The sequence below is a fragment of the Streptomyces sp. NPDC004266 genome (assembly GCF_042874095.1).
Taxonomy (GTDB): domain Bacteria; phylum Actinomycetota; class Actinomycetes; order Streptomycetales; family Streptomycetaceae; genus Streptomyces.
Genome location: NZ_JBIAMM010000006.1, coordinates 1 through 55,933 on the forward strand (window position 1 = coordinate 1; position 55,933 = coordinate 55,933).

Genomic DNA, 55,933 nt, shown 5'->3' on the forward strand with positions numbered 1-55,933 from the left:
TGGGCCTACGCCCGGCCCTACCGGTCAGAACAGGAACGACGCGACGCCTTCCCGAGCTGGCTGCACTCCTACAATCACCACCGCGGACACACCGCACTCGCAGGCAAACCACCCGCCAGCCGCGTCCCCAACCTCACTGGGCAATACACCTAGGCGGCCGCCCGCTGCTTGCGGGCCGCCATCCAGGCGTACACGAGGACGCCCGCGAAGAGGAACAGGACGCCCTGGTAGACGGCGGCGTAGCCGGAGCCCGCGACCAGCCAGAGGGAGAAGCCGAAGGCGGCGAGGGCGAGGACGGCGTCGCGGGCGAGCCGGGCCCGGGAGACCTCCTCGGACCGGCCCGAGAGCAGGAAGTAGACCTGGGCGGCCGTGGACAGCAGGTAGGGCACGGTGGCGGTGAAGGTGGTGACGAGGACGAGGATCTCGAAGACGCCCTTCGTGCCGGCCGTGTAGTTGTAGACCGTCAGGAACGAGGCGAGGACGACGGTGACGAGGACGCCGACGGTCGGCACACCGCGCCGCTTGACCGTGAACGCCTTGGGGAAGAGGCCGTCGCGGGCGGCCGCGTAGGGGGCCTGGGCGCTCAGCAGGGTCCAGCCGTTGAGGGCGCCGAGCATGGAGACCATGGCCATGCAGGCGACGGCCGCGCCGCCCCAGGAGCCGCCGAACATGGCGTTCACGGCGTCGGAGAAGGGCGCGGTGGAGGTGACGAGCTCGTCGTGCGCGACGGTGCCGAAGACGGCGAGGGTGCCGAGGAGGTAGACCGCGGCGGCGCCGAGGGTGCCGAGGACGGTGGCGCGGCCGACGTTGCGGCGCGGGTCGCGGACCTCGCCGGCGCTGACGGCGGCGGACTCGACGCCGAGGTAGCTGAAGAGCAGGATCGCGGCGGAGGCGGAGACCGCGCCGAGCGCGCCGCCCTCGCCCGGGTGGAACGGCCCGAGGTTGGCGCTGTCGAAGAAGAACAGGCCGCCGACGGCGACGAGGATCAGCGGGACGAACTTGAGCACGGTCGCGACGAGCTGCACCGCGCCCACGTAGCGGGTGCCGGCCAGATTGGCGAGCGCGGGCAGCCACTGGAAGAGCAGGGCGGCGGCGATGGTGGCGGGCTTGGACCCGTGGACGGGCACGAGGACGTCGAGGTAGCCGACGGCGGCGACGGCGAGGGCGGCGTTGGAGACCCAGGCGGTGATCCAGTACGACCAGGCGGCGAGGAAGCCCGCGAAGTCGCCGAAGGCGGCGCGGGCGTAGACGTAGGGTCCGCCGGTCTGCGGCAGGCGGTGGGCGAGCCGGCCGAAGACGAGGGCGAGGGCGATCGCGCCGAGGGTGAGGACGCCGAAGGCGAGGAGGCTGATGGTGCCGTAGGGGGCGACGGAGGCGGGCAGCAGGAAGATCCCGCCGCCGATGATGTTGCCCATGACCAGGGCCGTCGCGATGGGGAGGCCGAAGCGGCGGGCGTGCCGGTCGGCCGGCGGGACGTCCGTCCCGGGTCCGCGCTGTGGAGTCGTGGTGGCCGTGCTCATGGGGTGGTGCGCCTTCCGTCGTACAAATCCGGACCATCGTCCGGTAACGGCGAACAGGCGTCCAAATCAGCGGTCTTTGTCCTGCGGGACGGGGTCATCGACCGGAAGAAGTGATTCCGCATAGCTCGTGGGCGGGGAAATCTCCGGCGACCCCGGCGACCCCGCCTGCCCGATCGGCACCTGCGGCCCCGAGGACTCGCGCAGCCAGCGCCGCAGCACCCGGTGCACCTGCTCCGCCCCGACCAGCTCCTCCCCCGCCCCGACCGGCGGCGACAGGTCCGGCGGCGACAGGAGGAAGGCGTGCGACTGCTCCCCGCCGAGACCGCCGTGCGAGCCGATCTGCTCCTCGAAGGCGTGCACGCTGCCCGTCGCCGGGTCGTACATGGAGTTGACCATGATGTCCGCGACGTGCGGGAAGCCGTCCGTGCGCCGCACCGCCCGCGCCGCGCCCCGCCCGAAGACCGCGAGCGGTCCGTCGTCCGCGAGCTCGGCGACCGGCACCTCCACCCCGTCGCGGGCGAGCACCACCGAGCCGTGCTCGGAGCTCGCCACCAGCACGAAGCCGACGCCCGGATGGTGCGCGAGGGTGCGCAGGAGAGCCGGATGGCGCCGGTCGATCTCCTCCCGGGTCATCCGGTGCGGCACGTCGGGGAAGGAGACGAGCCCCAGGTTGCCCGAGGCCAGGACCACCGGCTCGGAGGGCCGGGCGGGCAGCTCCCGGGCCGCCTCGTCGCTCTCGTCCACCGGCCGGTGCAGCGCGCTGCGCAGCGCGTCCCTGGCCGCGTCCCGCGCCTCCGCCCCTCCCCCGGACTCCGTCCGGGGGTGCCCCCAGCGGGTGCGCCGCACGCGGCGCGGCACCGGCAGCCCGCATCCGGCCCGTACGAGGTCCTTGAGCGTCAGCCCGTACGCCGACTCGAAGGTCTCGCCGGGGCTCTGCCCGTGGTCGGAGAGGAGCACGATCCGGTACGGCCGCGGGGCGTGCTCGGCGACGGTGGCGATGAGCGCGATCGCCCGGTCGAGGCGCGCCAGGACCTGGTCCGTGTCGCGGCCGTGTGGCCCCGAGTGGTGCGCCACCTCGTCGTACGCGACGAGGTCGGCGTAGACGGCGGTCCGCCCGGCCAGCATGTCCCCCATCACGGCGGAGACCACGACGTCCCGCTCGACGACCGTCGCGAAGGCGCGGACGAAGGGGTACGTGCCGCCGCGCGAGACCCTCGGCGACTCCCGGCGCAGCCGCGCCCGCGTCGACTGGTACACCTCCCGGACGCACTCGGCGACGAGCGACCCGGCGGTGCGGACGGCGTTGGCCGGGTCGGAGAAGTAGGCGAAGTAGCCGGCTCGTGAGCGGTTGCGGCGGCCGCGCCGGGCGGCCATCGACAGGACGAGGGCGAGCTGGTCGGCGCCGCCGCTGAAGAGGTTGCCCCGGGAGGCCCCGTCGACGGTCAGCAGACCGCCGTCCCCGGTGCGGCGCACGGCCCTGCGCTGGAGCTCGACGGCGCTCGCCGGGCGGTTCGACACCATGAGCCGGCCGGTGTCCTTCTCGTACCAGCGGAAGGCGGGCACGTCCTCGTTGGAGCCGTGCAGGATGCCGAGCTGGCTGGCGCCGGTCTGGCTGGACCAGTCGGTGCGCCACGGGGTGAGCCGGTGGCCGGCCTCCAGCCATCCCGCGACGGTCGGCATGAGGCCGTCGGCGACGGCGCCCCGCAGCACGTGGTGGCCGACGCCGTCGAGCTGGAGGAAGACCGTGCCGGGCACGGACTCCCCCGTGTCGCCGGGGTCACGGGGGCGGGTGCGGCCGGTGAGCCGGTAGAGCCGGCGCCGGTAGGCGTCGTCGTCGCGGACGGCGAGGGCCGTGGAGGTGCCGGAGGCCACGGCGGACATGACGGCGGCCACCACGACGGCGGTCTCCGGGGCGGCGGCGCCCCGCCCGTCGGGGATCAGCCACAGCGCGACGAGCAGCAGCGAGCCGTTGAGGAAGAAGACGAGCAGTCCGAGGACGAGCGCCGGGACGAGCAGCAGCGCCCGCACGATCAACGGCCAGACGAGCGCGCCGAGCAGACCGAAGGCGCCTGCGGCCGTGGCGGCGGTGAGGGCGGTCCTGGTGAAGCTGTCGCCGTCGGCGGACTGGAGCTGGAAGTCGGGCAGCAGCCCGGCGAGGAGGAGCATCGTGAGCGTGGAGACCGCCCAGACCACGAGCACCCGCGCCAGAGTTCTGCCCGCGGACCGCCAGCGGTCGGCGCCACCCCATCGCCCGTCACCCACGCCCGCTTCGCCTTTCGCCCGTTTCCTGCCCCCAGCGTGGCACAACGGCCGCGGTCGGGCGGGAAAGGGGGAAGTCCGCACCGGGACGGGGCGTCGGGGGCCGGTCAGGGAGACGGCCCGAGAAGTCGGCCCGAGGAACCGGTCCGAGAAAACGGTCCGAGGGGACGGTCCGCGGAACCGGTCCGAGAAGACGGTCTCAGGAGCCGTCGTACCCGGCGGTGGGCATCGAGAGCCGCCGGTGCACGCCCGCCTTGGCCGCCTTGTCGTACGGAGGTTCGTCAAGTCCGACGGTCTCCACCCGCACGCCGCGCCGCTCGCACTCGGCGCGGAAGCCCGGCACGGAGGTCAACGCGCGGGCGAGGACCCGTTCGTTGGGGGCCACGAAGAGGTCCACCGTCCCGGCCTCCACATCGGCCCAGAGAGCCGCGTGGTCCGGGCGGATTCCGTAGCAGAACAGCTGGCGGGCGAGCACGTACCCCTTGTCGTCGGCCCAGCGGGCGCACACCGCGTGCTGGCCCCGCGTGTCGACCAGGAAGGGGTCGCTGTCCAGCTCTTCGAGCGGGGTGAGGCTGGCGATCGCCGCCACCCGAACGTCGTCCATGGACCGACCCTACTGCCGGAAGGTGACGCCCGAACATCCTCCGGAGCGCGCTCCGGACATTTACTCTCGTTACGACAGACGTCTGACGAGACGGACAGGCGGACGGACGGACAGGCGGACGGCGGAAGGACGGCATGCCGGTGGAGGTCACCTGGTGGGGGCACGCCACCTGCACGGTCGAGGACTCCGGGGTCCGTTTCCTCACCGATCCGCTGTTCGCGCGGCGGCTCGCGCACCTGCGCCGGCGGCGCGGCGCCCTGCCGCCGCCCGAGGCCGCCCGCGCCGAGGCCGTCCTCGTCTCGCACCTGCACGCCGACCACCTCCACCTCCCCTCGCTCGCCCGGCTCCCCCCGGGGACGCGGGTCCTCGTGCCGCGCGGCGCGCCCGCCGCCGTGCCCGGGCTGCGCAGGCTCGACCGGAACGGGCTGCGGCTGACCGAGGTGGAGCCGGGTGACGCGGTGACGGTGGAGGGCCTGACGGTACGGGCCGTCCCCGCGCTCCACGACGGGCGGCGGCTGCCCGTGGGACCGCACCGCTCCCCCGCGCTCGGGTACGTCGTCGAGGGCGAGGCGCGCACGTACTTCGCCGGGGACACCGGCCTGTTCGACGGCATGGCGGACGCGGTGGGCCCGGTGGACGTGGCCCTGCTGCCGGTGGGCGGCTGGGGGCCCTACCTCGGACACGGCCACCTCGACGCGGGGCGGGCGGCCCAGGCGCTCGCCGCGCTCTCGCCGGCGGCGGCGGTGCCGGTGCACTACGGCACGTACTGGCCGATCGGGCTCGACGGGGTCCGGCCGCACGAGTTCCACGCGCCGGGCGACGAGTTCGTCCGGCACGCGGCACGGCTCGCGCCGAAGGTGGCGGTCCACCTCCTCGGCCACGGCGACCGGGTGCGGCCGGAGGTGGCGCGGTGATCCCCGGTGTCACCGGGCTGGTCACGGCGGTGCGCGAGCTGCCGCCGGAGTCGACGCAGCAGGCGGTCGGCTATCCCTCGCTGTTCCTGCTCGTGGCGCTCGGCGCGCTGGTGCCGGTCGTGCCGACGGGCGCGATCGTCAGCTCGGCGGCGGTGGTCGCCTTCCACCAGTCCTCGCCGTTCTCGCTGCTCTACGTCTTCCTGGTGGCGGCGTCCGCGGCGTTCCTCGGCGACACGGCTCTCTACTGGCTCGGGCAGCGCGGGGTCCGTTCCCGCAACGGCTCGCGGTGGCTCGCCGCGCTGCGGTCCCGGGTGACGCCGGAGCGGCTCGCGCACGCGCAGGAGCGGCTCGACACCCACCAGGTGTCGGTGCTCGTGCTGTCCCGGCTCGTGCCGGCCGGGCGGATCCCGGTCATGCTGGCGTGCCTGCTCGCCCGGATGCCGCTGCGCCGCTTCGCGCGGGGGGACGTGGCGGCCTGCCTGGCGTGGGCGGCGACGTACCAGCTGATCGGCGTCCTGGGCGGCTCGCTCTTCCCCGAGCCCTGGCAGGGCGTGCTGGCGGCGGTGGGACTGACCGTGCTGGTCAGCGCGGTCCCGACGCTGTGGCGGCGGCTTCGGGGCACCGGGGCCGCGTCGGGGCCCGGGCACCGCGAGGGCTCGCCCGGCGCGTCGGGGCAGCAGCGCGAGGGCTCGCCCGGCGCCTCAGGGCACGAGCACCCGTGAGGCGCCGACCGGCAGGTCCCACAGGTCCTCGCGGGGCAGGCCGGCCTTCTCCCAGGCGGCCCTGACCCGGGTGAGGGGTTCGAGGACCGGCTCGGAGGACAGCACGAACGTGGCCCAGTGCATGGGCGCCATCCGCCGCGCGCCGAGGTCCTGGTGGGCGCGGACCGCCTCCTCGGGGTCGGTGTGGACGTCGCTGAGCCACCAGCGCGGGGCGTACGCGCCGATCGGGAGCAGCGCCAGGTCGATGCCGGGGTAGCGGCGGCCGATCTCGGCGAACCAGTGGCCGTATCCGGTGTCCCCGGCGAAGTGGATCCGGCGCCCGGCCCGGTCGGTGAGGACCCAGCCGCCCCACAGGGAACGGCAGGTGTCCAGGAGCGTGCGCTTGGACCAGTGGTGCGCGGGGACGAAGTCGAAGCGCACTCCGCCGAGTTCGGCCGCCTCCCACCAGTCGAGCTCGGTCACCCGGCTGAACCGGCGGCGGGTGAACCAGCGGCCGAGTCCGGCCGGGACGAAGACCGGGGTGTGCCGGGGCAGCCGCTTGAGGGTGGGGCCGTCGAGGTGGTCGAAGTGGTTGTGGCTGATGACGACGGCGTCGACGGGCGGCAGGTCCTCCCAGCGGACCCCGACGGGGGTGAGGCGGGCCGGCGTGCCGAAGATGCGACGGGACCAGACGGGGTCGGTGAGGACGGTCAGCCCGCCGACGCGCAGGACCCAGCTGGCGTGCCCGGCCCAGGTGACGGCGAGGGTGTCGGGCCCGGCGGGCGGCAGCGGACCGGGCTCGAAGGGCAGCAGGGGGATGTCACGGAGGCCTTCGGGGCGGGGGCGCAGGGCCCCTTCGCGGGCGAGGCGCGCCAGGGCCCGGACGCCGGGGAGGGGCGCGGTGAGCCGGTCGGCGAAGGTGCGGGGCCAGTCCTTCCGCAGCCGGCCGACGGGCTGCAGGGCGGGGGGCTCGGCCCGGCCGGGGAGCTGCGGGGCCGGGGCCTGTCCGGCCCGGGCGGGAGGTGCCGTCCGTTCGGTCATCTGCGGGCTCCGTTCCGCTCGTGCTCGACACGTCGTGGAGGGGCGGTGGTCGCGGGGCGCCGGCCCGCGGACCCGGTCACCGGAGTTCCTCCAGGGCTCCTCCGAAGTCATCCAACGCACGGGCGACGTGCGGCAGTTCCACGGGATCGGCCACCCCGAGGGCCTCGGCGCGCTCCTCCTCGGTGGCGCCCAGGAACATGCCGGTACCGAACCTGACGCGCAGCGCGCCGAGTTCGTCGCCGAAGCGGTGGCCGCCGGTCGCCGGGGCTCCGAGCCGCGCGGTGAGGTGGCTCTCCAGCTCCAGGGAGTCGGTGACGCCCCGGGCGGCGAGCCCGGCGCGCAGCGGCCCGAGGTCGGCGTAGAGGTGGCGGCCGGCCTGCGGCGGCCGGGCCAGGGCTCCGGCGGCGAGGACGGCGCGGTGCGCGGCCCCGGCGAGCCGGCCGTGGACGGCGGCGGCGCTCCGGGCCCGTACGGTGACGTCCTCGGGTTCGTCGAGGGCGTGGGCCATGGCGGGGGCCACGGGCCCGGGGACGAGGGCCCCGAGGACGGTGAGCACGTCGAGGGCCCGGGCCCTGCGGTCGGTCCAGCGGTCGGCGCGGGACGGGTCGGTGGGCGGGAAGCGGGCGACGGCGCAGGGCCAGGCGGCGGGGGTGAGGGCGCCGCCGAGGTCGGTGAGGACCGTGACGTCGTCGGGGCACATCTCGGCGGGGCTGAGCAGCACGGCGCCGCCCGGCTGGTGGAGGGTGTCGCGCCAGGTCTCGTCGCTGATGACGTGCAGGCCTTCGGCGACGGCCGCCTCGCAGGCCTCGCGGACGAGTTCCGGCGCGGCGACGGTGGCGGTGGGGTCGTCGGCGACGGAGAGCAGCACGACCCTGGGGTCGCCGCCCTCGGCGCGGATCCGGCGGACGGTCTCCAGGAGGGCGTACGGATCGGGGACGCCGCCCGCCTCGGCGGGGGTGGGCACGTGGTAGGCCGGGCGGCCGAGGAGCCGGGCCTGCGGGGTCCACCAGGCGGGGCAGGGGCGGGGCAGCAGGAGGTCGCCGCCGTGGGCGGCGATCAGGGCCAGGAGGAGCGCGGGGGCGCCGGGGGCGGCCACCACGTCCTCGGGGTGGGTGCGCAGGCCGCGCCGCCACCAGTAGCCGGCGGCGGCCTCGCGCAGGACGGGGCCGCCGCCGGGCGGTTCGGGGGTGGTCCGTCCGGAGGCGGCGGCGAGCAGCCCGGCGAGTCCGGGCAGGACGGGGAGGCCGGTGTCGGGCGCGGGAGGTCCGTAGCGCACCGGCCCGCGGCCTTCCGGCGCCGTCTGCCGCATGTCCCGTACCTCCTGAGCGCGCGGGGGCGCCGGGTGGGCACCCCCGTGCCCTTTATACGAAGGTTCGGGCGTTCTCGCCCCTTCAGACGACGGTGACCGGGTGACGCACGACCGCGTTGAAGAGGTATCCCTGCGTGTTGTGCACGGCCCGCTCCGGCTGGGTGTTCCCGGCGGCGTCGGTGGTGCGGGAGAGCAGCGTGACCTGTCCGGTGGTGCGCGGGCGCCACGGCACGCTCCAGCGGACCCAGCCGTCGCGGCGCGGGGTGTCGTGGAGCCGGGCGGGCCGCCAGTGGGCCCCGCCGTCGGTGGAGACCTCCACGGTCCGTACGGGCGCGAGGGCGGACCAGGCGCGGCCGGTGAGCCGGTGGGGGCGGTCGGCCTCCAGGGTGGCGCCGAAGGGCAGCTGGTAGGCGGACTTGAGGGTCTGGCGGCTGATCGGGGCGCTCCCGCCGGCGGGGTGGGCGTCGCCGAAGAGGCGGTACCAGGTGGTGGACCAGGGCGAGGTGAGCGGCTTGGTGGAGACCTCGATGTCGCCGAGCCACTTGATGGAGGCGATGCCGACCCAGGAGGGCACGACGAGCCGGACGGGGTGGCCGTGGTCGTACGGGAGGGGCTCGCCGTTCATCTCGTACGCGAGGATCACGTCGTCGAGCGCCTTGGCGACCGGCAGGGGGCGGCGGACCCGGCCGAAGTCGACGCCGCCGGAGACGTACGGGTCGTCCAGGCCGCGGGGCTGGAGGTCGACGGCGTCGCGGGCGATCCCGGCCTTCCGGAGCACGTCGGAGAGGCGGACGCCGCGCCAGCGGGCGGCTCCGACGGCACCCAGGGTCCAGGCGGTGCCGGTGACCGGCTCGCCCTGCTGGGTGGCGTAGAGGCTGCGGCCGTTTCCGGCGCACTCGATCAGGGCCGTACGGGTGACGGAGGGCAGGTCCCGCAGCTGCCCGTAGGTGAAGTGGACCGGGCTCCGGCCGTGGAGTCCGTCGCCCCAGAGGGTCAGTCGCCAGTCGGCGGCGTCGAGGACGGGGGTGGAGGTGTGGTTGCGGACGAAGAAGCGGTCGGCGGGGGTGAGGAGGCCGGTGTCCCCGAGCCGGTCGAACCGCGCCTCGGCGTTGGTCCCGCGGACCGTGAAGTACTCCGGCGGGAGCGCTTTGACGATCCCGGGCGCGGCGTCCGCCACGACGTCCATGGGACCAGCGTACGCGGGGACGGTGGCGAGGCCGCCGAGGGCGGAGGCCGCGGGGCCCGCCGCGAGCAGCTTCAGCAGGGAGCGGCGGGCGGGCGCGGGCGAGTACGGCACGGGGCTCCTCGGCACAGGACAAGGGACGGACCATCGGGCGACGGGCCCCACCCTAGGGGCGCGGGGACGGTCCGGACGGTCCGTTCACAGGGCTGTCACACGGGGTTCGTCGGATCGGGGACGGAGGGGTGCGCGCGGGAAATCGCGAGCGGCCATGAGGGCCCCGGGCCGAGAATGCGGCATGCCGATACGTGAAGCGCTTCCCGAGGACGCCGCGGCCCTCGCCTCCGTGCACGTCCTGTCCTGGCGGGCCGCCTACCGCGACCTGCTCCCGGGCCCCTACCTCGACGCCCTGGACGTCGAGGAGCGCGCCGGCGTCTGGCGCGCCCGCCTCGCGGCGCCGGACCGGCCCACGGTGCTGGTGGCGACGGGGGACGGCGGGCGGATCGTCGCCTTCTCGTGCTTCCGGCCCTGGCCGGACGGGGAGTTCGCGCCCGGGAGCACGGCCGAGCTCGCCGCGCTGTACGCCCTGCCGGAGGTCTGGGGCACGGGTGTCGGGCGGGCGCTCCTGACGGCGTCCACCGAGGCGCTCGGCGCGGCCGGGTTCCGGACGGCAGCGCTGTGGGTGTTCGCGGGCAACGCCCGGGGGCGGAGGTTCTACGAGGCGGGGGGCTGGCGGCCGGACGGAACGGCGGTGCGGGAGGAGACGGGCGGCCGGACGCTGGAGGAACTCCGCTACCGGCGGGCCCTGTCGGACTGACCCGATATCCACATGACAAGACACGGGTCTCATCATTCGGCCGCGCCGCTTACGGTGGGGGCACGCACCCACACCGAGGGAGACGCTTCGATGACGCACGCCTCCGCGCAGCCCGCGGCCTCCGAGACCGCCGTCTACACGCACGGCCACCACGAGTCGGTCCTGCGCTCGCACAGCTGGCGGACCGCCGCCAACTCCGCCGCCTACCTGCTGCCCGAACTGCGCCCGGGCCTGGACGTGCTGGACGTGGGCTGCGGGCCCGGCACCATCACGGCCGACCTGGCCGCGCTGGTCGCGCCGGGCCGGGTCACCGGGGTCGACGCCGCCGAGGACGTCCTGGCGAAGGCCCGCGGGGGCGCCGCCGAACGCGGCCTGGAGAACGTCGAGTTCGGGGTCGCCGATGTCCACGCCCTGGACTTCCCCGACGACTCCTTCGACGTCGTCCACGCCCATCAGGTGCTGCAGCACGTCGGCGACCCGGTCCAGGCGCTGCGCGAGATGCGCCGGGTGTGCCGGCCCGGCGGTGTCGTGGCGGCCCGCGACAGCGACTACGGGGCCTTCGCCTGGTTCCCCGAACGGCCCGCCCTGGACGGCTGGCTGGACCTGTACCACCGGGTCGCGCGCGCCAACGGCGGCGAACCGGACGCGGGACGGCGACTGTTCTCCTGGGCCCGGCAGGCCGGCTTCACCGAGATCACGACGACGGCCGCGACCTGGTGTTTCGCCACCCCCGAGGAGCGGGGCTGGTGGAGCGGCCTGTGGGCGGACCGTACGACCGCCTCCGGCTACGCCGACCTGGCCGTGGACGGCGGGCACGCGACCGCCGCCGAGCTGGAGTCGATCGCGGAGGCCTGGCGGGAGTGGGGCGGGCAGGAGGACGCCTGGTTCATGGTCCCGCACGGCGAGATCCTGTGCCGGGTCTCCTGACCCGTACCGCGGCGGACCCGCCCCGTCCCCGGCCCCTCAGTTCGGGCGCGTCCTGAACTCGTAGGCGTCCGGCAGGGGTTCGTCGGTGATCTCCGCCCAGACCTCGCCGAGGGTCTCCGCCCCCTCGCGCAGGTCCGCGACCTCGAAGCCCTCGTCGAAGACGGCACGGGCCTCGTCCCTCCGGCCCTCGGCGAGCAGCAGCCGGGCCTCCAGGAAGCGGAAGGCGCCCCTCCCCCGGACCTCGTCCGGCAGCCGCGCCCACAGCTCCCGTGCCGGACCGGGCCGGCCCGTGGCGAGCAGTGCCTCCGTGGCCTCGCGGCCGAGGGCGGCGGCCACCAGCTCGCCCCCGTCGTGGTCCGCGTGGTCGGCGAAGGCCTCCGCGAACCGCTCGGCGGCCCGCCGCGGATGCCCGTCCTCCTGGTCGGCGACGGCCAGGCAGTACAGCAGGGGCCAGCGCGCCTCGGCCCGGTGGAGTCCGCGCTCCCAGCTCCGTACCGCCTGGGCGCGGTCCCCCGCGTGCCACTGGGCGATGCCGAGGTGGTACTCGGTGGACGGGTCGGCGGGGGCGGTCTCCAGCATGTCCCGCCAGGGGGCGGCGACCAGCGGCGCGCCGGGTCCCGCGCCCTTCGCCGGGGGCGGCAGGACGCCGGTGCGCAGGAGCTCCCGCCAGGGCCCCTGGTCCGGGCCCAGGGTCGACTCGGGGAAGGGCGTACCGGGCAGCGCGTGTCCCCCGCGCAGGACTTCGAGGGCTCCCCAGCCGGAGCCGGCCGCGAGGACGGTCTCCGGTCCGGCGTCGGCGGCGCCCTCCCGCCAGGCGGTGTACGCCGCGTCGACGGCGGCGCGGGGCAGTGCCGCCGCCAGCTTCGCCTCGACGTCGGTGCGGGCGGCGGCCCAGTCGTCGCCGAGGGCCGCGACGGGGTCGGCGGCGAGCGGCCCGTACGCCTCCAGCCAGCTGAACTCGGCGCCGCCCGCGAGCTCCAGGTGTTCCAGCTGGGTGCGGGCGAGTCCGGCCTGCACCTCGGCGTAGCCGGGGGTGCCGGGCCGGGTCAGCCACTCCTGCCAGCGCCGGCCGCCGCGCCCGGTGCCCCACAGGAAGAGCTTGCGGCCGCGCAGCGCGTCGGTGGAGGTCTGGACGAGTCCGTGGCCGTCCGCGTCGAGGGCGGCGATCCAGCGGCGCTGCCCCTCGGGCAGGTCGTAGAAGTAGTCCGCGGCGTGGGCGCCGTTCAGCGGGTACGAGCGGTCGGTGCCGTCCCCGGCGACCGGCACGGGGAGGCGGTCCAGGCCGCGTTCGTGGCCGTGGTGCCAGGCCGCGTCGGCGGGCGCGAGGATCCTGCGCTCCTCGGGGACGGCGGTGTTGGACCACCAGTAGGCGGGGACGGTCCGCTCGTGGGGGTTGCGGACGCGGACGCCGACGTACAGGAAGTCGGAGCCCTCCGGGAGCCACAGGTCGACCTGGAAGGGCAGGTCGCGGAGGCGCTCCCACTCCCACAGGCGGAGCATCGGGCCGCCGTCGGGGGCGCGGACGGTGGCCGCGTGGAGGGGCGAGCAGGAGAGGGCGGTGTGGCCGGTGGCACCGATGTTCCACTCGATGCCGCCGGAGAACCAGGCGCCGTTGAGGGCGAAGGCGGCGGGCTGGAGGACGGGGTTGCGGTAGAGGAGTTCGCGGCCGGTGGGCTTGTGGTGCAGGGAGTGGACGCGGCCGCCGAGGCCGGGCAGCACGGTCACCCGGAGCCGGTCGTTCTCGACCACGATCGCGTCGAGGTCCACGGGCGTGCGCTCGCGGCCGTAGCCGTCCCGCACGGGGGCCGGGAGCAGGCTGCGCAGGGGCGCGCGTCCGATGCCCCGGGCCATGTCGCGCGGGAGCTCCGCGAGGGTCCGGGCGTCGACCGCGTGGGCCCCGGCGCTGGCGGGGGCCCGCAGTGCGGGAAGGGGGTTGTCCGGGCCCAACGGGGCCGCGGGCAGCGTCAGTACGGCACGTCGTACGGTCGTCATCGATCCATGGAACACGCCGGAGCCGGTCCTGACCAGGGGTTCTCCACGTCAGGCTTCGTTCAGGCCCCGGCAGGGCGGCCGGGGCGGGGCGCCCGGATATTCCCGGCGACGGCGGTGCCCGCCGCCGTAGTGTGGAGGGCCGGCCCGCCGCCCGGGCGGGCGGGGACCAGTGGCACAGGGAGTACGAGGAATGGGCACGCAGCACACCTACCGGGTCATCGTGCGCGGCACGTTCGACGGTCTGTCGGAGGAGAGCCGGTCCCGGCTGCTCGCCGAGGTGGACGCGCACGGGCTGACGGCGATGCAGTTCACGGAGGAGGGCTCGCTGACCTACGACCGGACGCTGAAGCACTTCTCGTACCGCCTGGTCGTCGTCTCGGACGCCGAGGACGGCGACGAGATGGCGGGCGCGATCGCGGAGGACCGGGTGGAGAAGGCGCTCGGCGAGCTGGGGCACGGGTACAGGGCGCTGCGCTCGACGGTGACGGACCTCGACACGATGAAGATCAACCGGAAGCGCTAGGGCCTGTCTTTCGGATCAGGCCGGATCGGGGAGCGGGGCCCGGTGCGTGCGATCGCAAGGCGGAGGAGGGAGCCGACGCGGAGCGTCGGCGACCGACGACAACGCGGCGAGCGCGCGTGCCGGGCCCCGCGAGCCCGGCATGATCCGAAAGACAGGCCCTAGTAGTGCTTCGTTAGGTTCTGAGTCTGGTTCTGTTGCGGGGCAGCGGTCGGCCGCAGGTGGTGCAGGTGCCGGTCCAGCACTGCAGCAGGTCCTGGAGCGTGTCGAGGACCTGGTAGAGGGTCAGGCCGGCGTGTGGGCTTTTGGGTCGAGCCGCCGCAGGGTGAGGAAGGCCTGGGCGGCGGTGACGAGGGTGACGTGGTGGTGCCAGCCGCGCCAGGTGCGGCCCTCGAAGTGGTCCAGGCCCAGGCCGTGTTTGAGTTCGCGGTAGTCGTGTTCGATGCGCCAGCGCATCTTCGCCCAGCGGACCAGGTCGGTGACGGGTGTGGTGGCGGGCAGGTTGGTCATCCAGTAGCCGGTCGGCCCGTCCGCGTCTTCGGGCTGTTCGACCAGCAGGGTCCGCAGCGGCAGGACACCGTCCCAGCGGCTTCGGCCTCCGGCCTGTTCCTGAGCGGTGCGGCAGGCTTCCTTGCCCGACGGCCTGACCTCGACCACGGCGAAACGCGAGGTCATCCGGCCCTTGCTGCCCTGCCGCCAGACGACCTCTTCGAATGGGGTGTCCGTGGTGACGAACGAGGTCAGGGGCCGGGCCGACTCGCGATAGCGGGGCAGCGTGGGCGGCCCCAGACCACCGTAGGCCGGCTGGAACGGCTCGGCCGCGACCGGGCGGGCGATCTCCTTCGGGTCCACTGCCATCACATAGGACCAGCCGCGTTCCTCCAGCGCCAGCCGGAAAGAGACGCTGCGGCCGTAGCCGGCGTCCGCCACGATCACCGGCGCTTCAAGGCCCTGCGCGGCCAGCCGGTCCAGCAGCCCCAGAGCCAACCGGCCCTTGGGGACATGCCCCACCTGGTCCGGGACCCCGGCCCGCCGGCGCCGCCGGTCATCACGGGCCCATTCCTCGGGCAGGAACAACTCCCACTCCAGCGGGCACGATGCCGTGTCGGTGGCCGCGTGGACGCTGACCGCGACCTGGCAGTTCGCCCGCTTGCCCAACGCTCCGCAGTACTGCCGGGCCACCCCCACCGACGCCGTGCCGCACTTGGGAAACGACACATCGTCGATCACCCATACCTCGGGCGCGATCGCCTCGCTCAGCCGTTCGGCGATCCGCCGCCGCACCGGCAGCGGATCCCATGGCGACTGGTTCACGAACTGCTGCAGGGCCTGCATGTTTCCGTCCGGCAGCCGCTCGGCCATCGGCTGGATGGACTTGCGCCGCCCGTCCAGCATCAGACCCCGCAGATAACACCCGCTCCACCGCCGCTGATCCCGCCGCGGAAGCGAGGCGAACACATCGGCAACGAACTCCGATAACTCACCCCGGAGCCGTTCCACCTCCCCCAGCCTCATGACCGGAAGATGCCCACCACCAGGCGAGATCACTCGACGTAACGAAGCACTACTAGTCGGATGCCGTGATCGCCCAGCGTTCGTGGTCCCGCCAGGCCCCGTCGATGTGCAGCATCGCGGGCGAGAAGCCCTCCAGGCGGAAGCCCGCGCGGCGGACCAGGGCGCGGGAGGCGGTGTTGCCGGGCTGGATGTTCGCCTCCAGCCGGTGCAGCTCCAGGGGGCCGAAGGCGTGCTCCAGGACCAGTCCGAGGGCCTCGGTGAGGAGTCCGCGCCCGGCGGCGTGCGCGAAGGCGCCGTAACCGAGGGCGCCGCTGCGGAACGCGCCGCGGACGATGTTGTTGATGTTGACGAAGCCGGCGATCCCGTCGTCGGCGCGCTCGCAGACCAGGAAGCCCGCGCGCGCCGGATCCGCGATCAGAGCGGCCGCGTAGGCGGCGTACGCCTCGGCCGTGCACGGCGGGAAGAGCCAGGGGCGGTGGAGCTCCCGGCTCTCGCGGGCGCGGGCGGTGAACTCCTCGGCGTCGGCGAGGGAGAAGGGGCGCAGGCCCACGCGGGGCCCGACGGCGAGGTAGGCGGCGGGTTCGTCGGACATGCGGCCAGGCTAGGCGGGCGGGGGACGGAGGTCACGGGCTTTCGGCCGCGCGCGGCGGCGGGGCGCGGGCTTGCGGCGGCGGGCGGGGTGCGGACGTTCGGCGGCGGGGGCGGGGCCGGTGGAGCGCGGGGCCTTTCGGCGGCGGGCGCGGGGCCGGCGGGGCGCGCGGCCCCTCAGCGGCGGGCGTCGCGGACGCGGGGCGGGCAGGTCTCCCCCTTGCGCACGACTCCGATCATGACGGTGGTCCGCCGGTCGAGGGCCGTGCCCGCCCCCGGGTACTGGGTGCAGACCTCCCAGCACGGCGGCCAGAGCACCCGCCGGTCGCGGCCGCTGACATCGTGGACGTCGAGCCGGGTCCGGCGGTCGAGGCGGGTGAAGACCTGCCACAGGCCCCGGCCCAGGAAGTCCGGCATCGGCCGGGCCCCGGCCTCGTCTCCGGGCGTGGCGGCGCCCTCCGCCGAGGAGGCGGCGACGGCCGCGAGCGCCAGGACCGCGCCGACGCCGATGACGGTGGCCCTCCTCACTTCCGCCCCCGGACGGCGAAGCGGGAGCCGCGGCCCGCACCGAGGAGGGCGGTCACGAGCAGCGCCCCGCAGAGCGGCGGGGCGACCTCGGGGACCAGCGGGCGGATCTTCACCTCGCGGGTGTTCTCGAAGACGAGGGCCGGGGCGAGGACCGCGACCGCGGTCATCGCGATCCGCCCCGGGGTGAGGGCTCCGGCCGTCCGGGACGCGCCCCCGCCCGCTGCCCGTGACGCCTGCTTGGGACTCATGCCCGGCCCCTCTCCTCCGTCGTGCCGTCGGTCGTACCCGGCCGCAGCCGTGGGACCAGAATGGGACGCGGGGCGCCTCCCCGTGACGGCGAGCAGAGCCGTACGGGTGACTTGTCAGACAACGTGGGCCGACTACCGTGGTGCGAAGACCGGCGCGGAGCGAGCCGGGGACGAGACGAGGAGGGGCCGTGGCGGTCAGCGGACAGCGGCGGCGACCGGTCGTGGCGCTCTACGAGCGGATCGCGGACGCCGTCCACGACGGCACCTACCCGCCGGGCTCCACGCTCCCCTCCGAGCCGAAGCTCGCCGCCGAGCTGGGCGTCAGCCGGCCGGCCCTGCGCGAGGCGCTGCTGCTGCTCCAGGAGGACGGCGTCCTCACGGTGCGGCGCGGGGTGGGCCGTACCGTCAACGACCGTCCGCCCCGGCGCGGCTTCGAGCACGTCCAGCCGCTGGAGGAGCTGATCGGCGCGGGCGCCCCGCTGCGGGTGCGGGCGCTGCTCAGGACCGTCGAGGAGCCGACCGACTTCACCACCCAGCACCTGCTCGCGCCCGCCCGCGCCGAGCTGCGGTTCTGGGAGTCCGTACTCGGCGGGGAGGGCACGGCGACGGCGCTGAGCCACGAGTGGGCGGCGCCCGACGAGCTGCTCGGCCGGGTGCACCCGGAGTTCGCGCGGGCCCTGCGGGCCGCGGAGCCGGGCACCAGCGCCGGCGGCGCGGTCTCGATGCTGGCGGTGCTGGTGGGGGCCTCGCGGGAGACGGCCCTGAGCGGGCACAGCGGGATCACGGCGACACTGCTCGGGCGGCGGCGCGGGGAGCAGCTGGGGCGCCCGGCGGACACCCCCGCCGTCCTGGTCACCCAGGTGGTGCGGGTCGGCGAGACGCCGGTCCTGGCGGCCAAGCACATGCTCCCCACGGGCACGGCCGCGCTGCCGGTGCTGCAGTCGTACTGAGCGGGGGACGGGGAGCGCCTCGCCCGTCCCGACCGCCGCCCCCGACCGCCGCTCCCGACCGGCACCACGGCCGCCGCCGGACCGAGCGGGAACGGGGGCCCGCCCGGGCCCTGGCGGTGGGCCACGGCGGGGCGACTCCGCGCGCCGGAGCCGCGAGCCGTGAGGCCCGAGGGCGGCCCGCGCAGGAGCGGAGTTCCCGGCCGGCCGACCGCCCGTCGAACCCGTCACAGCGCCCCACGCGCCCTTGGCGTACACTTCCCCGCCATGCACTTGTCTGACAACCCTGCCACGCCTGCCGCCGCCACCGTCTCCGAGTGGATCCGCCGGGCCCCCAAGGCCGTCCTCCACGACCACCTCGACGGCGGACTGCGCCCCGCGACCATCGTCGAGCTGGCGCGGGAGTGCGGCTACACCGCGCTGCCGACCGAGGACCCGGCCGAGCTCGCGGTCTGGTTCCGGGACGCCGCCGACTCCGGTTCGCTGGAGCGCTACCTGGAGACCTTCGCCCACACCTGCGCGGTCATGCAGACCCGCGAGGCGCTCGTGCGCATCGCGGCCGAGTGCGCCGAGGACCTGGCGGCGGACGGCGTCGTCTACGCCGAGATCCGTTACGCCCCCGAGCAGCACCTGGAGGGCGGCCTGACCCTCGACGAGGTCGTCGAGGCGGTGAACGACGGCTTCCGCGAGGGCGAGCGCCGCACCGGCGGCCGGATCACGGTCCGCACCCTCCTCACCGGCATGCGCCACACCGACCGCTCCCTGGAGATCGCGGAGCTCACGGTCGCGCACCGGGACAACGGCGTGGCGGGCTTCGACATAGCCGGCGGCGAGATCGGCAACCCGCCGGCCCGCCACCTGGCCGCCTTCCAGCACCTGAAGCGGGAGAACTGCCACTACACGATCCACGCCGGCGAGGCCGTCGGCGCGGAGTCGATCCACGAGGCCGTGCAGGTCTGCGGCACCGAGCGGATCGGCCACGGCGTGCGGATCACGGACGACATCGCCGAGGACGGCACGCTGGGCCGGCTCGCCTCGTACGTCCGGGACAACCGCATCGCCCTGGAGGTCTGCCCGACCTCCAACCTCCAGACGGGCGCCGCGAAGGACTACGCCTCGCACCCGATCGACGAGCTGCGCCGGCTCGGCTTCCGGATCACGCTCAACACCGACAACCGCCTGGTCTCCGGCACCACCATGAGCGAGGAGTTCCAGCACATGGTGGACGCCTTCGGGTACGGCCCCGAGGTCTTCGAGGAGTTCACGGTCGCCGCCCTGGAGGCCGCCTTCCTGCCGCTGCCGGAGCGGCAGCGGCTGATCGACGAGGTCGTCCGCCCGGGGTACGCGGCGCTCTGAGGCGTCCTAGCCGACCCTGCCCTCCACCAGGGGCAGGGAGAGCGTCCCCGTGGACTCGGGGGCGCTGACGACGGTCACCGGCTTGATCCCCCGGTTGCCGGAGTACGCGGTGTCGCTCGCCGCGACGACGAACTCCAGCCGGTGGCCCGTCTCGTACCGGTGGACGATGGCCGGCAGCTCGACGGTGAAGGGACGCGTGACGTCCGGGACGCGTACCGGCGCGACCAGCCGGTTGACCAGGGTCTTCGCCCCGTCGGGCGCGACGTCGTACAGCTTCGCGAAGAGGACGAGCTTGTCGGCGGCGTCGCCCGAGTCCTGGACGCGTTCGGTCGCCGGGGACACGACCCGGAGGGTCGCCCTCGGCGCGCCGACGAGGTCCACGGGCGCGGTGAGCGGGGCGCTGGCCCAGCCGAGGTAGGTGCCCGGGGTGTCGTACGGCCGGGGGTCGGGGAGCCCGATCGTCCCGGCGAGCGAGGACTCGGAGTGGCTGGTGGGGACCAGCCGGTTGCCGTACTGCCGGGAGCCGCGGACGACCTTCGCACGGTCGTCGACGAGCTTGCCGTCGCCGGAGAGGTACAGCTTCTGGCTGAGCGCCGGGACCCGGTCGGCGGTGCCGTAACCGCTCCGCCCCTCGCGGTACCAGGCGAAGGCGGGTCCGGTGTCCGCGGCCGGGTTCTTCCGGAGGTGGCGGTCGAACCAGGCGAGGACGCGCCGCCCGACGTAACTCCCCTCCGGGTCGCCGAGGTCGAGCTCGCCCGGCCTCTGTCCTCCGCTGTGGCCCCAGGACTGCCAGATCATCCGGGTGTCGACGCCCCGCTCGCGCAGCCGGTCGTAGGTGGCGCGCGCCTCGTTGAGGTTGAACAGGCTGTCGGACTGGCCCTGGACGATCAGGGTGGGGGCGGTGATCCGGTCCAGGTAGGAGACCGGTGAGACGCTGCGGGCGTACGTGAGCATCTTCTCGGTCTCGGCGGCCGGGTAGCGGCCGGAGTTGAGGAGCCTCACGGTGTCGCAGGCGTCGGTGACGAAGTGCAGACAGCCGAGGGAGTTGATCCGGCTGGGGTCGAGGGACGGGGAGAGCAGGGGCTGGCCCTCGCCTATGAGGTAGAAGCCGTTGGCCCACTGCCGTTTGAAGACGCCGGGGGTGGCGCGGTCGGCGGCGTTGGGGGCGAGCGAGTACGCGAGGTCGTTCCAGGTGATGAGGGGGACGAGGGCGTCGACACGGGGATCGACGGAGGCGGCCGCGAGTTGGACGGCCCCGCCGTAGGAGCCGCCGATCATGCCGACGCGCGGGTCTCCCGCGCCGTCCCGGGTGACGAAGTCGACGCGGGTCCCGTCGTCGGCGGCCCGGCCGCCGGCGAGGAAGTCGACGAGGCGGGCGGCGGCCCGGCCGTCGGCCTCCGGGGCGTCGAGGGAGATCAGACAGCCGGACTTCCCGAAGCCGAGGCCCGAGTAGACGAGGCCGACGTAGCCGCGCTCGGCGAAGGCCTTGCCGATCGCGGCGGTGGAGCCGTCGCTCTTGCTGCCGCCGAAGCCGTTGGTGGCGAGGACGGCGGGCGCGGGGTGGACGGCGTCCGCACCGGCGGGCCGGTAGAGGTCGGCGTCGACCGCGCAACTCCGGCCACCCGCCTCGACGGTGAACCGGAGCGGGGTGACGGTGTACGCGCCGGGGCCGGGGACGGCCTCGGCGCCGCTCGCGGGCGCGGCCAGGGCGAGCGGCGCGGCGAGCGCGGCCGCGCCGGCCACGAGCGCGAGGGCCTTGCGGGATCGGGGCACGGCACGGGACACGGGGGACCTCCACGCTGAGGACGGCACCGAGAGGCCCGGCACCACCTACCGACTGGTAGGTACCCGGGCAGCGCCCATGCTGTGACACGTGTCATGAGGCCGTCAACGCGCCGGACGAAGGTTGTTGACGGAGATTCAGTGAAGGCGGCGCTCCCCGCACGGACGGCCGGGTCCCGCGGACAGCCGCCGCTCGCCCCCCGATGGGAGAATGGCCGCATGACAGGCGCTGAGGAATTCAGACCCGAATCGGAGCGGGTGACGCGCGTCCTGCGCGATCAGATCATCGACGGGACCCGGGCCCCCGGCAGCAGGCTGGTGGAGCGCGAGATCGCGGCCGAGCTGGACGTGAGCCGGCTGCCCGTCCGCGACGCCCTGCGGGACCTGGTCGCGGAGGGCCTGGTGACGCCCCGCCCTCGCACCTGGGCGGTGGTCCGCGAGTTCACGGCGTCCGACATCTCGGACCTCGGCGAGGTCAGGTCCGCCCTGGAGATCCTCGGCTTCCGGCTCGCCGCGCAGCGCCGCACCCGGGCGGGGCTCGCCAAGCTCCGCGCCGACCTCGACGCCGAGCTGGCGGCCGCGGCCAGGGGCGACGGGCAGGCCGCCCGGCGGGCGGCCGCCGACTTCCACGAGACCGTCACGGAGCTGGCCGACAACGCCCTGCTCAGCGAGCTGAACGCGACGCTGCGCAGCCGGATGCGCTGGCTGCTCGGGCAGCACGACGACTTCACCGTCGTCGCCGAGGAGCACGCGGAGCTGTACCGGGGGATCGAGGCGCGGGACGTGGAGCGCGTCGAGAAGCTGGCCCTGCGGCACCTGGAGACGAGCCGGGACGAGGCCGCCGCGCACCAGCGCAGGACGGCGTCGGAGTAGGAACCCGGCGCGGGCGGAGGCGCGGCCGACCGGTTCCGGGCTCGCGGCGGGGCGCTCCCGTCCCCCGCCGGGACGCGCCCTCACCTCCGCTTTCCGCGGGGGCGGGGGCGCGTCTTCGTCGTACGGGCACGGGTCCGGTCAGCGCAGGGCCGGTGCGTCCAGGGTGAGCGTGCCCGTGTCCGCGTCGAGGGCGGCGGGCAGGCCGAGCGGCATGGTCAGCGCGGTCGTGCTGTGCCCGAAGCCCATCTCCTCCACGACCGGCACCCCGAGGCCGCCGAGCCGGTCGGCGAGCACCGCCCGCACCTCCTCGTACGGACCGCACTCCTCCCAGGAGCCGAGACCGATGCCCGTGACCCCTTCGAGCCAGCCGGAACGCAGCAGTTGGGTGAGGATGCGGTCGAGGCGGTACGGCTCCTCCCCCACGTCCTCCAGGAGCAGCAGCCCGCCGCGGGCCGAGGGCCGCCCGTGCGGGGTGCCGAGGTCGGCGGCGAGGAGGCTGGCGCAGCCGCCGAGCGTCACGCCCCGGGCGCGGCCCGGCACCAGGGCCCGTGCCGTCTCCGGACCGAGCGTGAGGACGGTCTCGGGCTCGAAGAGGGTGGCCCGCAGCGACTCCCGGGTGCGCGGGTCCGACAGGAACGTGCCGGCGGCGACCATCGGCCCGTGCAGGGTGGCGAAGCCCGCGCGGACGGCGAAGGCCTCGTGCAGGGCGGTGACGTCGCTGTAGCCGACGAACGCCTTGGGCCCGGCCGCCCGTATCGCCGTCCAGTCGACCAGGTCCACCATGCGCTGGGCCCCGAACCCGCCGCGCGCGCAGAGCACGGCGGAGACCGACGGGTCGCACCAGGCCTCGGTCAGATCGCGGGCGCGCGCCCGGTCCGCCCCCGCGAGGTGGCCGAGCGCGGGGTGGGCGTCCAGGACGTGCGGGGCGACCACCGGCTCCAGGCCCCAGCCGCGCAGGATGTCGAGTCCGGCCGTGAGCCGCTCCTCGGGGACGGGACCGCTGGGGGCGACGACGGCGACCCGTGCCCCGGAGCCGAGCCGCTCGGCCCGGGCCAGGGGTTCGACGGCGGAGGACGGGCCGGTCACGTGCGGTACTCCAGGTCCGGCAGGTCCGTTCGGTCGATGCCGAAGGCCCGTGCGTACAGGGCGAGTTCGGCCTCCAGGGCCTGGACCATGGTGTCGGCCCTGCGGAAGCCGTGCCCCTCCCCCTCGAAGGCGAGGTAGGCGTGCGGGACTCCCCGGCCGGCCGCGCGGGCGAGGAGGCGCTCGGCCTGCGCGGGCGGGCAGATGACGTCGTCGAGGCCCTGCAGCAGCAGGAACGGGGCCGTGACGCGGTCGACGTGCTCGATCGGCGAGCGCTCCTTGTAGCGGGCGGGCACCTCGTCGAGCGGTCCGACCAGTCCGTCGAGGTACCGGGACTCGAAGTCGTGGGTCTCGTCGGTGGCCCAGCTCCGCAGGTCCAGGACGGGGTAGATGATCGTGCCGCAGGCGTACACGTCGGTGGAGACGAGGGACGCGGCGCTGGTCCAGCCGCCCGCGCTGCCGCCGCGCACCGCGAGCCGGGCGGGGTCGGCGGTGCCCTCGGCGGCGAGGGCCGTCGCGACGGCCGCGCAGTCCTCGACGTCGACGACGCCCCACTGCTCGCGCAGCCGCTCCCGGTACTCGCGGCCGTAGCCGGTCGAGCCGCCGTAGTCCACCTTGGCGACGCCGATGCCCCGCGAGGTGAAGTAGGCGGTCTCCAGGTCGAGGACGAGCGGTGTGCGGCCCGTGGGGCCGCCGTGGGCCCAGATCACGTAGGGCGGCAGCTCGCCCTCGGGTCCGGTGAAGCCGGGGTGGCGCGGCGGGTACACCTGGGCGTGGATCTCCCGCCCGCCGGGACCGGTGAAGGTGCGGATCAGGGGCTCGGGGAGGTAGGCGGGGTCGACGGCGTCGGTGTGCGCGGCGCCGACCACGCGGCTGCGGCCGGTGCGGGTGTCGAGCTCGACGAGCTCGGCGGAGCGGTGCGGTGCGGCGGCGACGCCGACCACCCGGGTGCCGTGGGCGGCGAGGGTCGCGGCCCACTCGGTGCGGGGTCCGCCGACGTCGACCAGGGCGCGGCGCTCGGGGTCGAGGATCCCGAGGGTGGTGGTCCCCCGGCCGTGGACGACGGCGATCAGGCCGTTCTCCAGGGGGGCGAACCAGCGGAGTCCGATCTGCCAGAGCGGGCCGCCGAACTCCTCGGCGCGGGGGCAGAGCGCCTCCGGTTCGGTGAGGCGGCCGTCGGCTCCGATCTCGGCGCGGTAGAGGTTCCACCAGCCGGTGCGGTCGCTGACGAGGAGCAGCCGGCCGGCGGGGTCCCAGTCGACCTGCGGGATCGACTCGGCGGCCGAGCCGGCGACGGTCCCGGCCTCCCGGAGGGTGCCCTCGGGGGTGACGTCGGCGAGTCGGACCTCGGTGCCGTCCCAGGGCATCCGGGGGTGGTCCCAGGCGATCCAGGCCGCCCGGCGGCCGTCGGGGGAGATCCGGGGGCCGGTGACGAACCGGTGGCGTCCGTCGGAGAGTTCCCGGACGGCGGCACGGTCCTCGGCGGCCGAGCCGTCGAGGGGCACGGCGGCGAGGACGCGGCGCACGTCGGTGGGCGCGGGGCCGGTGAACTCCTCCAGGACGCACCACACCTCGCCCCGGTCCGGGTGGACGACCGGGTCGGCCCACCGCAGTCCGCCGCCGACGGAGGAGACCGGGGTGAGCGGCCTCGGCTCGACGGCGGGCTCGGCGTCGGGTTCGTACGCGTAGAGCCGCTGGTCGGGGAAGTGGCAGAACACGGCGAGCGGTCCGCCCTCCGGGCGCGCGACGGCCGCCCAGGGCTGCCCGCCGTACTCGATCACCCTGCTGCGGACGTTCCACGGGGCGGGCAGCAGGCTCTCCTCGGTGCCGTCGGCGCGCCGCCGGACGAGGGCGCGCCGGCCGCCCTCGGCGGGGCGGGGCGCGGTCCACCAGAGCTCGTCGCCGACGGCGCCGAGGTACTCGGGCCGCCCGTCGTGGGCGGCGGCGAGCGCGGCGTCGACGGGCGACGGCCAGCCGCCGTACCCGGCCGTGGTCACGGCCATCTCGTTTCCCCCTGTCACGGGTCGGATCCCCCCCTGTCCTACGCGGACTTCAGATAGTGGTCGAGCACCCGGACGCCGAAGTGCAGGGCGTCCACCGGGACGCGCTCGTCGACGCCGTGGAAGAGCGCCCCGTAGTCGAGGTCCGGGGGCAGCCGGAGGGGCGAGAAGCCGTAGCCGGTGATGCCGAGCCGCGAGAACTGCTTGGCGTCCGTGCCGCCGGACATGGTGAACGGCAGGACGTGCCCGGCCGGGTCGAAGCGCTCGACGGCGGCCCGGAGCTTGGCGAAGGTCGGGGAGTCGACCGGGGCCTCCAGGGGCACCTCGCGGTGGTGGAACTCCCACTCCACGTCGGGCCCGGTGAGCAGGTCCATGGTCGCGGCGAACTCCTCCTCGCCGCCCGGCAGCATCCGCCCGTCGACGTAGGCCACGGCCTGGCCCGGGATGACGTTGACCTTGTAACCGGCCTCCAGCATCGTCGGGTTGGCGCTGTTGCGGACGGTCGCCTCGACGAGGGCGGCGGCGGGACCGAGCTTGTCGAGGAGGAGGTCGACGTCGAGGTCGGGGGCGCTCGTGTCGACCTCGATGCCGTACAGCGCGGCGAGTTCGGTGAGGGCGGCGCGGACGGTCGTGGTGAGGCGGACCGGCCAGGTGTGGGCGCCGATCCGGGCGACGGCCGCGGCGAGGCGGGTGACGGCGTTGGCCGTGTTCACCTTGGAGCCGTGGCCGGCCCGGCCGCGCGCGGTGAGCTTGAGCCAGGCGGTGCCCCGCTCCCCCGCCGCGATCGGGTAGAGGGTGGTGCCGGGCTGCGGGTGGAAGCTGAACGCCCCGGACTCGCTGATGCCCTCCGTGCAGCCCTCGAAGAGCGCCGCGTGCCGGTCGGCGAGGAAGTCGGAGCCGTCCTCGGCGCTGGCCTCCTCGTCGGCGGTGTAGGCGAGGACGATGTCGCGGCGGGGCCGGATGCCCTGGCGGGCCCAGGAGCGGACGACGGCCAGGACCATCGCGTCCATGTTCTTCATGTCGACGGCGCCGCGCCCCCAGACGACCCCGTCGCGCACCTCGCCGGAGAAGGGGTGCACGGCCCATTCGGCGGGGTCGGCGGGCACCACGTCCAGGTGGCCGTGGACGAGGAGCGCCTCGGCCGAGGGGTCGGTGCCGGGGATCCGCGCCACCACGTTGGTGCGGCCGGGGGTCCGCTCCAGGAGGGTGGGTTCGATCCCGGCGTCCGCGAGCCGTTCGGCGACGTACTCGGCGGCCGGCCGCTCGCGGCAGTCGCCGCCGCCCCGGTTGGTGGTGTCGATGCGGATGAGCTCGGAGGTGAAGGTGACCACCTCGTCGAGCGCCGTCGTGTCCGGAACCCGGACCTCCTCAGCCATACTGCTCCTCCACCGCGGCCGAGACGATGGTCGTGACCGCCTTGAACGTGCGAATTGCCTCGTACATCGTCTCGCTGGTGTACGCGACGCGCCGCTCGGCGCTCCGCGCCACGCCGGGAACCACCGTGGCGGCGGCGCCCAGGTGCTCGGCGTCGAACTCCAGCTCCACGGTGAACGGACCGCCCCGGACCGGCTCGTACCGGACGGCGAGCGCGGCGGCGCTCTTCGCCGCGGCGCGGATGTCGGCGGCGGTCCTCGCCGGGGGGCGGCACACCGCCGCGTACCGCGAGACGTGGTCCTTGACGGCGACCTTGAGCGCCTCGGGCGCGTAGCCGAGGGCGTCCTCGCAGGTCAGGTCGTCCCCGGTGACGAGGACGACGGGCACGCCGTACTCCGCGACCACATGGGCGTTGAGCAGGCCCTCGCTCGCCCGCTCGCCGTTGAGCCAGACCCCGGTGATGGAGTTGGCGAGGTAGGTGTGCGCGAGGACGCCCTCGGTGCCGGCGCCGGTGTGGTAGCCGACGAAGGCGATGCCGTCGACGTCGCCGTGCTGCACGCCCTCGACCATCGAGAGGGACTTGTGCCGGCCGGTGAGCATCCCGGCCCGCTCGTCGAGCCGCTCCAGGAGCAGGTTCCGCATGGTCCAGTGCGCCTCGTTGATGAGGACCTCGTCCGCGCCGCCGTCGAAGAAGCCGAGCACGGCGGCGTTCACGTCGGAGGTGAACATCGCGCGGCACCGCTCCCACTGCGGCGTGCCGGGCAGCACGTCGGCGGGCCAGGTCACACCGGTGGCGCCCTCCATGTCGGCGCTGATGAGGATCTTCATGCCTGGCACCGTACGCGCCGCCCGGCAGCCCCACCACCCCTGTGGATAACCTCCGTTGGAGTGGACCAATGACGTCCACCGGGCGGCGGTACGGATCGCCCGGCCGGTTCCGGATGCCCCCGGGGCCCTCCGCCGCGAACCGGCGCGGCACGGCGGTCTTCGAATCGGACGAAACATCGCCAACGGGCGCGTATAGGCTGTCGGCCGCAGTTGTCGTTGTCGACCTTCCGGAGAGCTCTCGGTGACCATCGCCTTCACCCCGTCCGAATCCGCGCCCGCCGGGACCGGGCCCGTCGTGGTTCCCGAGCCCGCCGGGCCCGTCATGGCGGAGGAGCCGGAGTTCTGGGAGCCGTCGGACCCGGAGCCCGAGGAGATCCCGGCCCCCGGGGCCGCGCACGGCTCCCGGGACGACGACACCGACGCCGACACCGACGGCCACGGCCCGGACCACGACCCCGTCGTCGTGCGTGACGCCCGGGACTTCGGCGTCTACGCGCGGACCGGCGGCTGGGCCTTCGCGCTGAAGGTGGCCCGGAGCGTCCGGCCCGGCGGTCAGCCCGCCGAGGGGACGGCCCGGACGAAGGTCTCGGCGAAGGCCTTCGCGGAGCTCGCCGGATGCTCGCCCGAGCGGGTCATGCGCCACTACAGGGCCTGGGACATGGCGGCCGACGACGGTCTGGTCCCGCAGTTCGAGGTCCTGGTCCCGGGCGAGGACGTCGAGCTGCCGGACGCGGACGTCTGGCTCTCGTACTACGCCTCCCGCAACAGCGCGTCCTCCGTGCGCGGTCAGGCGATCAGCGCGGCGGCCGAGGCCGAGGGCATCCGGCCGACCAAGGCCCTGGAGGTCGCGGAGAACCCGACGGCGCTGCGGGCGGCGATCCTCGCCGACCCCGGTACGGCCCAGGCCGCGCGCGGGGCGCTGCTGGACCGGATGAAGGAGGACCCGGCCCTCCAGACCGAGATGGCCCGCGCCATCGCCCGTACCGACGACCTGAAGAAGGCCGTGGCGAACGAGGCGAAGGCGGCCGACCGCATCGGGTACGTGCGGCAGATCGTCGAGAAGGGCCGGATCAGGACCCCCGCCGGGCAGACCGTGGAGGCACCGGCCGAGATCCGGGCCGAGGCCGAGCGGCACCTGTCGCTCCTCGACGAGCTGGACGACTCGGAGGAGGCGGGCGAGTGGGCCGGCGAGGCCTACGACACGGTGAAGGACCTGGTCGCCAAGGCGGTCGAGGAGGATCCGGCGCTGCGCGTCCAGGAGCGGCGGACGAGGTTCTACAACAGCCTGCAGAAGGCGACGAGGGTCTTCGAGGAGCTGACGCTCGACGAGGTGATGGAGGAGGACATCTACGAGGCGGACATGCTCCAGCGCCTCGAAGCCCTCCAGGAGGCGATCGGCACCTGCATCAGCGCGCTGCGCAAGGCCACGACCGCCTCCTGAGAGCGGTCCTCAGTCCTCGTGGCCGAGCTGGAGGTCGCGCTCGGTGCGGCCGCCGCCGGCCACCTGGAGGACGGTGGCGACGGGCGGGTACCCGGCGGCGATGACCGTGTACTCGCCGGAGGAGAGGTCGACGAAGCGGAAGGTGCCGTCGGGGCCGGTGGTGAGGGTGTCGACGACGTTGCCCGCGGCGTCGAGGAGGGTGACCCGGGCGTCCTCCACGGGCCGTCCTCCCCCGGCCCGCACGGTGCCGCGCAGCACCGCGCCGCCGGCCAGTTCGATGTCCTGGCGGGTCTCGCGGGAGGCCTGGACGCTGACGGGGAGGGCGGCGGGCCGGAAGGCGGGGGCACTGGCGGCGAGGGTGTACTCGCCCGCGACCAGTTCGCCGATGACGTAGCCGCCCTCGCGTCCGCTGCGGGTGGAGGCGACGACCTCGCCGCGCACGTCGGTGAGGGTGACGGCCGCGTCGCGCACGGGCGTGCCGTCGGCGGTGACGACGCTGCCCGCGAGCCGGCCGGCGCCGCCGAGGACGACGTCGAGCTCCACCGGCCGGTCGCCGACGGTGACGGAGACGGCCTGCGGCTGGTGGCCGCCGGCCGCCGCGATCAGGACGTACGCGCCGCCGCCGGGGACGCTCAGGGCGTACCGGCCGTCGTCGCCGCTCGCGCCGCGGCCGATCTGCCGGCCCTGGACGTCGATGAGGGTGAGCGCGGCCCGCGGGACCCGGCTGCCGTCGTGGTGCTGGACGGTGCCGCAGACGGGCACTCCGGAGTGCGGAGGGGCGGCGACGGCCTGGACGGGGGCGGGGGCGGCGTGGCGGGCGTGCGGGACCGACTGGAAGCCGCCGGTCTCGTCGGCGTGCGTGGCCTCGGTGAGGGGGCTGTGGTGGGACACCAGCGGTTTCTCCTTGAGGAAGAAGGCGAGGACGAGGCCGAGCACGAGGACCGGCACGAGGTAGAGGAAGATCCGCGGCATCGCGTCCGCGTACGCCTGGACGTACGCGTCGCGCAGGGCGGGCGGCAGGCTGCGGACGGTCCCCGGGGTGATCGACTCGGCCGGCGGCAGCGGGGTGGAGCCGTCCCGGGCGAGGACGCCGGCGAGCCGGTCGCCGAGGGCGTCGTCGAGCCGGGAGGCGAAGAGGGTGCCGAAGACGGCGGCGCCGACGCTGCCGCCGATCTGGCGGAAGTAGGTGTGGGCGCTGGTGGCGGTGCCGAGGTCGGCGGGGCGCACGGAGTTCTGCACGGCGAGCACAAGGACCGGCATGACGAGGCCGATGCCGGTGCCGAGGACGGCCTGCCAGAGGCTGTGCTGGAGGCGCGGGGTGTCGGTGCCCACGCGGGAGAGCAGCCACATGCCGAGGACGGAGACCGCCCCGCCGATCACCGGATAGGCCTTGTAGTGGCCGGTGCGGCTGATGAGCTGGCCGGAGACGACGGAGGCGATGACGATGCCGCCCATGAGGGGCAGCATCAGGAGGCCGGATTCGGTGGCGCTGGCACCCTCGACCATCTGCAGGAAGCTGGGGAGGTAGCTGGCGGCGCCGAAGAGCGCGATGCCGACGACGGCGCCGACGAGGGCGGTGACGGTGAAGACGGAGTCGCGGAACAGCCGGAGCGGGATGAGCGGTTCGGGCGCGAAGCGCTCGACGACCAGGAAGAGCAGGGCCGTTCCGGCGGCTCCGCAGGCGAGGGCGAGGATGACCCGGGAGTCCCAGGCGTACTCGGTGCCGCCCCAACTCGTCAGCAGGACCAGGCAGGTGGAGGCGGCGGCGAGGAGCAGTGCGCCGAGGACGTCGAAGCGCGCGCGTGCGGTGGGTTTCGGGAGCTTGAGGACGGCGGCGACGACGGCGAGGGTGACGAGCCCGAAGGGCACGTTGAAGTAGAAGCACCAGCGCCAGGAGACGTGGTCGGTGAAGAAGCCGCCGAGCAGCGGCCCCGCGACGGAGGCGAGGCCGAAGGCCGCGCCGATGAGCCCCATGTAGCGGCCGCGTTCCCGGGCCGGGACGATGTCGGCGATGATCGCCTGGACGCCGATCATGAGGCCGCCGGCGCCGATGCCCTGGATCGCGCGGAAGGCGATGAGCTGGTCCATCGTGCGGGACCAGCCGGCGAGGCCGGAGCCGACGACGAAGACGACGATCGCGAAGAGGAAGACGCCCTTGCGGCCGAGGAGGTCGCCGAGCTTTCCGTAGACCGGCAGGCCGATGGTGGAGGTCAGGAGGTAGGCGGTGATCGCCCAGGACATCCGGTCCAGGCCGTGGAGCTCGCCGACGATCTTCGGCAGGGCGGTGGCGACGATCATCTGCTCCAGCGCGGCGAGGAGCAGCGCGAGCATGAGGCCGCAGAAGACGAGCCGGACGCGGCGGGGGTCGAGACCAGTGGCGCCCGGGCCGGGCGGTGGCGCGGGGTCGGCGGGCGGGCCGTCCGGGGCGAGCGGTTCCGCGTCCCCCGCGGTGCCCTCGGCGCCCTTCGCCATCGTGATCGCACCCACGTGTCTGCTCCCCTCGTCACGGCGTCTGCGCCGCGCCATTCTTCGCATTGCGCGCGAAGGGGGAGCAAGTCGGGCGGTACGACGGGGCGGTGGCGGCGGCGGGGGTGAACGTCCCTGCACCACGGCGCACTTGGGTCGCTCATCAGCGCGTTTACGAGAAGGCCCGCGCCCCCCGGCGCACGGAGGGCCGGTACGGGGGGCGCGGGCGATCCACTCGAATCGGTGAACGCCCAGGGCGTTACTTCTCGACCTCGTCGGCCAGCTTGGCGAGGACGGCGTCGTAGATGCGGCCGAGCCCCTTGGGCGCGAAGGTCTTCTCGAAGAAGCCGCCGATGCCGCCGGCGCCGTTCCAGACGGTGGTGACGACGGCGCGGGACTTGCCCTCCCCGGCGGGCGTCACGGTCCAGGTGGTGACCATGGAGGAGTTGCGGTCCTTCTCGACGAGCTGCCCGTCGGTGGGCTCGGTGACCTCCAGGAGGCAGTCTCGGACGCGCTTGCTGGTGGCCTGGAGCTTCCAGTGGACGAGGGTGCCCTCGCCGTCGCCGCCCTCGCGCACCTCGTACTCGCTGAAGTGCTCGGGGAGCAGCTTCGCGCGCGTGCCGCTGTAGTCGGCCAGGGCGTCGAACACCGTCTCCGCGTCCGCGGCGATGATCCGTTCCGTGGTGGCCTCGACCTGCGCCATTGACTTCCTCCAGCTCGTGATTCCTCGGGGGGTGCAGGCCTAGCGAACCACGTGGGCTCCGGGGGGCGAAATCCGGGTTGCGACGATCAAGGGAACAGATGTTCTATTCTGAGCGAACGGTCGAGGCCGAGCCATCGAGGAGACGTCCATGCGCTGGGACAATCTGGGCGACACCCCCGCCGCCCCCGCCGACATCACCCTGTTCGGCACGGACGCGGTCACCACCCGCACCTTCGACGCCCCCGAGTTCCGGGGCGTCACCTTCCACGAGGTCCGGGCCCGCTCGATCCTGAACCGGGTGCCCGGCGCCTCCCGCATGCCGTTCGAGTGGACGGTCAACCCCTACCGCGGCTGCACGCACGCGTGCGTGTACTGCTTCGCCCGCAAGTCCCACGGCTATCTCGACCTGGACACCGGACTGGACTTCGACTCCCAGATCGTCGTCAAGACCAACGCCCCGGAACTGCTGGCCCGGCAGCTCGCCTCGGCCCGCTGGCAGGGCGCGCACGTCGCCATGGGCACCAACGTCGACTGCTACCAGCGCGCCGAGGGCCGCTACCGGCTGATGCCGGGCATCCTCACGGCGCTGCGGGACCGGGCGAACCCGTTCTCGATCCTCACCAAGGGCACCCTGATCCTGCGCGACCTGGAGCTCCTCGCCCAGGCCGCCCGGGTCACCGAGGTCGGCATCTCCGTCTCGGTGGGCTTCACCGACCAGGAGCTCTGGCGGACGGTCGAGCCCGGTGCCCCCTCGCCGCAGCGCCGCCTCGACGTCGTCCGCGCCCTCGGCGGGCACGGCATCGACTGCGGGGTCCTGATGGCGCCCGTGGTGCCCTTCCTCGGCGACCGGCCCGAGCAGCTGCGCGCGACGGTCCGCGCGATCGCCGAGGCCGGCGCGAGCTCGGTCACCCCGCTCGTCCTGCACCTGCGGCCGGGAGCCCGCGAGTGGTTCATGGCCTGGCTGCGCGACCACCACCCGGGCCTGGTCCGGCGGTACGAGAGGATGTACGCGGACGGGGCCTACGCGCCGACCTGGTACCAGCGCCGGATCACCCGTCAGGTGCACGAGCTGGCGGCCGAGTTCGGCATCGGGCCCGCCCGCCGGGGCGCGGCGCGCCGGATCCCCGTACCGGAGGAGCCCTCCCTCGCGGCCGCCCCCGAGCAGCTCACGCTGCTGTGAAGCCTCCCCGGTTCTCCGGACCGATCATCGGACCGGTCACCTGACACGCCGTCGGATCCGCATCCGTTCGGGTCAACTCTCGCCGAAACAGGTCCCCTCGGCGCCGGTTCGGGACACAAACGCCCTATGACCCCACGCGCAGGAATGCTGATCGCCGCTGGAGCGCTGGTCGCCGGGACGGTCACCGTCCTGCCCGCCGCCCCCGCCGGCGCCGGTGAACCGACCCCCCGACCGCTCCCCGGCCTCACCTGGACCGAGTGCGCCACGAAGGCGTACCCCCGGCTCCAGTGCGCCACCCTGAAGGTGCCGCTCAACCACGACGACCCGGCCGGGCGGAAGATCACCCTGGCCCTCACCCGCGTCCCCCACACCGCGAAGACCTTCCAGGGCCCGCTGCTCGTGAACCCGGGCGGCCCCGGCGGCAGCGGGCGCGGCATGGCCGGCTACGTGGCGGCCTCCCTGCCCCCGAAGGTGGCCGCCGAGTACGACGTGATCGGCTTCGACCCGCGCGGGGTCGGCAAGAGCGAGCCCGCGCTCGACTGCAAGCCCGGCCACTTCGCGCCCGTGCGGGCGGACTCGGTGCCGACCGGGGCCGCGGCCGAGCGGGCGGCCATCGACCGGGCGCAGTCCTTCGCCGAGGCCTGCGGGGAGAAGTACGCGGACGTGCTGCCGTACATCGACACCGTGAGCACGGCCCGGGACCTGGACGCGATCCGGCAGGCGGCCGGCGCGCCGAGGATCAACTACCTCGGCTACTCGTACGGCACCTACCTGGGCTCCGTGTACGCGCGCCTGTACCCGGACCGGGTGCGGCGGATGGCGCTCGACTCCGTCGTGAACCCGCACGGCGTCTGGTACGAGGACAACATCGCGCAGGACTACGCCTTCGACGACCGCCACAAGGACTTCATGGCCTGGGTGGCCCGGCAGAACGCCGTGTACAGACTGGGCACCGACCCGGCGGCCGTCGAGGCCGCCTGGTACCGGATGCGCGACGCGCTGCGCACCACCCCGGCCGGCGGCAAGGTCGGCCCCGCCGAGCTGGAGGACACCTTCCTGCCCGGCGGGTACTACGACGGCTACTGGCCCCGCCTGGCGAGCGCCTTCGCCGCGTACGTCAACGACGCGGACCCGGCGCCGCTGAAGGAGGCGTACGAGCGGTACGGGGAGGCCGACGCGGCCGCCGACAACGGCTACTCGGTCTACACGAGCGTGCAGTGCCGGGACGCGGGCTGGCCCCGCGACTGGAACGTGTGGCGCAAGGACAGCTGGAGCGTGCACGCGAAGGCGCCGTTCTCCACCTGGAACAACGCCTGGTACAACGCGCCCTGCGCCTTCTGGCCGGTGGAGTCCCTGACCCCGCCGGACCTCACCAACGACCAGCTGCCGCCGGTCCTCATCCTCCAGGCCACGGACGACGCCGCGACGCCGTACGAGGGCGGGGCCGCGCTGCACCGTCTGATGCGCGGCTCCAGCCTCGTCGTCGAGGAGGGCGGCGGGAACCACGGGGTGTCCCTCGGCGGGAACGACTGTCTCGACGAGCACCTGGCCGCCTACCTCGCCACGGGCAAGGTCCCGCGCGGCGAGGGCGACACCGAGGTGGACGCGATCTGCGCCGCGCTCCCCGAGCCGGAGCCGGAGCCCGTGACCGCGGCCGCGCCGACGACCCCGGAGAAGAACGGCAAGCAGGCGGGCGCGGTGCGCGCGGAGCGGGCCGGCATCGCCCTCCACGGCTTCCTCGGCCACGTGCGCTGACCCCTCCCCCTTCCCCCGGTGCCCGCTCCCCGCGAAGGGGGGCGGGCACCGTCGGTGGCGTGCGCGAGGATGTGGGGCATGACGAGCCACCTCACCCACGTGCCCGCGCCCGACGGCCTCGCGCCCAGCCCCCAGTACAGCCACGTCGTGTGGGGCACGGGCCGGTTCGTCGCGATATCCGGGCAGTGCGCCCTGGACGCCTCCGGCGCGGTGGTCGGGGAGGGCGACGCGGCGGCCCAGGCCCACCAGGTCTTCACGAACCTGGAGCGGTGCCTCGCGGCGGCCGGGGCGGGCTTCGGGGACGTGGTGAAGCTGACGTACTTCGTCACGGACGTGGCCCACCTCCCGGCGGTACGGGACGCCCGGGACGCCCACTTCGCGGGCGCTCCGCTGCCGGCGAGCTCGGCGGTCCAGGTGTCGGCGCTGGTCCGGCCCGAACTCCTGGTCGAGATCGAGGCGTTCGCCCTGGTGCCGGACCGGGCCCCGTCAGAGGGCGGGACCCAGTCCCGCCAGTGACCGGCTCGCCGCCGCGCCCAGTCGCGGGTGCGGGAGCGCCGCCTCCAGGGCCTCCCTGGCGCCGGGCCCTCCCAGGGCCCCCAGGCCCTCCACGCAGGCGAGGCCGACCCGCCAGTGGGGGTCGTCGGCCCGAAGTCGCCGTCCGAGGACGGTGATCAGCGCCGGCACGGATTCGGGCGCGCGGAGCTCGGTGAGCAGCCGGACCGGGAGCAGGGCGTAGGCGACGCGGAGTTCGTTGGTGGCGAGGGCCGCGGCCGCGCGCGCGGTGCGGGGGTCGCCGAGCCGGACCAGGGCGTGGGCGGCGGTGACGCAGCGCTCCGGATCGCGGTGGTTGAGGAGCAGGACGAGGGCCTCGAAGGCACGGGGGTCGCCGGCGACGCCGAGGGAGTAGGCGGCGATCTCGCGGGCCCAGAGGGGCTGTCCGGGCGCGGTGAGGACGCGGTGCAGTTCCTCCGCGTGCCCCCCGGAGGCGGCTCGGCCCCCGGAGGCGGCTCGCCCCTCAGACCCGGCTCGGCCCCCGGAGGCGGCTCGCCCCTCAGACCCGGCTCGACTCCCGGATCCGGCTCGACTCCCGGATCCGGCGAGTTCCGCGAGTGCCGTGAGTTCCGTGAATGCCGCCGGGACTTCTCCGGAGTCATTCTCGATCTCGTCCCGCAATCGATCGATCATCGAGCAGAATTCCGGATCCTCGGAGATTTCCATGAATCCGACCCTATCCGCGATCCAGATCACACTTTCCCAACTTCCCGGGACTGGCGCGCTCGTTACCGGCCGGTTAGTCTCAGGTGAGCGGGCACCACCCGCACTTCTCACGACGGCCTGGTGACGCAGCCGTTGTGTTCGCTTGTCGGTTCGGCAGTTTCGACGTGGCTCCGGGACAGAGTCCGTCGCACCTTTTCCCAGGGCACCGCCCTTTTTCCGGGCCCCGCCCTCGCTCTTTCCCGCGCCCCTTTCGTGCGCGCACTGCCCTCAGTCGTCACTCTTCCTCTGGAGTCCCCTGATGGACACCCCTCTCTCCACCATCGCCGTCGTCGGTCTCGGCACCATGGGCACGGGTATCGCCGATGTCCTCGCCCGGGCCGGCCGCGAGGTCATCGGCATCGACATCAGCGACACCGCCGCCGCCCAGGCCGTCGCCGCCCTGGAGGCCTCCACCGCCCGCGCGGTGGCCCGCGAGCGGATCACCGAGGAGGAGCGGCAGGACGTCCTGGCCCGCTTCCGTACCTTCTCCGACCTCCAGGCGGCCGCCGAGGCCGACCTCGTGATCGAGGTCGTGCCCGAGTCGTACGAGGCGAAGCAGGAGGTCTTCCGGACCCTCGACGGGATCGTCCGCCCGGACGCGATCCTGGCCACCGGCACCAACGCCCTCTCGGTGACCCGGCTCGCCGCCGACTCGGCGCACCCCGAGCGGGTCCTCGGCCTGCACTTCTTCGCCCCGGTCCAGGCCATGAAGCTGGTCGAGGTGGTCTCCTCCGTGCTGACCGACCCGCGGGCCGTGGACGCCGTCACCCGGCTCGCCCAGGACCTCGGCAAGGAGCCTGTGGCGGTCGGCGACCGGGCCGGCTTCATCGCGGACGGGCTGCTCTTCGGCTACCTGAACCAGGCCGCCGCCATGTACGAGGCCAAGTACGCCTCCCGCGAGGACATCGACGCGGCGATGAAGCTGGGCTGCGGCCTGCCGATGGGCCCGCTGGCGCTGCTCGACCTGGTCGGCGTCGACACGGCCCGTACGGTCCTGGAGGCCATGTACGCCGCCTCGCACGACCGGCTGCACGCCCCGGCCCCGATCCTCAAGCAGCTCAGCGAGGCCGGTCTGACCGGCCGCAAGGCGGGCCGCGGCTTCTACACGTACGCGGCGCCGGGCTCCGGCGAGGTCGTGCCCGACGCGCTGACCCCGTCCGCCTCCGCCGACGCCGGCGGCGGCCGTGAGATCCGCTCGGTCGGCGTCGCCGGCTCGGGCACCATGGCCTCCGGCATCGCCGAGGTCTTCGCCAAGGCCGGTTACGCGGTCGTGCTCGCCGCCCGCTCCCAGGAGAAGGCGGACACCGCCAAGGCCCGGATCGCCAAGTCCCTGGCCCGCTCGGTCGACAAGGGCCGGATGACGGCCGAGGCGCGCGACACGACGCTCGCCCTGATCACCCCGGCCGGCTCGCTCGACGCCTTCGCCGAGGTCGACCTGGCCGTCGAGGCGGTCGCCGAGGACCTGGCGGTCAAGCAGGAGCTGTTCGGGCGGCTCGACAAGATCTGCAAGCCGGGCGCGGTGCTGGCCACCACGACCTCCTCGCTGCCGGTCATCGCCTGTGCCCGCGCCACCTCGCGCCCGCAGGACGTCATCGGGATGCACTTCTTCAACCCGGCGCCGGCGATGAAGCTGGTGGAGATCGTCCGTACGGTCCTGACCGCCGACGACGTCCACGCCACCGTCCGCGAGGTCACGGCGAAGATCAGGAAGCACCCGGTGGACTGCGGCGACCGCGCCGGCTTCATCGTGAACGCGCTGCTCTTCCCGTACCTGAACAACGCGGTCAAGATGGTCCAGGAGCACTACGCGACCCTGGACGACATCGACGCGGCCATGAAGCTGGGCGGCGGCTACCCGATGGGCCCCTTCGAGCTGCTCGACGTGGTCGGCCTGGACGTCTCGCTCGCGATCGAGCAGGTGCTGCACCGCGAGTTCCGCGACCCGGGCCTCGCGCCCGCCCCGCTCCTGGAGCACCTGGTGGCGGCGGGCTGCCTGGGCCGCAAGACGGGTCGCGGCTTCCGCGAATATGCCCGACGCTGAGTCCCGCACCGTCGGCTGGGGCGGTCTGCTGAGTCCCCCGGGCACCGCCGGTGCCCCGGGGGGCTCCCCGCCCCCACCTGGGCACACTCCCACTCCGATGCAGTACGTTCGGACCATGCCCAAGGCCGCGAAGACACCCCGTGCCACCTCCCCGTCCGACGCTCCGGAGAGCGCGGCGGGCACCCGTGCCGCCGCGCAGCGGCTCAAGATGCGCCGGGAGCTCGCCGCCGCCGCCATGGAGCTCTTCGCGACCAAGGGGTACGAGGCGACCACCGTCGACGAGATCGCGGCCACGGCCGGGGTCGCGCGGCGGACGTTCTTCCGGCACTTCCGCTCCAAGGAAGAGGCGATCTTCCCCGATCACGACGACACGCTGGTGCGGGCGGAGGCGGTGCTGAACGCCGCGCCGCCGCACGAGCACCCGCTCGACACGGTGTGCCGGGGCATCAAGGAAGTCATGAAGATGTACGCGGGGTCCCCCGCGGTCTCCGTGGAGCGCTACCGGCTCACCCGTGAGGTGCCGACCCTGCGGGAGCGGGAGATCGCCTCGGTGGCCCGCTACGAGCGCCTCTTCACCCGCTATCTCCTCGGGCACTTCGACGAGCGGGACCACCACGACGGCAACGACGACCCGCTGCTCGCCGAGGTGGCCGCGTCGGCGGTCGTCACGGCGCACAACCACGTGCTGCGCCGCTGGCTGCGGGCGGGCGGCGAGGGCGACGTGGAGGCCCAGCTCGACCACGCCTTCGCGATCGTCCGGGAGACCTTCGGCTCGGGCATAGGGGCCCGTCCGGCGGCCGCCGGGAGCACCACCGCCGCGCCGGCCGAGCCGGCCCCGGAGGCACCGGCCGCGACGGCGTCCACGACGGGCGACGTGGTGGTCGCCGTGGCCCGCACGGACGCCCCGCTCGACGAGGTCATGCGCACCATCCAGCAGGCGCTCGCCAAGCCCTGAGCCCCGCTCCGCCGAGAGGGCCGTCCCCGGATTCCGGGGGCGGCCCTCTCGGCGTTCCCGTGATGTTCCCGCAGCTCACGGGCCATTTCGATCGATCATCGCTCATCCGTGACGGGCAGATTGCATCTGAGTGAAATTGTTGGCACGCAGTGCCTTGTCAGGTGACACGGCGTGCCATACGTTGATGTTGTCCGGGCGGCCGGCGCGGAGAGATCACACCTCGCGCGCCGGCTGTCCCCACCCGTCGACGGCGGGTGCGCCCGGACGCCTGCGTCACAGGCACCCTCGCGCTCCACCACACAGCGCCGCCACCGCACCACCGCGCCGAACCGACGGCACACCTCCACAGCAGCAGTACTTCCCGCCGTAACCCCCAGGCGTCCCTCCCTCAGGACGCTCACCGCCGGAGGCAACCCGTGAAGGAAATCCTGGACGCGATCCAGTCCCCGGACTCCACGTCCGCCGACTTCGCGAACATCAAGCTCCCCGAGTCGTACCGGGCCGTCACCGTCCACAAGGACGAGGCGGAGATGTTCGCCGGCGTCGAGAGCCGCGACAAGGACCCGCGCAAGTCGCTCCACCTCGACGACGTGGCGCTCCCCGAGCTCGGCCCGGGCGAGGCCCTCGTGGCCGTCATGGCGAGCTCCGTCAACTACAACTCGGTCTGGACCTCGATCTTCGAGCCGGTCTCGACCTTCGGCTTCCTGGAGCGCTACGGCCGGCTCTCCGAGCTCACCAAGCGCCACGACCTGCCGTACCACGTCATCGGCTCCGACCTCGCGGGCGTCGTCCTGCGCACCGGCCCGGGCGTCAACTCCTGGAAGCCCGGCGACGAGGTCGTCGCGCACTGCCTCTCGGTCGAGCTGGAGTCCTCGGACGGCCACAACGACACGATGCTCGACCCCGAGCAGCGCATCTGGGGCTTCGAGACCAACTTCGGCGGCCTCGCCGAGATCGCCCTCGTCAAGTCGAACCAGCTGATGCCGAAGCCCGGCCACCTCAGCTGGGAGGAGGCGGCGGCCCCCGGCCTCGTCAACTCCACCGCCTACCGCCAGCTGGTCTCCAACAACGGCGCCGGCATGAAGCAGGGCGACAACGTCCTCATCTGGGGCGCGAGCGGCGGACTCGGCTCGTACGCCACGCAGTTCGCCCTGGCCGGCGGCGCCAACCCGATCTGTGTCGTCTCCTCCCCCGAGAAGGCCGACATCTGCCGGTCCATGGGCGCCGAGGCGGTCATCGACCGCAACGCCGAGGGCTACAGGTTCTGGAAGGACGAGAACACCCAGGACCCGCGCGAGTGGAAGCGCTTCGGCTCCAAGATCCGCGAGCTGACCGGCGGCGAGGACATCGACATCGTCTTCGAGCACCCGGGCCGCGAGACCTTCGGCGCCTCCGTGTACGTCACCCGCAAGGGCGGCACCATCACCACCTGCGCCTCGACCTCGGGCTACATGCACCAGTACGACAACCGCTACCTGTGGATGTCGCTGAAGCGGATCATCGGCTCGCACTTCGCGAACTACCGCGAGGCCTGGGAGGCCAACCGCCTGATCGCCAAGGGCAAGATCCACCCGACGCTGTCGAAGGTCTACTCCCTGGAGGAGACCGGCCAGGCCGCGTACGACGTCCACCGCAACCTGCACCAGGGCAAGGTCGGCGTCCTCGCCCTCGCCCCGCAGGAGGGCCTGGGCGTCAGCAACCCCGAGCTCCGGGCCCAGCACATCGACGCCATCAACCGCTTCCGGAACATCTGAGGTCCCGAAGATGACTGAGCGCCAGAAGGACCGGCCGTGGCTCATGCGGACGTACGCCGGTCACTCGACCGCCGAGGCGTCCAACGAGCTGTACCGGCGCAACCTCGCCAAGGGTCAGACCGGCCTCTCGGTCGCGTTCGACCTGCCGACGCAGACCGGGTACGACCCCGACCACGTCCTCGCCCGCGGCGAGGTCGGCCGGGTCGGCGTCCCCGTCTCGCACCTCGGTGACATGCGCCGGCTGTTCCAGGACATCCCCCTGGAGCAGATGAACACCTCGATGACCATCAACGCCACCGCCATGTGGCTGCTGGCGCTCTACCAGGTGGCCGCCGAGGAGCAGGGTGCGGACATCACCCGGCTCCAGGGCACCACCCAGAACGACATCGTGAAGGAGTACCTGTCGCGCGGGACGCACGTCTTCCCGCCCGGCCCCTCGCTCCGCCTCACGACGGACATGATCGCGTACACGGTCAACCACATCCCGAAGTGGAACCCGATCAACATCTGCAGCTACCACCTGCAGGAGGCCGGGGCCACGCCGGTCCAGGAGATCTCGTACGCGATGGCGACCGCGATCGCGGTCCTCGACTCGGTCCGCGACTCCGGTCAGGTCCCCGAGGACCGCTTCGGCGAGGTCGTCGCCCGCATCTCCTTCTTCGTGAACGCGGGCGTCCGCTTCATCGAGGAGATGTGCAAGATGCGCGCCTTCGGCCGCATCTGGGACAAGATCACGCTGGAGCGGTACGGCATCGAGAACGCCAAGCAGCGCCGGTTCCGCTACGGCGTCCAGGTCAACTCCCTCGGCCTGACCGAGGCGCAGCCGGAGAACAACGTCCAGCGGATCGTCCTGGAGATGCTGGCCGTCACCCTCTCCAAGGACGCCCGCGCGCGTGCCGTGCAGCTCCCGGCCTGGAACGAGGCCCTCGGCCTCCCCCGGCCCTGGGACCAGCAGTGGTCGCTCCGCATCCAGCAGGTGCTCGCCCACGAGTCCGACCTGCTGGAGTACGACGACATCTTCGCCGGCTCGCACGTGATCGAGGCCAAGGTGGACGCCCTCGTCGAGGAGTGCCTGGCCGAGATCGACCGGATCCAGGAGATGGGCGGCGCGATGGCCGCCGTCGAGTCCGGCTACCTCAAGTCGCAGCTGGTCTCCTCGCACGCCGAGCGGCGCGCCCGGATCGAGGCCGGCGAGGACAAGATCGTCGGCGTCAACATCTTCCAGTCGACCGAGGAGAACCCCCTCACCGCCGACCTGGACACCGCGATCATGACGGTGGACCCGGCGGTCGAGGCCCGGGTCGTCGACTCGATGAGGACCTGGCGCGACAACCGCTACCAGCCGCCGTTCAACCACCCGCGGCCCTGCAAGGCCCTGGAGCGCCTCAAGGAGGCCGCCAAGGGCACCGAGAACCTCATGGAGGCCACCCTGGAGTGCGCCCGCGCCGGGGTCACCACCGGCGAGTGGGCCGGGGCCCTGCGCGAGGTGTTCGGCGAGTTCCGCGCCCCGACCGGCGTCTCCTCCGCCCCGATCGCCGTGACGGCCGAGGCGGGCACGCCGCTCGCCCTGGTCCGCGAGAAGGTGACCAGGACCGCCGAGGACCTGAACTGCGGGCGGCTGCGGCTGCTCGTCGGCAAGCCGGGCCTGGACGGGCACTCCAACGGGGCCGAGCAGATCGCCGTACGCGCGCGTGACGCCGGTTTCGAGGTGGTCTACCAGGGCATCCGGCTGACGCCCGAGCAGATCGTCGACGCCGCCCTGGCGGAGGACGTGCACTGCGTGGGCCTGTCGATCCTCTCCGGCTCGCACTCCGCGCTGGTCCCCGACGTCCTCGACCGCCTCCGCGAGGCGGGCGCGACGGACATCCCGGTCATCGTCGGCGGCATCATCCCGAACGCCGACGCCGCAGAACTGAAGCGCGCGGGTGTCGCCGCCGTCTTCACACCGAAGGACTTCGGCATCACGGAGATCATCGGCCGTATCGTCGACGAGATCCGGCAAGCGAACAAGCTCAGCCCCCTGGAAAGTACGGAGGTCCTCGCATGACCAGCCCTGTGAACCGGCTCCGCCCCCGCCGCTCCTGCCTGGCGGTCCCCGGCTCCAACCCGCGCTTCCTCGAGAAGGCCCAGGGCCTCGCCGCCGACCAGGTCTTCCTCGACCTGGAGGACGCGTGCGCCCCGCTGGCCAAGCCCGAGGCCCGGCACACCATCGTGAAGTTCCTGAACGAGGGCGACTGGACCGGCAAGACCCGCGTGGTCCGCGTCAACGACTGGACGACCCACTGGACCTACCGTGACGTCGTCACGGTCGTCGAGGGCGCCGGCCAGAACCTCGACTGCATCATGCTGCCGAAGGTCCAGGACGCCCAGCAGATCGTCGCCCTCGACCTGCTGCTCACGCAGATCGAGAAGACCATGGGCTTCGAGGTCGGCAAGATCGGCATCGAGGCGCAGATCGAGAACGCGCAGGGCCTGACCAACGTCAACGCGATCGCGCAGGCCTCCCAGCGCGTCGAGACGATCATCTTCGGCCCGGCCGACTTCATGGCGTCCATCAACATGAAGTCCCTCGTCGTCGGCGAGCAGCCGCCCGGCTACCCGGCGGACGCGTACCACCACATCCTGATGAGCATCCTGATGGCGGCCCGCGCCAACAACCTCCAGGCGATCGACGGCCCCTACCTGCAGATCCGCAACCAGGAGGGCTACAAGGCGGTCGCGCAGCGCGCCGCCGCCCTGGGCTTCGACGGCAAGTGGGTGCTGCACCCGGACCAGGTCGCCGCCGCGAACGAGATCTTCTCGCCCTCGCAGGAGGACTACGACCACGCCGAGCTGATCCTCGACGCGTACGACTACTACACGTCCGAGGCCGGCGGGAAGAAGGGCTCCGCGATGCTCGGCGACGAGATGATCGACGAGGCCTCCCGCAAGATGGCCCTGGTCATCTCCGGCAAGGGCCGCGCCGCCGGCATGCAGCGCACCAGCAAGTTCGAGATCCCGGAGGCCTGAGAGCGATGCAGTTCGGCCGCACCTATGAAGAGTTCGAAGTCGGTGCCGTCTACAAGCACTGGCCCGGAAAGACGGTCACCGAGTACGACGACCACCTCTTCTGTCTGCTGACGATGAACCACCATCCGCTGCACATGGATGTGAACTACGCCGAGAACACGACGGATTTCGGCAAGAACGTCGTCGTCGGCAACTACATCTACTCGCTGCTGCTCGGCATGTCCGTGCCGGACGTCTCCGGCAAGGCGATCGCCAACCTGGAGATCGAGTCGCTGCGGCACGTGGCGCCGACCTTCCACGGCGACACGATCTACGGCGAGACGACGGTCCTCGACAAGACCCCGTCGAAGTCGAAGAACGACCGCGGCATCGTCTACGTCGAGACCAAGGGCTACAAGCAGGACGGCACCCTCGTGTGCGTCTTCCGCCGCAAGGTGATGGTCCCCACCGAGACGTACATCAAGGAGCGCGGCGGCGAGCAGCCCGGCCGCCCCGAGCTCAAGGAACAGGGGAAGTAGTCATGGCGCGACTCGCCCAGACCCACGGTCTGACCGATGTCCAGCAGGAGATCCTCGCCACCGTCCGGGACTTCGTCGACAAGGAGATCATCCCGGTCGCGACGGAGCTGGAGCACCGCGACGAGTACCCGCAGCAGATCGTCGACGGGCTCAAGGAGCTCGGCGTCTTCGGCCTGATGATCCCCGAGGAGTACGGGGGCCTGGGCGAGTCGCTGCTCACCTACGCGCTGTGCGTGGAGGAGATCGCCCGCGGCTGGATGTCGGTCTCCGGCATCATCAACACCCACTTCATCGTGGCGTACATGCTCAAGCAGCACGGCACCCAGGAGCAGAAGGAGTACTTCCTTCCGCGGATGGCGGCCGGCGAGACGCGCGGCGCCTTCTCGATGTCGGAGCCGGGCCTCGGCTCGGACGTGTCGGCGATCACCTCGAAGGCGGTCAAGGACGGCGACGAGTACGTCCTCAACGGCCAGAAGATGTGGCTGACGAACGGCGGCACGTCAACGCTGGTGGCCGTTCTCGTCCGAAGTGACGAAGGACACCCGGAGGGCACGGCCCCCCACAAGTCGATGACGACCTTCCTCGTCGAGAAGGAGCCCGGCTTCGGAGAGGTCCGCCCCGGCCTCACGATCCCCGGCAAGATCGACAAGATGGGTTACAAGGGCGTCGACACGACCGAACTCATCATGGACGGACTGCGCATTCCGGCCAATCGTGTACTCGGCGGGGTCACCGGCCGAGGGTTTTACCAAATGATGGACGGCGTCGAGGTCGGCCGCGTGAACGTGGCGGCCCGTGGTTGCGGCGTCGCGCAGCGTGCTTTCGAACTGGGTGTCTCGTATGCCCAGCAACGTCACACTTTCGGCAAGGCGATCGCCCAGCACCAGGCGATTCAGTTCAAGCTGGCCGAGATGGCTACCAAGGTCGAGGCCGCCCATGCCATGATGGTGAACGCAGCACGCAAAAAGGACTCCGGGGAACGAAACGACCTCGAAGCAGGGATGGCGAAGTACCTCGCCTCCGAATACTGCAAGGAGGTCGTCGAGGACGCCTTCCGCATCCACGGTGGATACGGGTTCTCGAAGGAGTACGAGATCGAGCGTCTCTACCGGGAAGCTCCGATGCTGCTCATCGGTGAAGGTACCGCCGAGATCCAGAAAATGATCATTGGTCGTCGGCTGCTCGAGGAGTACCGATTCCAGGGTTGATTGTCGCTTTTGAGTCGGTTCGGCCGCGAAGAAGATCACACCCTGTGTTCGTCTTCCGGCCGTCGACTCGGTTCCTGGCTTGCCCAGTTGCGCCCCGCAACCGATAGCATCGCCGGAAAGCCGCCGTCCCCCGTTGCCAGTGCGGCATCATCCGCTACGAAGGTCATCCATGCCCGACAGTCGAACCTCTGCACATCGCGACAGCCTCAAGGGCACGCGCATCGCTCGCGGAGCATCGCCGTGGCTTCTGCCGACCGTCGCCACCGCGGCACTCAGCCTCGCGCGCTCCCGCAAGTCGAGGCGCGCCGCGGCCATCGCCGTGCCGACCACCGCTCTCGCGGCCGGCATGCTGTGGTTCTTCCGCGACCCCGAGCGTGAGATCGCTCAGGGCCGGGTCATCTCCCCCGCCGACGGTGTGGTGCAGAGCATCATGCCGTGGAAGGACGGACGGACCCGGGTCGCCATCTTCATGAGCCCGCTGAACGTCCACGTCAACCGCGCGCCGCTGGCCGGCACGGTGACGTCCGTGGAGCACGTCCCCGGCGGGTTCGTTCCGGCGTTCAACAAGGAGAGCGAGAACAACGAGCGCGTTGTCTGGCACTTCGACACCGAGCTCGGCGACATCGAGATGGTGCAGATCGCGGGCGCCGTCGCCCGACGGATCGTGCCGTACATCCCGCAGGGGACGAAGGTCGAGCAGGGTGACCGCATCGGTCTGATCCGATTCGGCTCGCGCGTCGACATCTACCTCCCCGAGGGCGTCGAGGTCGCGGTCGAGGTCGGCCAGGTCACCACCGCGGGGGTGACTCGCATTGACCGTGATTGATCCCGACACACGGGCCGCCGACTGGGTCGCCGACGCCGAGGCGGAGGCGGCCGAAGAGGCCGAGGAGATGCCGCTGTCGCTGAGGCTGTCCATAGCGGACGCCCTCACGCTCGGTAACGCCACGTGCGGCTTCATGGCGGTGTACTTCACCACCACGGGCATCCTCATCCCGCACCTCACGGGCAGCAGCGAGACCGGCATGGCGCGCAACAGCGCCGCCACCGCCGTGATCCTGATGCTGGCCGCGGCGATCTTCGACCTCTTCGACGGCATCGTGGCGCGCAAGCTCCGCAGCTCGCCGATGGGCGCCGAGCTCGACAACCTGTCCGACCTGATCAGCTTCGGTCTGGCCCCGGCCTACTTCGTGCTCGTGTACGGAATGGTCGCGGACGACGCGCAGCAGAAGGTCTCGGCCGTGGCCGCGATCGTGGTGCTGCTGGCCGTGGTGCTGAGGCTCGCGAGATTCTCGTGCGTGACGATGAAGGACGGCATGTTCCAGGGCATGCCGAGCCCCTTCGGCGCGCTGACGGTCGTGTCGATCATCCTCCTGGAGCTGCCGTTCATCCCGACCCTGCTCGCGATCATCGGCACGGCGTGGCTGATGGTGAGCCGGGTGGAGTACCCGAAGCCGCGGGGTGCCCTCGCGGTGGCGATGCTCAGCTGGATCGTCGGAGCGATGGCGATGCTGGCCGCGTGGGCGTTCGACGCGCCGGGCGGACAGATCCTGCTCCAGACCGGCTGCGCGCTCCAGGTCGTGCTGGGCGCCGTGATCCCCCTCTTCGCGACGGCCCGCCGAGTGAACACCTTCCGCGACAACCGGCGCGAGAGCCGGGAGGCGCGGGCGGCACAGCTGCCGTAGCGGACGGCGTACGAAGGGCCCGGGAGGCGACCGCCTCCCGGGCCCTTTCGCATGCCCTAGCCGAGGCGCTTGTAGTAGAGCGTGGTGGGGCGGAGGGCGCCGGCGGGGTCGGCGGCGAAGTCCGGGATCGTTCCGGCCGCGGTCCAGCCCGCGCCCCGGTAGAGGCGCTCGGCCGGGCTGCCGGTCTGGGTGTCCAGGACGAGCAGCCGGAGGCCGGTGGCGGCGGCGTGGGCCTCGGCGGCGGCGAGGAGTCGCTGCCCGAGCCCCCGGCCGCGGGCCGAGCTGTGGACGAGGAGCCGGGCGATCTCGCCGCGGTGCCGGCCGTTGTCCGTGCCGGCGCGGACGAGGGTGACGACGCCCGTCAGCCGCCCGTCGGGGGTGCGGGCCGCCCAGACGTCCCGCACGCCCCTCGCGGCCTCCTCGGCGACCCCGGACCACCAGGAGGCCGCCTCGGCGGCGTCCAGGGGCGCCAGGAAACCCACGGACGCCCCGCCGTCGACGGCGTCGACGAGGAGCGCGGCGAGCCCGGCCGGGGCATGGGCCCGTACGGCGTCGGGATCGAGGCGCTCGACGAGATCGAGCCGCCGCTCCAGGCAGAGGAGGTCGGGACGGTCGTCCCAGGAGGCGACGGGCCCGAAGCCGAGGCTCCGGTAGAGGGCGAGCGGCTCCTCCCGCCAGTTCCAGACCGTGAGGCGTACGGCGGGGGCTCCGGCGCCCTCCGCCCGGCGCAGGGCCTCGGCCATGAGCGCCTTCGCGATCCCCTTCCCGCGGGCCTCGGGCGCGACCCAGAGCCGCTTGACCTCGGGCACGCGGCCCTCCCGGGGGGCCTTGAGGACGACGCAGCCGGCCGGCTCGTCGGCGCCGGGCGGGGTGGCGAGCAGGACGGTGTCGGCGGCGAACGCGGCGGCGGGGTCCTCGGCCTCGGCACGGTATACGGCCGGGAGCTCGGCGACCGACTCCACGGCCGTCCCCTTCTCGGCCTGGTTGACCAGGTGGTAGGCGCCGAGCAGGGCGGGGAGGCGGGGGTGGGAGCGGTTCTCCTCGATGTGTGCGGCAGTCATGGGCCGAGCTTCACATCACCGTGTTTCCGGGAGATGACGATCTTCTCCGTGGGCGGGACTGCCAGGATGGGCCCGTGACGATCACCGGAGACATACGGACGGAGCGCCCGTGGCGGCGCGTGCTCGGGCGGGGGCTGGCGGCCGGCGGGGCGGCGGCGGGGATCGGGTGCCTGGTGGGGCCCGTGCTCGCCGAGCGGTCGGGGCTGCTGGTCCTGACCACCGCCTTCACGTACCGCTGGCCGAGCTTCCTCGTGGCGGCCCTGCTGCTGGGCGGAGCGGCCCTGCTGCTGACGGAGCGGGCGGGGCTCCGGGCGGGGCTGCTCACGGCGTGCGGGGCGGCGGCCGTGGGTGCCGTGGCCTTCCGTCTGGTCGTCTTCCCGATGCTCGGCGGCGTCTGGGAGGAGGTCCACCGCGCGGGGGCGCCCGGCGGCGCGGACCGGTACCTGGTGGTGGAGGAGGGCTCGGCCGTGATCGACCCGCTCTGGCGGGTCTCGGTCGTGGACGGGTCAGGGCTCGGCGCGCACCACTGGGACGTCGGATTCTTCGACGGCGACGCCACCGCGCTGCTCGCGGTGGCCTGGTCGGGACCCGACACCCTGGTGGTCACGGCCGCGGGCCGCGAGGAGATGACCGTGCGGCTCGACCCGCGCACCGGGAAGCCGGAGCGGGAGATCTCCGTGACCTGACCCCGTGCGGGGGCCCGGCCGCCCCGGGGCGGCCGGGCCCCCGCACGGGGCTCGACGACCGGTTCCTAGGCGAGGAAGTCCCGTGCGATGTTCGCGGCCACGTCCTCAAGGAGCGGCCCCGCGTTCGCGATGCACTTCGCCGTGTCCGGCTCCAGATCCGTCAGGGGGTACGCGCGGCGGATCCCGGCGGTGCCCAGGGCCTCGGCCGGCAGGGCGAGGCGCCCGCAGACCGCGACGACCTCCTTGCCCGCGGCGCGGGCCGCGGCGGCGACCCCGGCCGGGGCCTTGCCGTGGAGGGTCTGCTCGTCGAGGGAGCCCTCGCCGGTGACGACGAGGGTGGCGCGCTCCAGGGCGGGGGCGAAGCCGAGGACCTCCAGCATCAGCTCGATGCCGGGCCGGAAGCTCGCTCCGAGGATCAGCGCGCCGTATCCGATGCCGCCCGCGCCGCCCGCGCCGGGCGCGACGGCGGCCTCGGCGGCCCGGGGGCCGACGGCCTTCTCCAGGACGGTGGCGAAGTGGGCGAGGGCCGCGTCGAGGGTGCGGACGTCGTCCGGGGTCGCGCCCTTCTGCGGTCCGTAGACGGCGGGGGCGCCCTTGGGCCCGGTGAGCGGGTTGTCGACGTCGCTCGCGAGGATCAGGTCGACCGAGGCGAAGCGGGGGTCGAGGCCGCTGAGGTCGGCCGTGGCGAGGTCGGCGAGGGGTGCGCCACCGGGGCCGACGGGCTCGCCGGCCGCGTCGAGGAACCGGGCGCCGAGCGCGGCGAGCATGCCGGCGCCGCCGTCGGTGGTGGCGCTGCCGCCGACGCCGAAGACGAGGGTGGTCGCGCCCGCGTCCAGCGCGGCGCGGAGCAGCTCTCCGGAGCCGTACGTGGTCGCCGTGAGGGGGGCGAACACGCCGGGCGGGAGCAGCTGGAGGCCCGAGGCCTCCGCCATCTCGACGACCGCGGTGGTGCCGCGCAGCGCGAACGCCGCGGTGACCGGCTCGCCGAGCGGGCCCGTCACGCGGACCTCGCGCCGCTCGAAGCCGGCCGCGACGGCCGCCGCGACGGTGCCGTCGCCGCCGTCCGCCACGGGGAGCGTCTCCACCGTGAGCTCCGGGACGACCCGTCGCAGTCCTGCTGTGACCCGCTCCGCGACCTGCACGGCCGTGAGCGAGCCCTTGAACTTGTCGGCCGCCACGAGCACGTGAGCGACCTGAGTTGCTGCCCCGTCCGTCACCTTGCATCCCTTGCTTTCGAACGTGCAGTCGCGCCGAGGCAGACCCTATCCGTACGGCCAGACGGCGTGCCACCCCCTGATAAGGCGATATTCCGCACCATAGTGGGGTCGCATGAGCTCGGAAAAGATCGTTCCTGACGGCAGGCCCGACGGCAAGGTCATCGGGATCGGGGTCACGGCCGTGGTCGCGGTCGTGTGCTGGGCGGCGCTGGGCGGGGACTCGTTCGACGGCGCGTCCTCCGCCGCCCTGAAGTGGGTGCTGTCGAACTTCGCCTGGCTCTTCGTGGTCGCGGCGGACGCCTTCCTGGTCCTGTGCGTGGTGATCGCGCTGAGCCGCTTCGGGCGGATCAGGCTGGGCGCGGACGACTCGGAGCCGGAGTTCACGAACCTGGCGTGGATCGCGATGATGTTCAGCGCCGGCATGGGCATCGGCCTGATGTTCTACGGGGTCGGGGAGCCGCTGACGCATTTCCTGAACCCTCCCCCGGCGAGCGGCGCCTCCGCGGGGACCGGGGCGGCGGCCCTCACGGCGATGGAGTACTCGTTCTTCCACTGGACGCTGACCCCGTGGGCGATCTACGGGATCGCGGGGCTCGCGCTGGCGTACGCGGGCTTCCGCAAGGGGCGGGGGAACCGGCTGAGCTCCGCCTTCGTGCCGCTGATGGGGGCGCGCCGGGCGGATTCCTGGCCGGGCAGGGCGATCGACCTCCTCGCGGTGTTCGCGACGGTGTTCGGCACCGCGACGAGTCTGGGGCTCGGCGCCCTCCAGGTCGCCGAGGGGCTGAACCTGACGATGGGCGTGGAGAACTCGACGGCGACGCAGCTGATCGTCATCGTGGCGCTGTCGGCGGCGTTCGTGCTGTCGGCGTTCTCCGGTCTCCACAAGGGCGTGAAGTGGCTGTCCACGCTGAACATCGTCCTCGCGGCCTGTCTGATGCTCTTCGTCTTCCTGCTCGGTCCGACGGTCTACGTCCTGGACACCATTCCCGCCTCCGTCGGCGGCTATCTGCACCAGCTGCTGCCGATGGCGAGCCGCACGGGCGCGTTCACCGACCGCGACTGGCTGGGGACGTGGACGATCTTCTACTGGGCGTGGTGGCTGTCCTGGGCTCCGTTCGTCGGCACCTTCATCGCCCGGATCTCGCGCGGCCGGACGATCCGGGAGTTCCTGGTGGGGGTGCTGCTGGTGCCGTCGGGGGCGACGGTGGTGTGGTTCTGCGTGATGGGCGGGACCGCGATCCGGCTGGAGTCGACGGGCGCGGCGGACCTGGCGACGGCGGTGAAGGACGGCGCGGAGGCCTCGCTGTTCGCGATGCTGGAGGCGCTGCCGATCGGGACGGTGACGTCGGTCGTCGCGATGCTCCTGGTGATGACGTACTTCATCACGAGCGCGGACTCGGCCTCGCTGGTGATGGGTTCGCTGACGAGCCGCGGCTCGCTCCATCCGCCGACCTGGCTCGTGGTGACCTGGGGCGTCCTGATGGCCGCCGTGGCGGCGGTGCTGCTGGTGGCGGGCGGTCTGAACTCGCTGCAGACGGCGACGATCCTGGTGGCGCTGCCGTTCGTGGTCGTGATGCTGGTGCTGTGCTTCGCGCTCCTGAAGGAGCTGCGGGCGGACCCTGGTGCCGGTCCGGCCCGGCACCAGGCCCTGCACGGGCTGCGGGACGCGGTGCGGACCCTGGTCGGGGAGGCCATGACCGAACGGGCCGGCGTCCCCCGCCACGACCGGCCCCGGGAGGCGGCGAAGACCGGCACCGGCGCGGAGCCCCCCGACGGCGAGGTCTGAGGCACCGGAGCGGAGCCGCCGCCGGGCCGGGGCCGGGCTCCGGCGCGCGCCCGGCCGCCGGGTTCGGTACACCGGAGGTATGGGGTTCACGGACGGGGAGCTCGGGGACCGGATCCTGGGCGGCTGGACGGGCCGGATCGCCGGGAACATGCTCGGCAAGCCCGTGGAGCGGGGGGACCACTGGACCCGGGAGCGCATCGACGCGTATCTGCGGCTGACCGGGGCGCTCCCGCTGACGGACTACCTCCCTCCCCCGCCGCCCGGGGCGGAGGGCTTCGAGCTGCGGCCCGAGTGGGAGCGGTGCGTGCGGGGCGGGATCGACGGCAGCTGCCGGGACGACGACGTCGACTGGTCGGTCCTGGGGCTGCACCTCCTGGAGACGTACGGCTTCGCGTTCACCACCGAGCAGGTCGGCCGGGAGTGGCTGCTGCGGCTGCCGTACCTGCAGACGTTCACGGCGGAGCGGGTCGCCTACCGGAACCTCGCCGACGGTCTGCGGCCGCCGCTGACCGCCACGTACGACAATCCGTACCAGGAGTGGATCGGGGCGCTGATCCGGGCCGACGTGTACGGCTGGACCTGTCCGGGCGACCCGCACCGGGCCGCCTCGCTGGCCCGTCGGGACGCGGTCCTCTCGCACACCGGGAACGGCGTGTACGGGGCGATGTGGGCGGCGGCGCTGATCGCGGCGGCCTTCACCGCGCCGGACGTGCGGTCGGCCCTGGAGACGAGTCTGGAGCGGGTCCCGGCGAGCAGCCGGCTCGCCCGGACCGTACGGGGCACGGTCGCGCTGCACGAGGCGGGGCTCGGCTGGTCGGAGGCGCTCACCGAGCTCGCGGAGCGGACGGCGGGCCTCGGCTGGATCCACACCGTCCCGAACGCGGCCGTCCTGACGGCCGGACTCCTGTACGGGGAAGGGGACTTCACCCGGACGATCGCGCTGACCGTCCGCGGCGGCCTGGACACCGACTCCAACGGGGCGACGGCGGGTTCGGTGGCCGGGGTCCGCTGCGGCGCGGCCGCGATCCCGCCGCAGTGGTCGGAGCCCCTGCGGGACCGGGTGCGCAGCGCCGTCTTCGGCTTCGACGGGGTCCGCATCAGCGAACTGGCGGAGCGGACGCTGCGGTTGGCCGGGCGGACGGGGTGAGGGGAGGCTTGGGGTCCGCGGGCCGTTCGAGGGACGACAGGGCGGCCGCGAGGAGCAGCAGAGCGCCGACGACCAGGACGAGGCCGCCCACGAGGACCCGGAAGCACCCGCCCAGGAGCAGGCGGGCGCGCCGGTCGGAGGTCTCCGGCATCCTCAGCCCTGCGGGGGTTCCGGCGGGACGATCTCGCCGGTGCGCTGCGGCTCGTCCCGGCTGACCGCCCGCGCCTCGGTGCGGTGGCCGCGGGCGATGTAGTCCCGGACCACCGCCTCGACGGCGTCCTGGGGGTTGCCGATGCCGGCGAGGACCATGACTTCCACGACGAGTTCGGCGTCGAGACCGATGTTCACCTTGGCCATGGCCGGAACCTAACACCGGGAAACCCGCTCGCGTGAGCGGTTCTGTGGTGCCTAGGGTCGACGCATGACGATGGTCGCGATCTTCACCGGCGCCGGTGTCTCCACGGACTCGGGCATCCCCGACTACCGGGGGCCGAACGGCGTGTGGCGGCAGGACCCCGAGGCCGAGCGGCTCGTGACGTACGGGCCGTACATGGCCGATCCGGAGATCCGCCGCCGCTCGTGGCGGATGCGGCTCGAAGGCCCGGTCCTGGACGCCGAGCCGAACGTGGCGCACCGCGCGATCGCCGCGTACGAGCGGACGAGCGGCAACGCGCTGCGGGTGATCACGCAGAACGTGGACGGGCTGCACCAGGCGGCCGGGGTGTCCGAACGGAAGGTCCTCGAACTCCACGGCTCGGCGCGGTCGGTGGTGTGCACGGCCTGCCACGCGCGGTCGTCGATGACGGAGGCGCTCGACCGGGTGCGGGCCGGTGAGGACGACCCGGCGTGCCGGGCGTGCGGCGGGATCCTGAAGGCCGCGACGGTGATGTTCGGGCAGCGGCTCGATCCGGTGGTGCTCGGCACGGCCATGTCGATCGCCAAGGCCACCGAGGTGTTCGTCGTGGTCGGCAGCAGTCTCCAGGTGAATCCGGCGGCCTCCCTCGCGGGGATCGCGGCCGAGCACGGCGCCCGGCTGATCATCGTGAACGCCGAGCCCACCCCGTACGATCCCGTCGCCGACGAGGTCGTGCGCGAGCCGATCGGCACGGCGCTGCCCGCGCTGCTCGGCCGGCTCGCCTAGAACAGGGCGTCGGGAGCCGCCGTACCCGACTCGAAGGCGAGCAGCCGCTGCTTGCGGTCCAGGCCGCCGCCGTAGCCGGTGAGACCGCCGCCCGCCCCGATCACCCGGTGGCAGGGGACGATGATGCTGACGGGGTTCTTGCCGTTGGCGAGGCCCACGGCCCGGGAGGCGCCGGGACTGCCGAGCTCCTCGGCGAGTTCGCCGTACGTCCGGGTCTCCCCGTACGGGATGCGGAGCAGCTGTTCCCAGACCCGCAGCTGGAACGGGGTGCCGATCAGATTCAACGGCAGGTCGAACTCGGTGAGTTCGCCCGCGAAGTAGGCGTCGAGCTGGCGGATCGCCTCGCCGAAGGGCCGCGGGTCGGGCTCGCCGAAGGTCTCCTCGGGCGGGCGGTGGCGCTGGCCGGTCATGTGGACGCGGCTGAGGACGCCGTCGACGGCGACGAGCGTCAGCGGCTCGTACGGGCTGTCCACGACGGTGTGTCGGATGGCGGGCACGGGGTGGATTCCTTTACGCGGGCAGGTGGTTGATCGGGTGGTCGTCGGTCGCCCAGAGGTACTGGACGGCGTAGGCGCGCCAGGGACGCCAGTGCGCGGCGCGGGCGGTGAGCGCGGCGGGGGTGCCGGGCAGGCCGAGCCCCTCGGCCGCGCGGCGGACGCCGAGGTCGCCGGGGAGGAAGGCGTCGGGGTCGCCGAGGGCCCGCATGGCGATGATCTCGGTGGTCCAGGGTCCGAAGCCCGGGAGGGCGAGCAGCCGGGCGCGGGCCTCCTCGCGGTCGTCGGCGGGGCCGAGCGGGAGCGAGCCGTCGGCGAGGGCCCGGACGAGGGTGAGGAGGGTGGTGCGGCGGCTGCGCGGCAGGGCGAGGCTCTCGGGGTCGAGGGCGGCGAGCGCCTCGGGGTCCGGGAAGAGGTGGGTCAGTCCGCCCTCGGGATCCTCGATCGGGACGCCGTGCGCGGTGACCAGGCGGGCGGCGTGGGTGCGGGCGGCGGCGGTGGACACCTGCTGCCCGAGGACGGCCCGTACGGCGAACTCGGCGGGGTCGACGGTGCCGGGGACACGGCGGCCGGGTGCCTTGTCGACGAGCGGGGCGAGCAGCGGGTCGGTGCGGAGCCGCTCGTCGACGGCGACGGGGTCGGCGTCGAGGTCGAGGAGCCGGCGGCAGCGGCTGATCGCGTGGGTGAGGCCGCGCGGGTCGGTGAGGAAGAGGCGGCAGGCGATGTGGTCGGCGCGGGGGGCGAGGGCGACGATGCCGTGGCCGTACGGGAGGCTCAGCGTCCGCCGGTAGGCGCCGTCGCGCCACTCCTCCACGCCGGGGACGGCGGTCGCGGCGAGGTGGCCGAAGAGGTTGGAGGGTTCGAGGGGGGCGCGGAACGGCAGCCGGAGGCCGATGACGCCGGGGGTGGCGGTCGCCCGGACCGGCGACCGGCGGGCCGCGCGGGCGCGGAGCTCGCCGGGGGTGAGGGCGAAGACCTCGCGGACGGTGTCGTTGAAGGTGCGGATGGAGGAGAAGCCGGCCGCGAAGGCGATCTCCCCGAAGGCCATCGAGGTGGTCTCGATGAGCAGCCGGGCGGTCTGGGCGCGCTGGGCGCGGGCCAGGGCGAGCGGTCCGGCGCCCAGTTCGGCGAGGAGCTGGCGTTCGATCTGGCGGGTGGACCAGCCGAGCCGCCGGGCGAGTCCGGGGACGCCCTCGCGGTCGACGACGCCGTCCTGGATGAGGCGCACGGCACGGGCGACGGCGTCGGCCCGGACGTTCCACTGGGGCGAGCCGGGGCTGGTGTCGGGCCGGCACCGCTTGCAGGCCCGGTAGCCGGCGCGCTGGCAGGAGGCGGCGCTCGGGTGGAACTCCATGTTCTCGGGCTTGGGCGGCACGGCCGGGCAGCTGGGCCGGCAGTAGATCCGGGTGGTGCGGACGGCGGTGAAGAACACGCCGTCGAAGCGCGCCTCCTTGGACTGGACGGCCCGCACGCAGCGCTCGGTGTCGGTGTGCATGGTTCCAGGATCGGGGACGGACGGCTCG

Annotated in this window: 49 protein-coding genes and 2 pseudogenes; 26 read left to right on the forward strand and 25 right to left on the reverse strand. The window is 73.6% G+C overall.

Features of this window, described 5'->3' with window-relative positions; genetic code table 11:
- A pseudogene (locus ACFYUZ_RS16055) lies at positions 1-153 on the forward strand (IS481 family transposase); the annotation flags it as partial.
- Here ACFYUZ_RS16055 and ACFYUZ_RS16060 read toward each other — a convergent pair.
- From ACFYUZ_RS16060 to ACFYUZ_RS16070, 3 genes are all read right to left on the reverse strand, one after another.
- Complete coding sequence (locus ACFYUZ_RS16060; protein ID WP_389309358.1) at positions 150-1,520, reverse strand: amino acid permease; 1,371 nt, start codon at positions 1,518-1,520, stop codon at positions 150-152. The pseudogene ACFYUZ_RS16055 and the gene ACFYUZ_RS16060 sit on opposite strands and share 4 nt — an antisense overlap.
- A 66-nt stretch (positions 1,521-1,586) precedes the next feature.
- Positions 1,587-3,782 (reverse strand): phage holin family protein, encoded by a 2,196-nt coding sequence (locus ACFYUZ_RS16065; RefSeq protein WP_389309360.1) that lies wholly within the window; start codon positions 3,780-3,782, stop codon positions 1,587-1,589.
- Between the two features lie 196 nt (positions 3,783-3,978).
- On the reverse strand, positions 3,979-4,383 hold the full coding sequence (locus ACFYUZ_RS16070; RefSeq protein ID WP_093873244.1) for a hypothetical protein: 405 nt from the start codon (positions 4,381-4,383) through the stop codon (positions 3,979-3,981).
- A gap of 134 nt (positions 4,384-4,517) precedes the next feature.
- Between ACFYUZ_RS16070 and ACFYUZ_RS16075 the strand changes: the two genes are divergently transcribed.
- Together ACFYUZ_RS16075 and ACFYUZ_RS16080 are read left to right on the forward strand one after the other, a co-directional pair.
- Positions 4,518-5,297: an MBL fold metallo-hydrolase gene (locus ACFYUZ_RS16075; RefSeq protein ID WP_389309363.1), complete on the forward strand. Its 780-nt coding sequence runs from the start codon at positions 4,518-4,520 to the stop codon at positions 5,295-5,297.
- The gene (locus ACFYUZ_RS16080; RefSeq protein ID WP_389309365.1) at positions 5,294-6,019 is read left to right on the forward strand and encodes a DedA family protein; all 726 of its coding nucleotides are present in this window, start codon (positions 5,294-5,296) and stop codon (positions 6,017-6,019) included. Before ACFYUZ_RS16075 ends, ACFYUZ_RS16080 begins: the two co-directional genes overlap by 4 nt.
- On the opposite strand, the gene ACFYUZ_RS16085 is transcribed toward ACFYUZ_RS16080, so the two are convergent.
- The 3 genes from ACFYUZ_RS16085 to ACFYUZ_RS16095 form a co-directional block, all read right to left on the reverse strand.
- Positions 5,999-7,039, reverse strand: a complete 1,041-nt coding sequence (locus ACFYUZ_RS16085; protein WP_389309366.1) for an MBL fold metallo-hydrolase — start codon at positions 7,037-7,039, stop codon at positions 5,999-6,001. The two genes, ACFYUZ_RS16080 and ACFYUZ_RS16085, sit on opposite strands and share 21 nt — an antisense overlap.
- Before the next feature lie 76 nt (positions 7,040-7,115).
- Positions 7,116-8,348 (reverse strand): aminotransferase class I/II-fold pyridoxal phosphate-dependent enzyme, encoded by a 1,233-nt coding sequence (locus ACFYUZ_RS16090; RefSeq protein WP_389309368.1) that lies wholly within the window; start codon positions 8,346-8,348, stop codon positions 7,116-7,118.
- Between the two features lie 82 nt (positions 8,349-8,430).
- On the reverse strand, positions 8,431-9,645 hold the full coding sequence (locus ACFYUZ_RS16095) for a sulfite oxidase (protein ID WP_389309370.1): 1,215 nt from the start codon (positions 9,643-9,645) through the stop codon (positions 8,431-8,433).
- Positions 9,646-9,826: 181 nt separating this feature from the next.
- Here ACFYUZ_RS16095 and ACFYUZ_RS16100 point away from each other — a divergent pair, with 181 nt between their 5' ends.
- The gene (locus ACFYUZ_RS16100) at positions 9,827-10,345 is read left to right on the forward strand and encodes a GNAT family N-acetyltransferase (protein ID WP_389309373.1); all 519 of its coding nucleotides are present in this window, start codon (positions 9,827-9,829) and stop codon (positions 10,343-10,345) included.
- 90 nt (positions 10,346-10,435) lie between these two features.
- Positions 10,436-11,272, forward strand: coding sequence for a methyltransferase domain-containing protein (locus ACFYUZ_RS16105; RefSeq protein ID WP_389309374.1), 837 nt, complete (start codon positions 10,436-10,438; stop codon positions 11,270-11,272).
- Between the two features lie 36 nt (positions 11,273-11,308).
- Here ACFYUZ_RS16105 and ACFYUZ_RS16110 read toward each other — a convergent pair whose 3' ends face one another.
- The gene (locus ACFYUZ_RS16110) at positions 11,309-13,264 is read right to left on the reverse strand and encodes a DUF5107 domain-containing protein (protein ID WP_389309377.1); all 1,956 of its coding nucleotides are present in this window, start codon (positions 13,262-13,264) and stop codon (positions 11,309-11,311) included.
- A 190-nt stretch (positions 13,265-13,454) separates the two neighbouring features.
- On the opposite strand from ACFYUZ_RS16110, the gene ACFYUZ_RS16115 reads away from it, so the two are divergent.
- Entirely contained in the window at positions 13,455-13,787 is a 333-nt protein-coding gene (locus ACFYUZ_RS16115; protein WP_389309378.1) for a DUF6204 family protein, read from the forward strand.
- 282 nt (positions 13,788-14,069) lie between these two features.
- Here the strand turns inward: ACFYUZ_RS16115 and ACFYUZ_RS16120 are convergent, their stop codons facing one another.
- The 4 genes from ACFYUZ_RS16120 to ACFYUZ_RS16135 form a co-directional block, all read right to left on the reverse strand.
- Positions 14,070-15,299, reverse strand: a complete 1,230-nt coding sequence (locus ACFYUZ_RS16120; protein ID WP_389309381.1) for an IS701 family transposase — start codon at positions 15,297-15,299, stop codon at positions 14,070-14,072.
- Between the two features lie 52 nt (positions 15,300-15,351).
- Positions 15,352-15,891, reverse strand: coding sequence for a GNAT family N-acetyltransferase (locus ACFYUZ_RS16125; RefSeq protein WP_389309384.1), 540 nt, complete (start codon positions 15,889-15,891; stop codon positions 15,352-15,354).
- Positions 15,892-16,064: 173 nt separating this feature from the next.
- Positions 16,065-16,415: a hypothetical protein gene (locus ACFYUZ_RS16130; RefSeq protein WP_389309387.1), complete on the reverse strand. Its 351-nt coding sequence runs from the start codon at positions 16,413-16,415 to the stop codon at positions 16,065-16,067.
- Positions 16,412-16,663: a DUF1049 domain-containing protein gene (locus ACFYUZ_RS16135; RefSeq protein WP_389309390.1), complete on the reverse strand. Its 252-nt coding sequence runs from the start codon at positions 16,661-16,663 to the stop codon at positions 16,412-16,414. Before ACFYUZ_RS16135 ends, ACFYUZ_RS16130 begins: the two co-directional genes overlap by 4 nt.
- A gap of 188 nt (positions 16,664-16,851) precedes the next feature.
- On the opposite strand from ACFYUZ_RS16135, the gene ACFYUZ_RS16140 reads away from it, so the two are divergent.
- Positions 16,852-17,613 (forward strand): GntR family transcriptional regulator, encoded by a 762-nt coding sequence (locus ACFYUZ_RS16140; RefSeq protein ID WP_389309393.1) that lies wholly within the window; start codon positions 16,852-16,854, stop codon positions 17,611-17,613.
- 264 nt (positions 17,614-17,877) lie between these two features.
- Positions 17,878-18,966 (forward strand): adenosine deaminase, encoded by a 1,089-nt coding sequence (locus ACFYUZ_RS16145; RefSeq protein WP_389309396.1) that lies wholly within the window; start codon positions 17,878-17,880, stop codon positions 18,964-18,966.
- A gap of 6 nt (positions 18,967-18,972) precedes the next feature.
- On the opposite strand, the gene ACFYUZ_RS16150 is transcribed toward ACFYUZ_RS16145, so the two are convergent.
- Entirely contained in the window at positions 18,973-20,751 is a 1,779-nt protein-coding gene (locus ACFYUZ_RS16150; protein ID WP_389309399.1) for a CocE/NonD family hydrolase, read from the reverse strand.
- A gap of 216 nt (positions 20,752-20,967) precedes the next feature.
- On the opposite strand from ACFYUZ_RS16150, the gene ACFYUZ_RS16155 reads away from it, so the two are divergent.
- Complete coding sequence (locus ACFYUZ_RS16155) at positions 20,968-21,621, forward strand: GntR family transcriptional regulator (protein ID WP_389309402.1); 654 nt, start codon at positions 20,968-20,970, stop codon at positions 21,619-21,621.
- Between the two features lie 138 nt (positions 21,622-21,759).
- Here ACFYUZ_RS16155 and ACFYUZ_RS16160 read toward each other — a convergent pair whose 3' ends face one another.
- The 4 genes from ACFYUZ_RS16160 to ACFYUZ_RS16175 are packed head-to-tail and all read right to left on the reverse strand — an operon-like array spanning position 21,760 to position 26,906.
- Positions 21,760-22,707 carry an LD-carboxypeptidase gene (locus tag ACFYUZ_RS16160; RefSeq protein WP_389309405.1) on the reverse strand — a complete coding sequence of 316 codons (948 nt, stop codon included), beginning with the start codon at positions 22,705-22,707 and terminating at the stop codon, positions 21,760-21,762.
- Positions 22,704-24,707: a prolyl oligopeptidase family serine peptidase gene (locus ACFYUZ_RS16165; protein WP_389309408.1), complete on the reverse strand. Its 2,004-nt coding sequence runs from the start codon at positions 24,705-24,707 to the stop codon at positions 22,704-22,706. Before ACFYUZ_RS16165 ends, ACFYUZ_RS16160 begins: the two co-directional genes overlap by 4 nt.
- A gap of 38 nt (positions 24,708-24,745) precedes the next feature.
- Positions 24,746-26,080 (reverse strand): M20/M25/M40 family metallo-hydrolase, encoded by a 1,335-nt coding sequence (locus ACFYUZ_RS16170; RefSeq protein WP_389309410.1) that lies wholly within the window; start codon positions 26,078-26,080, stop codon positions 24,746-24,748.
- On the reverse strand, positions 26,073-26,906 hold the full coding sequence (locus tag ACFYUZ_RS16175; RefSeq protein ID WP_389309412.1) for a M55 family metallopeptidase: 834 nt from the start codon (positions 26,904-26,906) through the stop codon (positions 26,073-26,075). Before ACFYUZ_RS16175 ends, ACFYUZ_RS16170 begins: the two co-directional genes overlap by 8 nt.
- A gap of 241 nt (positions 26,907-27,147) precedes the next feature.
- Here ACFYUZ_RS16175 and ACFYUZ_RS16180 point away from each other — a divergent pair, with 241 nt between their 5' ends.
- A complete protein-coding gene (locus ACFYUZ_RS16180) occupies positions 27,148-28,347 on the forward strand; it encodes a hypothetical protein (RefSeq protein WP_389309415.1) in 1,200 nt (399 codons plus the stop codon).
- A 9-nt stretch (positions 28,348-28,356) separates the two neighbouring features.
- On the opposite strand, the gene ACFYUZ_RS16185 is transcribed toward ACFYUZ_RS16180, so the two are convergent.
- On the reverse strand, positions 28,357-30,819 hold the full coding sequence (locus tag ACFYUZ_RS16185) for an MFS transporter (RefSeq protein WP_389310274.1): 2,463 nt from the start codon (positions 30,817-30,819) through the stop codon (positions 28,357-28,359).
- Positions 30,820-31,072: 253 nt separating this feature from the next.
- On the reverse strand, positions 31,073-31,516 hold the full coding sequence (locus ACFYUZ_RS16190; protein ID WP_030686492.1) for an SRPBCC family protein: 444 nt from the start codon (positions 31,514-31,516) through the stop codon (positions 31,073-31,075).
- 148 nt (positions 31,517-31,664) lie between these two features.
- Between ACFYUZ_RS16190 and ACFYUZ_RS16195 the strand changes: the two genes are divergently transcribed.
- The 3 genes from ACFYUZ_RS16195 (at position 31,665) to ACFYUZ_RS16205 (ending at position 34,967) form a co-directional block, all read left to right on the forward strand.
- Positions 31,665-32,696: an Rv2578c family radical SAM protein gene (locus tag ACFYUZ_RS16195; protein ID WP_389309418.1), complete on the forward strand. Its 1,032-nt coding sequence runs from the start codon at positions 31,665-31,667 to the stop codon at positions 32,694-32,696.
- A gap of 126 nt (positions 32,697-32,822) precedes the next feature.
- The gene (locus ACFYUZ_RS16200) at positions 32,823-34,451 is read left to right on the forward strand and encodes an alpha/beta fold hydrolase (protein WP_389309421.1); all 1,629 of its coding nucleotides are present in this window, start codon (positions 32,823-32,825) and stop codon (positions 34,449-34,451) included.
- Between the two features lie 78 nt (positions 34,452-34,529).
- On the forward strand, positions 34,530-34,967 hold the full coding sequence (locus ACFYUZ_RS16205) for a RidA family protein (RefSeq protein ID WP_389309424.1): 438 nt from the start codon (positions 34,530-34,532) through the stop codon (positions 34,965-34,967).
- Here ACFYUZ_RS16205 and ACFYUZ_RS16210 read toward each other — a convergent pair.
- Positions 34,938-35,669 (reverse strand): HEAT repeat domain-containing protein, encoded by a 732-nt coding sequence (locus ACFYUZ_RS16210; RefSeq protein ID WP_389309426.1) that lies wholly within the window; start codon positions 35,667-35,669, stop codon positions 34,938-34,940. The genes ACFYUZ_RS16205 and ACFYUZ_RS16210 overlap by 30 nt on opposite strands.
- A gap of 298 nt (positions 35,670-35,967) precedes the next feature.
- On the opposite strand from ACFYUZ_RS16210, the gene ACFYUZ_RS16215 reads away from it, so the two are divergent.
- The 9 genes from ACFYUZ_RS16215 to pssA all read left to right on the forward strand — a co-directional run bounded on the left by ACFYUZ_RS16215 (position 35,968) and on the right by pssA (position 46,878).
- On the forward strand, positions 35,968-37,749 hold the full coding sequence (locus ACFYUZ_RS16215) for a 3-hydroxyacyl-CoA dehydrogenase family protein (RefSeq protein WP_389309429.1): 1,782 nt from the start codon (positions 35,968-35,970) through the stop codon (positions 37,747-37,749).
- A 115-nt stretch (positions 37,750-37,864) separates the two neighbouring features.
- The gene (locus tag ACFYUZ_RS16220; protein WP_389309432.1) at positions 37,865-38,704 is read left to right on the forward strand and encodes a TetR family transcriptional regulator; all 840 of its coding nucleotides are present in this window, start codon (positions 37,865-37,867) and stop codon (positions 38,702-38,704) included.
- 416 nt (positions 38,705-39,120) lie between these two features.
- Positions 39,121-40,458, forward strand: coding sequence for a crotonyl-CoA carboxylase/reductase (gene ccrA / locus ACFYUZ_RS16225; RefSeq protein ID WP_389309434.1), 1,338 nt, complete (start codon positions 39,121-39,123; stop codon positions 40,456-40,458).
- Positions 40,459-40,468: 10 nt separating this feature from the next.
- Positions 40,469-42,505 carry a protein meaA gene (locus tag ACFYUZ_RS16230; protein ID WP_389309436.1) on the forward strand — a complete coding sequence of 679 codons (2,037 nt, stop codon included), beginning with the start codon at positions 40,469-40,471 and terminating at the stop codon, positions 42,503-42,505.
- Entirely contained in the window at positions 42,502-43,467 is a 966-nt protein-coding gene (locus ACFYUZ_RS16235; protein WP_015037486.1) for a CoA ester lyase, read from the forward strand. The genes ACFYUZ_RS16230 and ACFYUZ_RS16235 overlap by 4 nt, the downstream gene beginning before the upstream one ends.
- Before the next feature lie 5 nt (positions 43,468-43,472).
- Positions 43,473-43,985, forward strand: a complete 513-nt coding sequence (locus ACFYUZ_RS16240; RefSeq protein WP_015656728.1) for a MaoC family dehydratase — start codon at positions 43,473-43,475, stop codon at positions 43,983-43,985.
- A 2-nt stretch (positions 43,986-43,987) separates the two neighbouring features.
- Positions 43,988-45,193, forward strand: a complete 1,206-nt coding sequence (locus ACFYUZ_RS16245; protein WP_017236794.1) for an acyl-CoA dehydrogenase family protein — start codon at positions 43,988-43,990, stop codon at positions 45,191-45,193.
- A 169-nt stretch (positions 45,194-45,362) separates the two neighbouring features.
- Positions 45,363-46,019, forward strand: coding sequence for a phosphatidylserine decarboxylase (locus ACFYUZ_RS16250; protein ID WP_389310276.1), 657 nt, complete (start codon positions 45,363-45,365; stop codon positions 46,017-46,019).
- Entirely contained in the window at positions 46,012-46,878 is an 867-nt protein-coding gene (gene pssA / locus ACFYUZ_RS16255; RefSeq protein ID WP_389310278.1) for a CDP-diacylglycerol--serine O-phosphatidyltransferase, read from the forward strand. Before ACFYUZ_RS16250 ends, pssA begins: the two co-directional genes overlap by 8 nt.
- A gap of 56 nt (positions 46,879-46,934) precedes the next feature.
- Here the strand turns inward: pssA and ACFYUZ_RS16260 are convergent, their stop codons facing one another.
- Together ACFYUZ_RS16260 and ACFYUZ_RS16265 are read right to left on the reverse strand one after the other, a co-directional pair.
- Positions 46,935-47,471 (reverse strand): GNAT family N-acetyltransferase, encoded by a 537-nt coding sequence (locus ACFYUZ_RS16260; RefSeq protein WP_389310280.1) that lies wholly within the window; start codon positions 47,469-47,471, stop codon positions 46,935-46,937.
- Positions 47,472-47,516: 45 nt separating this feature from the next.
- Positions 47,517-47,939, reverse strand: a pseudogene (locus tag ACFYUZ_RS16265) (GNAT family N-acetyltransferase); the annotation flags it as partial.
- Between the two features lie 74 nt (positions 47,940-48,013).
- Between ACFYUZ_RS16265 and ACFYUZ_RS16270 the strand changes: the two are divergent.
- Positions 48,014-48,625, forward strand: coding sequence for a hypothetical protein (locus tag ACFYUZ_RS16270; protein WP_389309440.1), 612 nt, complete (start codon positions 48,014-48,016; stop codon positions 48,623-48,625).
- A gap of 65 nt (positions 48,626-48,690) precedes the next feature.
- Here the strand turns inward: ACFYUZ_RS16270 and ACFYUZ_RS16275 are convergent, their stop codons facing one another.
- Positions 48,691-49,842 carry a glycerate kinase gene (locus ACFYUZ_RS16275; protein ID WP_389309442.1) on the reverse strand — a complete coding sequence of 384 codons (1,152 nt, stop codon included), beginning with the start codon at positions 49,840-49,842 and terminating at the stop codon, positions 48,691-48,693.
- Between the two features lie 112 nt (positions 49,843-49,954).
- Between ACFYUZ_RS16275 and ACFYUZ_RS16280 the strand changes: the two genes are divergently transcribed.
- Positions 49,955-51,628: a BCCT family transporter gene (locus ACFYUZ_RS16280; RefSeq protein ID WP_389309444.1), complete on the forward strand. Its 1,674-nt coding sequence runs from the start codon at positions 49,955-49,957 to the stop codon at positions 51,626-51,628.
- 79 nt (positions 51,629-51,707) lie between these two features.
- Entirely contained in the window at positions 51,708-52,775 is a 1,068-nt protein-coding gene (locus ACFYUZ_RS16285; protein ID WP_389309447.1) for an ADP-ribosylglycohydrolase family protein, read from the forward strand.
- Between the two features lie 153 nt (positions 52,776-52,928).
- Here ACFYUZ_RS16285 and ACFYUZ_RS16290 read toward each other — a convergent pair whose 3' ends face one another.
- Entirely contained in the window at positions 52,929-53,132 is a 204-nt protein-coding gene (locus ACFYUZ_RS16290; protein WP_093873280.1) for a type II toxin-antitoxin system VapB family antitoxin, read from the reverse strand.
- 64 nt (positions 53,133-53,196) lie between these two features.
- On the opposite strand from ACFYUZ_RS16290, the gene ACFYUZ_RS16295 reads away from it, so the two are divergent.
- The gene (locus tag ACFYUZ_RS16295) at positions 53,197-53,916 is read left to right on the forward strand and encodes an NAD-dependent deacetylase (protein ID WP_389309450.1); all 720 of its coding nucleotides are present in this window, start codon (positions 53,197-53,199) and stop codon (positions 53,914-53,916) included.
- Here the strand turns inward: ACFYUZ_RS16295 and ACFYUZ_RS16300 are convergent.
- Both ACFYUZ_RS16300 and ACFYUZ_RS16305 read right to left on the reverse strand, forming a co-directional pair.
- Positions 53,913-54,413: a methylated-DNA--[protein]-cysteine S-methyltransferase gene (locus tag ACFYUZ_RS16300; RefSeq protein ID WP_389309453.1), complete on the reverse strand. Its 501-nt coding sequence runs from the start codon at positions 54,411-54,413 to the stop codon at positions 53,913-53,915. The two genes, ACFYUZ_RS16295 and ACFYUZ_RS16300, sit on opposite strands and share 4 nt — an antisense overlap.
- Positions 54,414-54,426: 13 nt before the next feature.
- Positions 54,427-55,905, reverse strand: coding sequence for an AlkA N-terminal domain-containing protein (locus tag ACFYUZ_RS16305; RefSeq protein ID WP_389309455.1), 1,479 nt, complete (start codon positions 55,903-55,905; stop codon positions 54,427-54,429).
- Positions 55,906-55,933: the final 28 nt, after the last annotated feature.

Excerpts from the sequence above, each read along its gene's own strand:
- ACFYUZ_RS16175 (WP_389309412.1), bottom strand. The coding sequence starts at position 26,906 with ATGAAGATCCTCATCAGCGCCGACATGGAGGGCGCCACCGGTGTGACC.
- ACFYUZ_RS16295 (WP_389309450.1), top strand. The coding sequence starts at position 53,197 with ATGACGATGGTCGCGATCTTCACCGGCGCCGGTGTCTCCACGGACTCG.
- ACFYUZ_RS16070 (WP_093873244.1), bottom strand. The coding sequence starts at position 4,383 with ATGGACGACGTTCGGGTGGCGGCGATCGCCAGCCTCACCCCGCTCGAA.
- ACFYUZ_RS16215 (WP_389309429.1), top strand. The coding sequence starts at position 35,968 with ATGGACACCCCTCTCTCCACCATCGCCGTCGTCGGTCTCGGCACCATG.
- ACFYUZ_RS16115 (WP_389309378.1), top strand. The coding sequence starts at position 13,455 with ATGGGCACGCAGCACACCTACCGGGTCATCGTGCGCGGCACGTTCGAC.
- ACFYUZ_RS16245 (WP_017236794.1), top strand. The coding sequence starts at position 43,988 with ATGGCGCGACTCGCCCAGACCCACGGTCTGACCGATGTCCAGCAGGAG.
- ACFYUZ_RS16120 (WP_389309381.1), bottom strand. The coding sequence starts at position 15,299 with ATGAGGCTGGGGGAGGTGGAACGGCTCCGGGGTGAGTTATCGGAGTTC.
- ACFYUZ_RS16210 (WP_389309426.1), bottom strand. The coding sequence starts at position 35,669 with ATGGAAATCTCCGAGGATCCGGAATTCTGCTCGATGATCGATCGATTG.
- ACFYUZ_RS16280 (WP_389309444.1), top strand. The coding sequence starts at position 49,955 with ATGAGCTCGGAAAAGATCGTTCCTGACGGCAGGCCCGACGGCAAGGTC.
- ACFYUZ_RS16090 (WP_389309368.1), bottom strand. The coding sequence starts at position 8,348 with ATGCGGCAGACGGCGCCGGAAGGCCGCGGGCCGGTGCGCTACGGACCT.
- ACFYUZ_RS16185 (WP_389310274.1), bottom strand. The coding sequence starts at position 30,819 with ATGGCGAAGGGCGCCGAGGGCACCGCGGGGGACGCGGAACCGCTCGCC.
- ACFYUZ_RS16105 (WP_389309374.1), top strand. The coding sequence starts at position 10,436 with ATGACGCACGCCTCCGCGCAGCCCGCGGCCTCCGAGACCGCCGTCTAC.
- ACFYUZ_RS16145 (WP_389309396.1), top strand. The coding sequence starts at position 17,878 with ATGCACTTGTCTGACAACCCTGCCACGCCTGCCGCCGCCACCGTCTCC.
- ACFYUZ_RS16195 (WP_389309418.1), top strand. The coding sequence starts at position 31,665 with ATGCGCTGGGACAATCTGGGCGACACCCCCGCCGCCCCCGCCGACATC.
- ACFYUZ_RS16075 (WP_389309363.1), top strand. The coding sequence starts at position 4,518 with ATGCCGGTGGAGGTCACCTGGTGGGGGCACGCCACCTGCACGGTCGAG.
- ACFYUZ_RS16250 (WP_389310276.1), top strand. The coding sequence starts at position 45,363 with ATGCCCGACAGTCGAACCTCTGCACATCGCGACAGCCTCAAGGGCACG.
- ACFYUZ_RS16110 (WP_389309377.1), bottom strand. The coding sequence starts at position 13,264 with ATGACGACCGTACGACGTGCCGTACTGACGCTGCCCGCGGCCCCGTTG.
- ACFYUZ_RS16285 (WP_389309447.1), top strand. The coding sequence starts at position 51,708 with ATGGGGTTCACGGACGGGGAGCTCGGGGACCGGATCCTGGGCGGCTGG.
- ACFYUZ_RS16305 (WP_389309455.1), bottom strand. The coding sequence starts at position 55,905 with ATGCACACCGACACCGAGCGCTGCGTGCGGGCCGTCCAGTCCAAGGAG.
- ACFYUZ_RS16200 (WP_389309421.1), top strand. The coding sequence starts at position 32,823 with ATGACCCCACGCGCAGGAATGCTGATCGCCGCTGGAGCGCTGGTCGCC.
- ACFYUZ_RS16100 (WP_389309373.1), top strand. The coding sequence starts at position 9,827 with ATGCCGATACGTGAAGCGCTTCCCGAGGACGCCGCGGCCCTCGCCTCC.
- ACFYUZ_RS16235 (WP_015037486.1), top strand. The coding sequence starts at position 42,502 with ATGACCAGCCCTGTGAACCGGCTCCGCCCCCGCCGCTCCTGCCTGGCG.
- ACFYUZ_RS16155 (WP_389309402.1), top strand. The coding sequence starts at position 20,968 with ATGACAGGCGCTGAGGAATTCAGACCCGAATCGGAGCGGGTGACGCGC.
- ACFYUZ_RS16125 (WP_389309384.1), bottom strand. The coding sequence starts at position 15,891 with ATGTCCGACGAACCCGCCGCCTACCTCGCCGTCGGGCCCCGCGTGGGC.
- ACFYUZ_RS16240 (WP_015656728.1), top strand. The coding sequence starts at position 43,473 with ATGCAGTTCGGCCGCACCTATGAAGAGTTCGAAGTCGGTGCCGTCTAC.
- ACFYUZ_RS16190 (WP_030686492.1), bottom strand. The coding sequence starts at position 31,516 with ATGGCGCAGGTCGAGGCCACCACGGAACGGATCATCGCCGCGGACGCG.
- ACFYUZ_RS16060 (WP_389309358.1), bottom strand. The coding sequence starts at position 1,520 with ATGAGCACGGCCACCACGACTCCACAGCGCGGACCCGGGACGGACGTC.
- ACFYUZ_RS16170 (WP_389309410.1), bottom strand. The coding sequence starts at position 26,080 with ATGGCTGAGGAGGTCCGGGTTCCGGACACGACGGCGCTCGACGAGGTG.
- ACFYUZ_RS16220 (WP_389309432.1), top strand. The coding sequence starts at position 37,865 with ATGCCCAAGGCCGCGAAGACACCCCGTGCCACCTCCCCGTCCGACGCT.
- ACFYUZ_RS16230 (WP_389309436.1), top strand. The coding sequence starts at position 40,469 with ATGACTGAGCGCCAGAAGGACCGGCCGTGGCTCATGCGGACGTACGCC.
- ACFYUZ_RS16290 (WP_093873280.1), bottom strand. The coding sequence starts at position 53,132 with ATGGCCAAGGTGAACATCGGTCTCGACGCCGAACTCGTCGTGGAAGTC.
- ACFYUZ_RS16135 (WP_389309390.1), bottom strand. The coding sequence starts at position 16,663 with ATGAGTCCCAAGCAGGCGTCACGGGCAGCGGGCGGGGGCGCGTCCCGG.
- ACFYUZ_RS16165 (WP_389309408.1), bottom strand. The coding sequence starts at position 24,707 with ATGGCCGTGACCACGGCCGGGTACGGCGGCTGGCCGTCGCCCGTCGAC.
- ACFYUZ_RS16085 (WP_389309366.1), bottom strand. The coding sequence starts at position 7,039 with ATGACCGAACGGACGGCACCTCCCGCCCGGGCCGGACAGGCCCCGGCC.
- ACFYUZ_RS16205 (WP_389309424.1), top strand. The coding sequence starts at position 34,530 with ATGACGAGCCACCTCACCCACGTGCCCGCGCCCGACGGCCTCGCGCCC.